We start from the raw sequence: 56,499 nt of genomic DNA on the forward strand, positions 1-56,499 counted from the left end.
TGGGCTGCTGATCGTGCGCCTGGAAAACCTCTTCAGTTGGACCGAGCACGTGGACCTGGACCGCTGGGCGGATGACAGCGAAGACCCGGACGCCGCTCGTGTCGCCGAGGACTTGGATCAGTTGACGCTTTCGCGCACCCGCTTGCGCAAGGGCGGTGGCTTGAAACTGCATCTGGACCTGCCGCCGGCCGATGTGGATGACATCCCGTTGGGTGCAGGCATCCTGTTGCCGGAATGGGACTACCGCAAGCAACGGTTGCAGGACGACTTCGTCAGCCTGCAAACCTTCACTCCTCGCGATTGCCAGCCCCAGCCGTTGCCCGCACGCCTGCGAAGCTCGGCCCAGCGCTTGCGTCGCCAGTTCGAACACTTGCGCAACGATCGCCAATGGTTGCGCCAGCAAACCCAAGGCTCGGAACTGGACCTGCAAGCCTGGCTGGACTTTCATGTCGAGCGCCAGCACGGGCAGTGCAGCGAACGCGGGCTGTTCATGGACCAGCGCCAGACCCGCCGCGACCTGGCCTGCCTGCTGCTGGCGGACCTGTCGATGTCCACCGATGCCCACCTCAATGACGAGCACCGTGTGATCGATGTGATTCGCGACAGCCTGTTGCTGTTCGGCGAAACCCTGTCGGTGTTGGGGGACGATTTCGCCTTGTACGGGTTCTCTTCGCTGCGCCGCCAGCAGGTGCGCATGCATGAACTCAAGGCGTTCAACCAGCGCTATGACGACCACACCCGGGGGCGGATCCAGGGACTCAAGCCCGGTTACTACACACGCATGGGCGCGGCAATCCGCCAGGCCACGCAACGGTTGGCGGGCTGCAAGCGGCGGCGCAAATTGTTGCTGCTGCTCAGTGACGGCAAGCCCAATGACCTGGACCTTTACGAAGGACGCTACGGTGTGGAAGACACCCGCCAGGCAGTGCTGGAAGCCCGGCGCCAAGGGCTGACGCCGTTCTGCATTACCATCGATCGCGAAGCGGGGGATTACCTGCCGTACATGTTCGGGGCCAACGGCTACACCTTGATTCGCCAGCCCGAGCAACTGCCGCTGCGTCTACCGCAGTTGTACCGGCAATTGACTCAGGATTGAGGGTTCAGACGATGTCGCGGGGCAGCCAGAAGAACATGACGATGCAGAAGATCGTCAAGCCGACACAAAACCAGGTGAAGCGCCGCAACCGGCGCTCACTGGCCTTTGCGGCCTCGACTGGCAGGGGCATGCCGCACTGGCGACATTCGGTTTCGTGTATCGGGTTGGCTTGTTGGCAATACAGGCAGGTGGGCTGTGTAGTCATTCGAACTGTTCCAGGCGCAGGCGATCGAGAATGGCGATCTGGCGACCATCCTGAGTGATGATTTTTTCATCGATCAGGCGCCGGATGATCCGCGAGAAGGTTTCCGGCTGGATCGACAAGTGCCCGGCGATCAATTGCTTGGCCATCGGCAATTCGAACTGGCTGTCCACGGTTTGCAGGCGCACCAGTTGCGTCAACAGGTAGCGCACCACGCGGTGAGTGGCGTTCTTGAGCGACAGGGTTTCAATCTCGTTGACCCGTTGGTGCAGGCGCACGCAGAGCTTGCCGAGCAGGGCGAAGGTCAGCCGGCTGTTGCTTTGCAGCAGGCGCATGTAGGTGGCGTTGGACAGCCGATACACCTGGGTCGGGCCGACGGCTTCGGCGGACGCGACGTAGTTGGGGGTGTCCATCAGCATCATGGCTTCGGCGAAGGTCTGGCGCTCGCCGATCACTTCGAAGACTTTTTCCTGGCCGTCCGGGGTCAGCCGGTAGATTTTCACCGCCCCGGAAATCACGAAGTAAAACGCCTGCGCCGGTTCTCCCTGGCGGAACAGTGGATCACCCTTGTCGATGTTCAGCAGCTGGCTGTTACTCATCAATTCGTTGAGCTCTTCTTCGTTCAAGGGCTCGAACAGGTGATGGCTGCGCAGAATCTGATGATGGACGCGGTGGAGCACCATGGCATGGAATCCTTGTGATTGCGAAAGAGGTGTTCGGGGTCAGACCAGGCTCAGGGACAGGCCGCTGGCCAGCGCCACGACGCAGGAGAGCAAGACGAACCAGGTAAGCGGTAGAACGACAGATTTCATGGATGACCCCGACAAGAAAGGTGATGCCGTGCCTGAGCAAGAGCCGGGCCAGGCCTGCGGGCGTTGATTCGTGGGGCGCTGGCGCTGATGTGGGTATAAATGACCCTGGCCTGTTAGGGTTAAAACAACCATTAAAGGGTAACTAATACCCCATTCAGCTACAGTCTCTATGGGCGCGAGCCGTTGTGGGAGCAAAGCTTGCTCGCGATGAACGATAACGCGGGCCAGCTGTAGACCGCGGCGTCTTCATCGCGAGCAAGCTTTGCTCCCACAACGGCAAGCCCCTTGCAAGTGCTTGTTCGAGACGGGAGGTTGCCGATGAGCTGGCTTGATCTGAGACAAGGCCGGCCAGCGTTGATAGCCGATCATTCGAACCCTGATTTGTCGCACCTCGCTGGCGGTTCAGCGAGGCAAAGGAGTGGTGTATGCAAGTGCTTGACCGTCGCAAGGCCATGGCCATTTTGCCGTTGTGGCGCCTGGCGTTCCGGCCGTTCTTTTTGGCCGGGTGTGTATTGGCGCTGTTGGCCGTTCCCCTTTGGCTCGCGGCGTTCACCGGACGGTTGTCGACCTGGCAGCCGGCCGGCGGCTGGTTGGCCTGGCACCGGCATGAACTGTTGTTCGGTTTCGGCCTGGCGATCATCGCCGGGTTCCTGCTGACGGCGGTGCAGACCTGGACGGGCACTCCGGGGATCAGCGGCAAGCGCTTGGCGGCGCTGGCGTCGTTGTGGCTCGGTGCACGGTTGGCCTGGCTGGTGGATGCGCCCTGGCCGTTACTGGCGCTGCTGGAGTTGGGGTTTGCCCTGGCGGTCGCGGCGCTGATGGGCGTGATGTTGTGGCGTGTGCGGCAGAAGCGCAATTACCCGATTGTCCTGGTATTGCTGCTGTTGGCCGCCGCCGATGCGTTATCCGTATACGGCCTGGTGCAGCACAACGAGGGCTTGCAGCGCCAGAGCGTGCTCACCGGCCTGTGGCTGGTGGCGGCGATGATGGGGTTGATCGGCGGTCGTGTGATTCCATTCTTTACCCAGCGCGGCCTCGGTCGGGTCGAGGGCGTTGCCCCTTGGCCGTGGCTCGATCGCCTGTTGCTGGCAGGGTCGGCGCTGGTGGCGTTGCTGTATGCCTTCGGTCCGGCGCTGGCGGCCAGCGTGTGGGTCGGCCTGTTGTTCGCCGCGTTGGCGGTGGGGCACGGGATTCGACTGGTGCGTTGGCATGATCGGGATTTGTGGCAAGTGCCGCTGCTGTGGTCGTTGCACCTGGCCTATGCCTGGCTGGCTGTGGCGTGCCTGGGCATGGCGCTGTGGCACTTCGGCGTGCCGGTGAACCCGAGCCTGGCGGTGCACAGCTTGACCATCGGCGCCATGGCCGGTTTGATCCTGGCGATGATCGCCCGTGTCAGCCTGGGCCATACCGGGCGCGCCCTTGAGCCGCCAGCGGGCATGACCCTGGCGTTCATCCTGCTGAACCTGGCGTGCCTGAGCCGCGTGCTGTTGGTGCTGCTGTTGCCGTTGGCCGCGCTGTGGCTGGCGACGCTGTGCTGGATGTTGGCGTTCGGTTTGTACGCCTGGCGCTATGGGCCGATGCTGCTCAAGGCCCGGGTGGATGGGCATCCGGGATGAGCCGGTTGCGCGGAGGGAATCGATAATGTACGGGGTCTTGCTGGTTACGCACCTGTTGGCGGCGATCGCCTTCATTGGCACGCTGTTTTTCGAGGTCTTTATCTGGCATAGCGCTCGCCGGCCGCTGGCGCAAGGCACCCGGGACGCTGCCGACCAGGCCATTGCCCAGCGCTCGCGGCACGTGCTGCACGGCGTCGTGCTGGTGCTGTACGGCGCCGGCATGGCCCTGGCCTGGCAGCATCGCGGCGCATTGAGCCAGCCGTTGAGCAACAGCTTCGGCCTGCTGCTGAGCCTGAAGATCCTGCTGGCGCTGAGCATCATCGGTCACTATTTGTGGCTGGCGTACTGGCTCAAGAGTGGTCGCCTGACGCCGCGCCGCGCCTGCTGGTTGCGCCGCAGCATCCTGGGGCACATGGTGCTGATCGTGGTGTTGGCCAAGGCGATGTTCTATTGGCAGTTTTGAGCTGCGGATGAGGGCGGCAAATTAGAGCTGCAAATGTGCAAATGAGAGCTGCAAATGCCTGTGGGAGCAAAGCTTGCTCGCGATGGCTGTGAATCAGTCAACATTGATATTGACTGACACTACGCCATCGCGAGCAAGCTTTTCTCCCACAGGAGTAACACAGAAGTAATGGGCAATGTTTGAGGGTCAGCGAACAGGCTTCATCGCATTGACGAACAACACATTGTTTTCCAGGTGGATGTGCTGCATCAGGTCATCACGAAACTCCACCAACCCGCGATACAGGGCGCGCCAGGTGTTGCAGGCGTCGGCGGGCGGGGTGATCTGGTCGGTCAGAGCGAGCATGGTTTCCAGGGCTTCACCGTGCTGGTCGTGTTCGTAGCGCAGCACCTGGATCGGCGCCGAGGCCCGTTCGCCCAGGCCTTGTTGCAGCATCGGGAACAGCACCTGTTCTTCCTTGAGCATGTGGCCTTCGAGTTCCTGGTACATGTCCTGCAGGTGATCGGCCAGGCCGTTGGGGCAACTGGGCCGCGCACCGTGGACCTGCTCGACGCGCCGGGCCAGGCGGATCAGTTCCGGCAGCTGTTCGCGATGGCGTGCGTGGTAGCGCTCCAGGATGTGGGCAATCAAGGTCGCCTGGGGCTCGTCGCGCCAGTCATGGCCCAGTTCGCCGGCAGCTTGCAGCGTGCGCAGGGCATCGGCGATCAGCAGCGGGTTCAGGCCTTTGCCCAGGGCCGCGTCACGCAAGGACTTTTGCCCACCACAGCAGAAGTCGAGGTTGTAATGATGGAAGGTGCGCGTGGCACCGGGAATATCGCAGGCCAGTTGGCCAAGGCTTTGTTCCAGCAGATCGAGGCTCATCACGTTTCCTTGGGTTGAATCCCGGGGAGGGACAGATAAGCGGACGTTGCAGCCAACGTGCCATATGTAACTGACTGAAAATGAAGCATTAAATTTTTGCCAGGGTGATTGTCACCCTGACTGTGACGGGTCAAACGAACCCTGGAGGGTCATCACTACCATGCTGCGTGAAAGCCTGGCCGCCGACCTGATCGTCGAGCTGCCCAATGCGGTGCGATTGCAGCGCCTGGTGCAGACCCTGCGCGAATACTTCAACAGTGGCGCCGTGGGGCTGCTGCGCCTGGACGATGACAGTCTCAGGCCCGTGGCCACCGTGGGCCTGGTCCACGAGGCGCTGGGACGGCGCTTCGTGATTGCCCAGCACCCGCGCCTGGCGGCGATCATGGCGTCGCGCGAACCCACCTGGTTCGAGCCGGACAGCCGTTTGCCGGACCCTTATGACGGCTTGCTCGATAACCACGTCGGTGAACCGCTGCCGGTGCATGACTGCATGGGCGTGAGCCTGTACGTAGAAGGCCGGCTCTGGGGCGCGATCACCCTGGATGCGTTGCACGCCGGCACCTTCGACAGCCGCGCCCGGGAGGAACTCAAGCGCTGCACGTTGCAGATCGAGGCCGCCGTGCGGGTCACTCGGCTCGAGCAGGAAAACCGTAGCTTGCGGGCATCGCGCAGCGATCCGGCGGACTTGCGCCTGCCCGCAGAGGAGGGTGAGATTCTCGGGCGCAGCGAGGGGTTGCAGCAGTTGCTCAACGAGCTGGATGTATTGGCCGATTCCGAACTGCCAGTGCTGTTGCTCGGCGAAACCGGTGTCGGCAAGGAGTTGTTCGCCCGGCGCTTGCATCGCCTGTCCCGGCGCGGTCACAAGCCGTTGGTGCAGGTCAACTGCGCGGCGTTGCCCGAGTCCCTGGCCGAAAGCGAGTTGTTCGGCCACGTCAAAGGCGCGTTCTCCGGGGCGACCAGCGACCGCGCCGGGCGCTTCGATGCGGCCAATGGCGGCACGCTGTTTCTCGATGAGGTCGGCGAGTTACCGTTGAGCGTGCAGGCCAAGCTGCTGCGCACCCTGCAGAACGGCGAGATCCAGCGCCTGGGGGCGGACAAGCCGCTGCACGTCGATGTGCGGATCATCGCCGCCACCAACCGGCACCTGCCCGACAGCATTCGCGACGGGCTGTTTCGCGCCGACCTGTACCACCGGCTCTCGGTCTACCCGGTGCCGATCCCGCCACTGCGCGAGCGCGGCCACGATGTGTTGATGCTGGCCGGGCACTTTCTCGAACTGAACCGCACACGCCTGGGCTTGCGTGGGTTGCGCCTGTCGCCGGCGGCCGAACAGGCGCTGCTGGCGTACTCCTGGCCTGGTAATGTGCGGGAGCTGGAACACGTGATCAGTCGCGCGGCGCTCAAGCAACTGAGCCGCGGCGCCAGTCGCAGCCTGATCATGACCCTGGAACCGCAGGTGCTGGATCTGGACGTCAATGCCAGCGCAGCCTCGGCCCAAGCGCTGCCGGAACAGGCCCTGCAAGCGTTGGATGCACCCGTGCAACCCTTGAGCGAGGCTGTCGACGGTTGCCAGCGACAGGCGATCCTCAAGGCCCTGGAACGCTGCGGGCAGAACTGGGCGGGGGCGGCGCGGCTGTTGGAGGTTGACCCGAGCAACCTGCACAAGCTGGCGCGGCGGTTGGGGCTCAAATGAGTCTTTGATCGCCTGTTCCTGAGTCAGGCACTGACCTGTAGGAGCTGTCGAGCGCAGCGAGGCTGCGATCTTTCCCGGGACACTTGAGTCTCAAGCGAAAGATTAAAGATCGCAGCCTCGCTGCGCTCGACAGCTCCTACAGGGGGAGGCCACATTGATGGTGGTCAAGTCGGACCCGGATGGCCAGGCGCACACTGGCGCAAACCCATCGTGGAGATCACCGACATGCCCCTTTCCCTGGCCAAAATGCGCCGTCAGTACACCCTCGATGGCCTGGACGAAATCCAGGCACCCGACCACCCCATGGCTTTGTTCAGGCTCTGGATGCAACAGGCCCGCGATACCGAAAGCCCACCGGTGGAAGCCAACAGCATGGCCCTGGCGACGGTGGACGAGCAGGGTCGGCCTCATTGCCGGATCTTGTTGCTCAAGGGATTCAGCGACGAAGGTTTCTCGTTTTTCGGCAATTATCAAAGTGGCAAGGGCCAGGATCTGGCGGTCAACTCCTGGGCGGCCATGACGTTTTTCTGGCCAGGGCTGGAGCGGCAAGTGCGGATTGAGGGGCCGGTCGACAAACTCGATCCGGCATTGTCGGATGCCTATTTTGAATCCCGTTCTGTCGCCAGTCGCCTGGGCGCCTGGGCGTCGCCACAAAGCCAACCACTGGAGGGCAGGGCAGCACTCGAAACCTTGCTGGCGCAAACCGAAAAACGCTTTGCCGATCAACCCGTGCGACGCCCCGACCATTGGGGAGGCTATTGCCTGCGGCCCGAACGGCTGGAATTCTGGCAGGGCCGCGCCGACCGTTTGCACGATCGCCTCGACTACCGCCTGCAAGACGGTGCCTGGCAACGTAGCCGCCTGGCCCCCTGAATGGATGCCTTTGTAGGAGCTGCCGAGCATAGCGAGGCTGCGATCTCTTGATCTTTTGATCTTTTGATCTTTCGCTTGAGACTCAAGTGCCTCGGGAAAGATCGCAGCCTCGCTTCGCTCGACAGCTCCTACAGCAGCTCCTACAGCAGCTCCTACGCAGGACAGGATCGTTCCTGCATGGGGCGCCGAGGGAGGTACCTCCAAGGAGGAATAGGCCCGGCCACGATTGCGGTTCAGGCTGGGCCATCTTTTCTGACAGGACGGCTGATCATGGCCCATCTGACGCAACGCCTCTTTCAACCGCTGAACATCGCGGTGCTCACCATCAGCGATACCCGAACTTTCGAAACCGACACCTCGGGCCAGACCCTGGCGGACCTGCTGAAAACGGCCGGACACGTGCTCATCGACCGTGGGCTGGTGAAGGACGATATCTACCAGATCCGCGCCCAGGTTTCCCAGTGGATTGCCGACGCCAAGGTGCAGGTGGTGTTGATGACCGGCGGCACCGGGTTCACCCGGCGCGACAACACCCCCCAAGCGGTGGCGCCGTTGCTGGACAAACACGTGGACGGTTTCGGCGAGCTGTTCCGTCAGGTGTCGCTGGCGCAGATCGGCATGTCTACCCTGCAATCGCGTGCCTTGGCGGGCATGAGCAACGGCGTGTTGGTGTGCTGCTTGCCGGGTTCGCCAGGGGCCTGCCGGACCGGTTGGGAGCAGATCCTGGCCGGGCAATTGGACAGCCGCACCGGCCCGTGCAATTTCACCCCCCACCTCAAGCCCCAGCCAGGTATTGCCCTGGCACCGTGTGAGGCGCGTTCATGAGCAGCGGCGGGTGTGGCAGCGCCTGTGACAGCGGCGCGCTGATGCCGGTGGATGAAGCCATCCGCTACCTGCTGGATCAGGCACCGCTGCCGCCTTCGGTGCAGCGGGTGGCGCTGGACCAGGCCTTGGGCCGAGTGCTGGCGGCAGACATTCGCAGCCCCATGAACCTGCCGCCGTGGGACAACAGCGCCATGGACGGTTATGCCCTGCGGGCCGCCGACCTGCCGGCCGGCGGGGGGCATCTGACCTTGGTTGGGCGCATTGCCGCCGGAGAGGCACCGGGTCAACCGTTGCAGGCCGGGCAGGCGGTGCGAATTTTCACCGGCGCGCCGCTGCCACCGGGGGCCGACACCGTGGTGCCCCAGGAAAGCTGCCGGGTGGAAGGGGAGCGGGTCTGGTTGCCACCGGTCAATGGCGGGGAGCATGTGCGCAAGGAAGGCGAGGAAATGCAGCGCGGGGACCGTTTGCTTGCCGTCGGAAAACGCTTGCGGGCCCAGGAGCTGGGGTTGCTGGCCGGTGCCGGGATTGCGCAGGTGGACGTTTATCGACCCTTGCAGGTTGGCCTGCTCAGCAGCGGCGATGAACTGCGCGAGCCGGGCGAAACGCTGGCACCGGGACAGATCTACAACAGCAATCGTCACAGCCTCGCGGCACTGCTGCGCGGCTGGGGCCTGGAGGTACATGACTACGGCGTCATGCCCGACAAACTGCTCGCCAGTCGCCAAGCCTTGAGCCTGGCGGCGGCCGAATGCGACTTGCTGCTGACCTCCGGCGGCGTGTCGGTGGGCGAGGAAGATCATCTCAAGCAAGCCATCGAAGCACTGGGTAGCGTTGACCTGTGGCGCCTGGCGATCCAGCCGGGCAAACCCCTGGCCTTTGGCGAGGTGGCCGGCAAACCCTGGATCGGGCTGCCGGGTAACCCTTCGGCGGCGCTGATCACCATGTTGATTATCGTGCGCCCGTTTCTGTTCCGGGCTCAGGGCATGGAGGACGTGTTGCCTGTGGCGTTGCAGTTGCCGGCCGGGTTCGACTGGCCAAAGCCCAACCGGCGACGGCAGTACCTGCGGGCGAAATTGGCCCCGAGCGCCGATGGCTCGCTGTGTGTCGAGCTGCATCCCCAGCAGAGTTCGGCCATGTTGGCGGCCGCGTGCTGGGCCGATGGCTTGGCCGTGGTGGAGTGCCAGGCGCAAGTGCACAAGCACGACAAGGTGATGTATCTGCCGTTCGCGAGCTTGATGCATTGACGGCAATTGATTGCCGTCAAGGTGGCCGGCCGAGGTCTGGCTAGACTGGCGGCGCCCTTAGTTTTCTCACGAGGATGCCCCATGCAACTGGTTTGCCCGGCAGGGAATCTGCCTGCCCTCAAAGCGGCGGTGCGCCAAGGCGCCGATGCCGTCTATGTCGGCTTTCGCGATGACACCAATGCCCGGCATTTTGCCGGGCTGAACATGGACGACAAACAGTTCGATGCGGCTGTCGCACACATCCGTCAGCACCAACGCAAGCTGTACGTGGCGGTCAATACTTATCCGCAGCCCAAGGGTTGGGAGCGCTGGCAACGGGCGGTGGACCGCGCCGCCGATTTCGGCGTGGATGCGCTGATTGCCGCCGACCCTGGCGTGCTCAGCTACGCCCGCCAGCGCCATCCAAAACTGGCGCTGCACCTGTCGGTACAAGGCTCGGCGACCCACGCCGCGGCCCTGGCTTTTTACGCCCAGCGCTATGACATCCGTCGCGCTGTGCTGCCGCGGGTGCTATCCCTGGCCCAGGTACGGCAGGTGGCGGCGGGCAGCCCGGTGCCGATCGAAGTCTTCGGTTTCGGCAGCCTGTGCATCATGGCTGAAGGCCGTTGCCACTTGTCCTCCTACATCACCGGCGAATCACCGAACCTGTGCGGCGTCTGCTCGCCCGCCAAGGCGGTGCGCTGGAGCGAGGATGCCCAAGGCCTCAGCGCACGCCTGAGCGAGGTGCTGATCGACCGCTACACCCCCGAAGAACCGGCCGGATATCCGACCCTGTGCAAAGGCCGTTTCCTGGTCGGTGGCAAGCGTTTCCATGCGCTGGAAGAACCCACCAGCCTCGACACCCTGGACCTGCTGCCGGAGCTGGCGGCTATCGGCGTCGAAGCGGTGAAGATCGAAGGTCGCCAACGCAGCCCAGCCTACGTTGAACAAGTGACCCGGGTCTGGCGCGCGGCACTGGATGCCCACCAGGTCGCGCCGCAACGGTTCCGGGTGCAGGAAGAATGGCGCCAGGTGCTGGCTGGCTTGTCCGAAGGCAGCCAGACCACCCTGGGTGCCTACCATCGATCATGGCAATGAGGGGAGGCCAGATGAAACTCAGCCTGGGACCGGTCCTGTTCTACTGGGACAAAGCGCAACTGGGGAATTTCTATGCCGAGATGTCGGCATTGCCGCTGGACGTGATTTACCTGGGGGAAACCGTGTGCTCCAAACGCCGGGCGTTCTCCCTGGATCAATGGTTGGGGTTGGCGCGTGAGCTGCAAGCGTGCAGCCAGGCACAGATTGTGTTGTCGAGCCTGACGCTGATCGAAGCAGCCTCGGAGCTGTCCTCGCTGCGACGCCTGTGTGACAACGGCCAGTTGTTGGTGGAAGCCAATGACATGGGCGCGGTGCAGTTCATGGCTGAACGCAAACTGCCCTTTGTGGGAGGCCCGGCGTTGAACCTGTACAACGGCCACGCCCTGGGGCAATTGCTCGACAACGGCCTGGTCCGCTGGGTGCCGCCGGTGGAGTGCTCGGCGGCGCTGATCGGCGATGTGCTGGAGCAGGTGCGCGAGATGGACCGCGAGGTGCCCGAGGTGGAGATATTCGCTTACGGCCATCTGCCTTTGGCGTACTCGGCGCGCTGCTTTACCGCCCGAGCCGAAAACCGCCCCAAGGACGACTGTCAGTTCTGCTGCATCAACTACCCCGACGGCCTGGCGCTGAGCAGTCAGGAAGGCCAGCAGTTGTTCACCCTCAACGGTATCCAGACGATGTCGGGCGAGGTGACGAATCTACTGGCCGATTACAACGCACTCATGGCCAGTGGCGCCGACCTGCTGCGCCTGAGCCCGCGTGCCCAGGGCATGGCCGAGGTGGTCACGGCCTTCGACAAAGTGCGTCAGGGCGAGGCACCACCGCTGTTCGTGGACGGTTGCAACGGTTACTGGCACGGCCATGCCGGCATGTTGAAAGTAGAGGAGGCGGGCCTGTGTTGAGTCCGAAGAAGTGGGCACTCAAAGGTGCCGACCGCTTGCTGCCGCTGGTGGGCAAGGTACCGTTTGTGGTGCAGCGCCTGGCGTTGCAGCAGGCGCTCAATCGCTGCTTGGCCGAGCCGCTGCGCGACGGCGGGTTCGAGGTGCTGCGTGGGCGCTGGTTGTGCCTGCGTGTGCCCGACCTGAAGTTGTGCTGGTACCTGACCTTGGCGCGGGAGGGATTACGCATTGCCGAACGGGCCGAGGCCCAGGTCACCATCAGCGGCAACTGGCGCGAATTCCTGTTGCTGGCCAGTCGTCAGGAAGACCCTGACACGCTGTTCTTCCGTCGCCGCTTGGTGATCGAGGGGGATACCGAGTTGGGGTTGGCGTTGAAGAATTTGATCGACAGTCTTGATCCGGACGTCCTGCCACCGTGGCTCTGGCGCAATCTGGAGCGGGCAGGGAAGGGGTTGGCGGCGGGGTGAGAAGTTGAGTTGCTGTGATCGACGCAGATCCAGTGTATGGCTTGCCTGCGATATAGGTGGCCTCACAGCCGGCCTGGCTCCTGCGGATGTAACCCATCCATGTGGGAGCCGAGCTTGCTCGCGATGGCGGCCTGACAGCCGACCTGTCCGCGTATCCCCGCAATAACCTGGTAGCGCGAAGCCCTTTACCTGAGAGTTCATGTGTTCACTCCAAGCACCGACTGACCACAGAAACATAACTTAGGTGAGAAAGTTATTTCAGAGAGAGCACTAGGTAACTGTCAGATCAAGTCTGAATCTCTACGCCCCACGGAAACGCTCGGTGACAATCGGGCTAGCGCTCGTCGAAAACCTTCCACTTTGGACACATCTCCCCGGGTTCTGTGGGTAATGACGCCATAGGCGTAAGGGAATAAACCCTCCAGCCAGTCTCGTGGGTGGATCTCGACGCTGTTCTCCAGTGTCGCGACGACCCAGTCGGGGAGCCATGACATATCGCGGTCCGAGAAATTGACTTCGCCTGCTATCAGTAACGCCAGGGTGGTGCGCAGCGACGACTTGTCCTTCAATAATCGCTCTTGCAGCGCTTGGCAAGCGTCCGGGTTATCCAGTAACACTCGAAGATCGTTGGGCTTGCTCAGCTTCAGTGAGGCCGGAAGCAGCGCAGACAAGGCCGGTAACGAGTCCATCCAGCGTTTTTGCACCTCCAGATCAATCCCGACGAAGTCCAGCGCAGGGGGCGCAATCGGAGCGTGACGGATAACCGTGGGTGTCAGGTAGCGCAGGCGAAGGCTCATGATGTCCATAAAGAGCCGGTCACTGGCGCATAAAACCTCCGCGGTAGGTGCGGTGCGCGGTGTGGTTGATGGCGGTGGGCCGATAATGAACGTCGCATTGCGTCGATGGGGCAGGTGATGAATATCGCCCCAGCTGTCGTTCAGGCAGTGGGCGAGCCAAGCCTGGGGCGTAGGGCCGTTGAACGGATCCAGGTTCATGGGAACGCCAAAACCGTTGAACACCACGTGACCAAGAGGGTTGAGGCGGCTCTTCAATAGTTGGTGGAATCCATGATCAAACACGATCGGGGCATAACCGCTCTGGGTGTAGAGGTCGACAATAATGACGTCGTACCGGTCGGGGGTGACGACCAGGAAGTGCGCGGCATCGGCGACCACGCTGTCAAAGTCGATATGCGCTGAAAGTCGGTTCCGGTTGTCGAGGCTGCGCACAAGTGAGGTCTCGTCCAGATCAACGGCCAACAGACTGGCCACTCTGGTGCTGGCTGCGATCGGCGCCAGCGCCACACCGTCCGAAAGCCCCAGCATCAGCACCGAGATTCGATCCTTGGACGGGTCGCCCAGAAAACCGGTACAGCCCATGTCGTCATAATATTGGCCACAGAAGATCTGTTCATGTCGAGCAGATTCAGGTCGATCCTTGAATTCCAGCATATTGAAAGGCAACTCCGTTTGTAAGAGGCTGGGGTACGGCGAGGCGCGTCAGTGCGCAAACGCTTTAGGGTATTTGTCCAGATAGGCATCATTGAGCTGGGTATCCTGGGAGCGCATGAAAGTTTTAAAGTCGGGTACCAGAAAGACCAGCAAAGACAACAGCAGTACCATGGCGCCCAGCAGCGTGATTGTCAGTGCAACCCCCAAAGAGGCGATCAGGGTGTTCATCGCGAAACTGCCCAAGGGGCTGGCCGCCGCAGACAGAAATGAAACCGTTGCAAAAATCCGGTTGCGATGGAGCTTTGGCGTTGCCAGCAACCTCACAGCGGAAGTGGGGATGTTAATCAACATCAGGCCGACGCCGCCGCAGAAAAAGGCCGCGGGCACGATGAACGACGATGAAACGGTCCCGACCACTACAAGGTTGCACCCCAGCAATGCGAAACCTGCGGACACACACATGTCACGGGGGACCCGGTCGGATAACCAGCCGATGATCTTGTAACTCCCCGCCAGAATGCCCAGTCCGAAGCACGAATCCAGAAGACCGATGTAAGTGACCGGGTATTGGATGACGTCCTTTACATACAATGGGATCAGGATGGTGAAGAACGGAAACAGGGCAAAGTTGATCAGCATTGCAATGATGGCCAGGTAAAATTCGACTTTCACTCCGTAAACTACTTTGAAGCCGGAATAGATCATGCTAAAGCCGCTGGCACCCGGGGCTTTTTCGCCTTGGTCAGTGGCGCCGATGGGGCTCGGGATGGTCGCGATCAACGCCCCGGCGATGAGAATTGCAAAAAAATCGGCGGCAAAGGCGAACGTGATACCGAATCCGTAAATCAACCCGCTGGCCAGTACCGGTCCCAGCAGAATGGAAAAGGACGACATCACGCTTTTGGTCCGAAAGGCCAGGGAGACTTTATCGTCGTCTGCAAACAAAGGAATGATCGAAGCCTGGAGAGGGTCGCGTACGCCGACGATCGCACTGCTGATCATCATCAGCGCGCCCACCGTCCAGGGGTTGAACGACCCCGTGGCGGACAGTACCACCATCAACAGCGCTGTCAGCAGGCTGATCCATGAGGCCAGCTTGATGATCAGGATTTTGTTGTACTTGTCCCCCAGCCATCCCAGCAGGGGTTTGGCTAACACCTCCGTCGCGATGGAACAGGCAATCATGTTGGCGAAATAGAGCGCTGAGCCTGTTTCCTGCAAGGCCCACCAGGCCACCGCCAGTTGATTGCAACGTCCCCCCAGAACCATCAACAAAAAGCTGAATTGCACTTTCAGAAGACGCCGGTCGATGCCGGGAAAGCCCCACGTAATGCCTGAAAAATTTGCATTCATTGACGTACCTTTGATCCGGATAAGGTGGCTGCGCAATCAGGGGTGTTCAAAAAAAGACGAGGTACGTTCATTAGGGTAAATCTCCAGATACCGCTCGATGCCACCCTCAAGGCTATAGAGTTCTGCTTCCTGACTGACGGTACGAATTGCCAGAAGGGCCGCCTTGCTCCTGATGCCGGATTTGCAATAGAAAACGATACGGCGGGCGGTATCGAGTTCTTCCTGGCGCTTGATGATGTCTTTGAGCGGAATCGGTCTGCCGCCTAGCGAACCTTGCTGATGCTCGCTGACATCGCGCACATCGACCAATTGAAATGGCGCTTGTGTCGCTATCCAGTCATGCAGGGTGTCGGGTGATAGCCAGTCGCTATCGCGCCACGCAGGCGTGGTCGTAGCGCCAAGCGTTCTCGCAGGGGGACGGTCCCGTGTTTTTTTGTTGATGTTCAACAGGTGGAAGGTGTTGTCCAGGCAGTCGATAGACAACAATTGCCCGCTCAATGGCTCCCCGGCACGAAGGATGAGCTTGAGTACTTCGTTGGCCTGAAAGCAACCGAGCAAGCCAGGTATGACGCCAAGAACGCCCGCTTCCGAACAGTTTTGTGTCAAGTGCGGTGGCGGCGGTGTTTTGAACAGATCCCGGAAGCACGGCCCCCGTTGTTGAGTGTGCCGGTTGTAATAATTAAATACCGACACCTGCCCCTCGAACTGACTGATTGAGGCGTAAACCATCGGTTTTTCACACTCGATACAGGCGTCACTGATGAGGTATTTGGCGTCGAAGTTATCAGTAGCGTCGACGATGATGTCGTATTCCGCCAGCAGCGAAAGGACGTTGTCCGGGTTCAGCGTGGTGGCAACGGTGTGGACTACGATGTCGGGGTTCAACTGATTGATGCGACGTTTGGCTGCCACTACTTTCAGGTCACCTACATCGGCAATCGCATAGAGAATTTGTCGGTGCAGATTGCTCACGTCGACAATGTCGTTATCAACGATGCCGATCGTCCCGACGCCAGCACCTGCCAGGTACAAGAGTACCGGGCAGCCCAGTCCCCCGGCGCCGACCACCAGCACCTTGCTGTCTTTGAGACGCTGTTGCCCCTGAGCGCCGACTTCGCTGAGGATGATTTGGCGGGCGTAACGGGAGGTGTCTGTCTTCAGGTTGCATTGCATGTCAGCCACCTGCCACTGCGTTGATCAGAATCAATTGCGCATTGCTGTCCAGGGGACAACGGCGATCATGCTCACTGGTCACGGGCATGCCGTCGACGAACAACCCCACGAACGGCAGCGGGTACAGGTCCTCAGAGAAGACCGGGCCAATCAGGTCGGGAAACCGTGCGGTCAGATTGTTCAGTACATCGCTGACACACAAGCCCTCAGTGACGTATGTTTTATGCTGTTCGGTGTAAAACATGAACTGCCGGGGAAAGTGTACGACGGCCATAGGTCATCCTTGAGCGGTGTTAGTTGTTAGGTCGCTGGAAAACGCATCCAGCCTGGAGGTGATCAGTTTTCCGATTTCGGACAATTCGGCCGAGGCCTGGAGAGTGGCCAGACTTTTGAGGAAGTACTGGTGTAAGTAGTCGAGTCGTTCGGGACGAGCTCGCCCGGAACCGCTGACCAGCAACCGCTGGTGGTAGTTCACGGCGCCGACCGCAAACAGGCAAGCCAGCAAGACACCCCTAGGGTTCTTGCCTCCGGTTCCTGATGGCAATATGTAGTCGTTCGAACTGTCCTTGAGCTGGAAGTCGTAAATCTCAGCGATCAAACTGGACCAGATATGGGACAGTTCATGCACCAGTAACTCTTCAAGGTCCGTCATGCTGGTAAATGCGGCTTCGCCCAGAAACATTTGTTGCGGCAGCACCGGATTGGTCAGACTGACTTGTTGAGTCAGCAACTTATGTATATTCACCGGCAGGTCCAATAATTTGGTCCATTCCGGCAGCAAGGCTTTGAGGTTGCTCTTCGCTTCGGCCAACATGATCTGCTCGGCGTTACCGAGGGCTTGATGGGGTGGGAACGAGGGCGAACCTTCGACGTGCCGAGTATACAGGGTGGTGGCAAAATCTGGTTGCAAATAGGTGGTTAAAGGCAACTCGCCTCCCTCGATATTTTTACGTACAACGGCGACGAGCGTTAAAAGTTTTGTGCTATTGAACATGGGGTGCACAAAGGGTAAACCATTTATTTCACACAGTATCTCTGATGGCGACATTCTGTTTCACCGTCCTTGTCCATGGTTGTAATTTGAGAAAATCGATCAAGTCCAGACTCTTTATTCTGTAGCCGGAAAAATTGGCCAAGGCGTTGTCTATTTGTTTCTCCGCGACAGGGAGTGCCAGCAAGGCTTCTTTCAAGCAATTTAATGTTCGATGTCCGTACCACATGTTTTTCAGGTAATGAAGTATGTGTTGCTCTTGTGCCGGCGTAATGATCCGTTCAGTCGTCCACTGTCTTAAAAACTGCCTGATATGAATAAGTGGTTCGCTGAGCGAAAGAAATGGCTCTTGTGCTTGATGTATTAGGGTCACTTCGTCGTCGGACATGTCCGGATCGCTGGCGAATTGTCGATACACTTCACCAAAGCCTGTCATTCCCAGCGTATCCATTTCACAGGCGCGAATGGCACCCATGGAGGATAATCCCCAAATGCGCCAACCCGCACTCAGGGCGTCGAGTATCTCGGCATGGCCGACGGCAGGGTGAGCATGGAACACGCCATCGACTATGGCGAGGTTCGAAGGGGGCGATTGCGCCACCAGGCGTTCGATATCGCCACGCTTGACGGGCGGGCGTAACACCAAGCCACCACCGCACAGTAACTGATTGTCTATTCCTTGCAGGGAGGGGCCCGCAAACAGCGTACATGTCTCAAGCGCATTGTTTGACATACGTAAGTAACCTCGGACCGACCCTTTTTAAACCGGGTTCAAAGGCTTCAAGCCCCGGAATTATGATTCTGATCACAGTAATGTCGTCCGTCGCTTTACTGAGCAAAACCCTTAGCACGGTACTGAGCCCGACACTTTGCAACCGCTCAATGAGCAACTCCCAGGCCGATTCGATCGTTGGGATCGCGGCTTCCTGGCAGTCGATGGAGGAGTAATCAATCATCTGGTCCCGGGAAGTGGCCACGGTACGCAACCGTGAGATGGCGTGAAGTTCGACCGAACGGCCCTTCTTCTCGAAGTATTTGACGCGCTCGATGATGTCGTCCCGGCCCCCGTGGATGTGGCTTAAACGGCTTTGGGCCGCCTCGCAGATAGCCCGGATCAAGGCGATTTCCTTGATGGGATGTAACCCTGAACCGGTGGCCACAGAGATGGGCGCCTGGGAGGATTCTTCCATGATAAAAGCCTGAAAGTAGGCCAGGCCAAAACAGTTCTCGGTGTAACGAACCGACAGGCTTAATCCCGCGTCATTGATTTTATTGATGAGGGAGTCGGTTTCTGCGCTGTAGCGGTCCAGATTGACGAGGCAGGAGCGGTCATGCAGGTGATTAAAGGCTTGGACATCGCGCTCCATGAGTTCGCAAACAGCGTGTACCGAGGCTTCCACCAAGTCATTGCCTGAAGCCAAGCCACTGGAGCTTTCCCCGAAGAGTTGTTGCCCGGGGTTTTCGGGGTAGGGAATGAACACCAGTTCGGCGGGTGCAAGCACCTTTTGCTTGCGCAATACATCCTCAACTTCGATGGCCATGATGAGCGAATCAGCATCGGCAGAGAAGCCATACAACATGCAGAACTGATTGAAAACTATTCGTCCTTCGTGGCTTTCAATGAGTTGCCTCGGCGTGGTCTTTAACAGCTTCAGTTGCGCCGTGTTGTATTGCGCAAGGCTGAACTCGATGGCTTCCATGTACGCGCCTATTTTGGCTTCTGCTGATCTGAGGCCTTTGCCAGCATTTACGCACAGCGAACCCTTCAATGCATCGGGTCGTATACTGGCAAATACCGGAATTCCAATACGGTCCAGCCAAGTTGTGTCGGTTACTCGGGTAATGCCCAAGCGCGGGGCCATATTGTTGACGATACTTTTTAATGTTTCTTCGGCACTGCGGCGACGAAGGCTTGAACTAAGCCTTTGCATAATTGGCCACCTTTAACTGATGAAGGTATAAGCAAGCATCATGTTTGACGCAATAAGAAACGGGAGGGAATGACCTCCCTCCCGTTTTTTTTAGGCTGCGACTTTAACTTTAACGTCTTCAGCCAGAGCCAGCGTCAAGACGTTGTTGTTCGACTGATGTGCCACAAAACCGGCGTGCATCAGGCTTTCATCGTTCAGAATGACGGAAAACTTCTCCGCGGTTTCTGCGTCCAGTTCAAGCTCGAAGTTTGCATCGTTAACTATAGAGTCCATTTCATTTATCCTGTCCGTAATATTGCGTTGAGAAAATTTGTTGCGCAACACCAATGAGATTTGCAGCTGATTGAGATTACGCCAACTGAAAATTAATTTCAGGATGTTGCGACTTTGCATTATCGCGGAGAGGTGGCGAGTTTTCTGAAATGTTAGTTCGTGCTGGTTGTAGGAATGAGCTTACTGACTCTTAGGATAGGTATATTGCTGTCGTAGGATGGGTCTTGGAAATTTCTGTAAGTAATTTCCGTAATCTTTAAGTTCTTGGCGCGTTGTCTCAAGATTAGATTTGCAGTATCGGTTGAGCTGACTTCAAAAAAACTGAATAAAAGCAAGTGCGTTCTAACTGACATACCGCGGAGACAGGTTTTAGGACCGCTTCGCGGTCCAGCGGGAGCAAGCTCCCTCGCCACAGGTTTTGGTGTTCGAGCCTTCTCAAGCCGTCTCGGTGGCTTCGATCATCTGGCTTTCAATCAGCCGCTTGATCTCCTCAAACAACTCGTCACTCTGCTCCTCGGTGCAATCCTCGCCGTTGCGTTTGCGCAAACCGTGGTGGCTCAAGATCAGATGCACATCGGCATGTAGGTCGTGCTGGTTCAGGCAGCCTTCGACGCATTGCAGCGGGCAGCCGTCCAGCGCCAGGATTCTCCGTCCCGAGCGCGCTTTATTGACCAGCGCAGCCACATGCCCGCCGACCCCGACGATGCAGGACATCTCGGCCAGACCGCTGCGATCCAGGCGCAGGGCCAGGGTATTGGCCAGCTGCGCGACATTCGAGCAGCCGGAGCAGGAGTAGACCAAGGGAAGGCTTGAATTGGACATGAGGGTTCTCCACTGATGGACTCTGCCAGTGTGCGAGGCCGGCAGTAGTACGCCTTGACCATGGTCAAATCCGAGACTGGCTCGGCTACTGTTGGTAAGCAGCAAGCTCTTCTTCAGCTAGGATCCGAATGTTACGCCGCTCCATAGCAATCAACCCCCCATCCACCAACCGATGAAGAATCCGCGAAAACGTCTCCGGCTGAATCCCCAGCTTGGAAGCCACCAGACGCTTGGACACCTGCAACACCAACTGACCATCCCGCGGATCCCGCTCCTGCAACAGGAAATTGATCACCCGCCGACTGGCACTGGCCAAGGTCAGGTTGTCGATGTCCTTGAGGCGCTGGTGCAGATGGATGCTCATGCTCGCCAGGATCGCCAGGCAGACCTTGGGCTGGTCCTCCAGGGCCTTGCGGTAATGGGTGCCCTCGATACTCACCAGCACGCTGTCCTTGATCGCCGACGCACTGACCGGGTAGCAACGGGCCTGGCTGAACAGCAGCGCCTCGGCGAAGGTCTGTCCGGGCTGGATGATTTCCACCAGGTTCTCCTGGCCCTCACCAGTCACCCGGAACAGCTTGATCTGGCCACTGACCAGCAAGAAAAACCGCTTGGCCGGATCGCCCTGGTGCATGAGCGTGCTGTTGCAGTCCAGGCGCCTGAGGACGGCCAGGCTGCAGACATCTTCAAAGACCCGCTCCGGCAGTTGGCTGAACAGGTGATGACGACGCAACAGTAAAACGATGGAAGGGTGGGTCAGCATGGCGTACCTCCGCGTGTCGTCATGGTAGAGCCCAAATCGCCGCCGGCCTATGCCTCGGCAGGCCTACCTCGGAAGAGGGATGGGCCTCTCGATCAAGGCACAAATCCGGTGGGGAGCGAAATCCAGGCTGCTGCCAATCCCCTGTGGGAGCAAAGCTTGCTCGCGATGGCGGCAGCACGCTCAACATTTCCGCAAGCTGAACCACTGCTATCGCGAGCAAGCTTTGCTCCCACAGGTTTTTTTCCTGCAGGCTCTGCTCACAGTTGGTGTGTTTTGCTGGGCTAACCCGCCCCGCGCAAATGCTCCATCGCCCACACGGCGGCTTCGACCCGTGAGCGCAAGCCGAGCTTGTGCAGCAGGTTCTTCACGTGGACCTTGACCGTGCCTTCGGTGATGCCCAGCTTGTGCCCGATGACCTTGTTGCTGTAGCCGCCGGCGATGGTCTTGAGTACCTGGCGCTCGCGCTCGGTCAGTTCCACATCGGCCTGGCGCGGTGGCGAGCGCAGCGCCTGGGCCATGACGCGGGTCAGGCCGGGGCTGATCACCAGGGCGCCGTTGAGGGCGTCGCGGATGTACTGGATCAGCAGCTCCGGCTCCATGTCCTTGAGCAGGTAACCGTTGGCGTCCAGGCGCAAGGCATCGCGGATGTCGTCCTCGGCATCGGACACGGTGAACAGCAGCACCTTGCCGGTGTAGTGCATGGCGCGCAGCCGGCGCAGGGTCTCGATGCCGTTCATCTGCGGCATGTTGTTGTCCAGCAGCACCAGGTCGGGCTTGAGCGGTTCGATCAGGGTCAAGGCTTCTTCGCCGTGGCTGGCTTCGCCAACGATCTGCAAATCGTCTTCGAGTTCAAGCATCTGACGAATGCCGCGACGCATCATCGGATGATCGTCGACCAGTAGCAGGGTGTGGCGCAGGGGGGCGTTCATGTTGCGAGGCCTTCGGTGTGTTGGCCCAGGAATTCCGGTTGGAAATGCACCTGGATGCGGGTGCCCTGGGGTGTTCGGGAGAGAATCTGCAGTTGGCCGCGCAGGCTGCGGGCTCGTTCGTTCATGATGTTCAGGCCATGGTGTTCGCGCTGGTCCACCTCGCCGCTGAAGCCGCGACCATCGTCTTCGATCGACAGCCGCACGGTCTCGCCTTCCTGGCGCAATTCGAGCCAGGCGTTCTCGGCATGGGCATGGCGCAGGCAGTTGGACAAGGCCTCGCGGGTGATCTGCAGGATGTGGATCTGCTCGCTGGCCGACAGCTCGAAGGCCAAGGTGTCGACGAACAGGTGCACCTGGAAATCCCCTCGGTTGGAGAACTCCTCGGCGGTGTCCTTGAGTTCTTCGACCAGGCCATCGTCGTGGATCTGTAGGCGGAAGGTGGTGAGCAATTCGCGCAACTGGCGATAAGCATTGTTCAGCCCTTCACGCAGCTCGCCGGTGACGGTCTCCAGGGTCTGCACCGGTTCGCCCCGACGCATCAGGGTCTGCATGCGGCTGACTTGCAGCTTCATGTACGACAAGGCCTGGGCCAGGGAGTCGTGAAGCTCGCGGGCAATGATCGTGCGTTCATCGAGCAGCAGCAGGCGATGGTCCTGTTCGCGCTGGCGCTTGAGGGACAGCGAGGTGCCGATCAAGTTGGCCAGGGCCTGGATCAATGCGGTTTCCCAGGGCTGCGCCGTGTGGCCATCGACAAAATGCGCCTTGAGCTCACCCAGTTCGGTGCCCTGGTTGCTGATGCTGAAGGCCTGCGGGCGTGCGGCGTTGTGTTTGTGGCAACTGGCGCAATCGCTGCTGGCGCAGACCTGGCGGCTGTCGGCGCCATGCAACGCCAGCAAGTGCCTGGCCGGTGCCTGCAATTGCCCTTGCAGGCACAACGTCAGGCGCAGGCCTGGCAGGCGCTGCTGGAAGCGTCGGATCAATTCATCCAGCCCTTCGGCATTGGCCTGGCGGGTCGCCAGGCTGCGACTGCTCTGGTACAGCAGCTCCAGGGCGGCGTTGGCCTGTTGCAGGTTCAGGGTCTTTTGCCGGACCTGGTTTTCCAGGGTGCGGTGCGATTGCTCGATGGTCTCGGCCATGGTGTTGAAACTGGTCGCCAACTGGCCCAGTTCATCTTCGGACTGGTGATTGACCCGCACCTGGAACTCGCCACGGCGAAAGCGCTGGGTGGCGTCCACCAACTCCTGCAAGGGCGTGACCACGCCGTACTGCAATTCATACAGGCCGATCAGCAGGATGATCATGGTGCTGAACAGCGCCGCGCCCTGGATCACCTGCTGCCAGCCTTGCTTATGCTCGCTCTGGCGTTGCAACAGGGTGACGAACTGGTCCAGTTGCTCGACGAAGGTGTTGGCGCTGGCCTGGAAAAATGCCGAGTCACCACGCTCGATGGCCGGGCGCAACGTCTGGTTCCAGCGTTGCACAAGATCGCGATAGCTCTTGTGCAGGGAGGTTTCCGGCCCATCTTCCAGCACGGCACGCAGGGCAGGGCTGTCGAGGCGTTGTTGCAGGCTGGCGATGATCGCCGGGATGTCGTCGTCAGCCCCCGCCGCCAGTTTCCAGCTCAGGTGGTAGGTCTCCATGCGCACGGAACCAGCGGTATTGATGGCGGCAGCGTCGCCTTGGCTGAACCAGGCGATCAACCCGGCACTCAAGGAGCTGGCCAGGGCCAGGATGGCGATCAGGATCACCGCCAGCCCGGCGCGGGCGGGCAGGGAACTGCGCAGCCAACGCATCATCGACGCGGGCCTGCGAGGCAAAACGGTGAACCGAGCATAGGGGGCGCCCTGGACCTGGGGGTGTAGCAGCCAATCCTGGGCGCACTACCTCTAAAGAGTTGTCGGCCGCTCCATTTCCATAAAAGCTTCGGCAGACTTGTTCAAGGTATTGATAAATAAAGGGTTGTATCAATATCCAGATATACCTCCTTGGAGGTAGACGGGCCAAGCATAGGCCTGGACCGTCCCGGGGCACGTTGACCCAAGTCAAGTTTTCACGGGGTTCGTATCACTAGGCTGCGCCCATCGAACTGACGGAGTGCATCGTGATGCGAGCGCAAGTGCAACAAGGGCTGGTACTAGGGATGAGTACCCTGGCCTTCACCGTGTGCTTCATGGTCTGGATGATGTTTGCCGTGCTGGGGGTTCCGATCAAGGAACTGCTGGCCCTCAATGAAACCCAGTTTGGCCTGCTGGCCGCCACGCCGGTACTGACCGGTTCGCTGGTGCGTCTGCCCCTGGGGCTTCTGACCGACCGCTTTGGCGGACGGATCGTGTTTTTCCTGCTGATGCTGGCCTGCGTATTGCCGCTGTATCTGATCACCCTCGCCACGGCCTTCTGGCAGTTTCTGGTGCTGGGCCTGTTCGTCGGCCTGGCCGGTGGCTCGTTCTCGGTGGGCATTGCCTACGTCGCCAAGTGGTTTGATAAGCAGAACCAGGGTTTTGCCATGGGCGTGTTCGGCGCCGGCAACGCCGGTGCAGCGCTGACCAAGTTCCTCGCTCCGGCGCTGATCGCGTTCGGCAGCTGGCACCTGGTGCCGAAAGTGTTCAGCGCCATCCTGTTCATCACCGCGTTGCTGTTCTGGTTTCTCACCACCGAGAAAAAGGAACACAGCGGCAAGGGCGGCGCGACGTTGCGCGAGCAATTGAAAACCCTGAAAGAGCCCGCCGTGTGGCGCTACTGCCAGTACTACTCGATCGTGTTCGGCGGCTACGTGGCCCTGGCATTGTGGATGACCAAGTACTACGTGCAGGAATACGGCTTCAGCCTGCAAAGCGCGGCGCTGCTGGCGGCGTGTTTCTCCTTGCCCGGTGGCGTGCTGCGGGCCGTCGGTGGCTGGATGTCCGACCGTTGGGGCGCCCAGAGCGTGACCTGGTGGGTGTTGTGGGTCAGCTGGATCTGCCTGTTCCTGCTCTCCTATCCCCAGACGCAGCTGCAAGTGCAGACCGTCAACGGCATCGTCGATTTCCACATCGGCCTCAGCCCCACGCTGTTCACCGTGCTGCTGTTCGTGATGGGCATCGCCTTCGCGTTCGGCAAGGCCTCGGTCTTCAAGTACATCGCCAACGACTACCCGAAGAACATGGGCGCGGTGTCCGGCATCGTCGGCCTCGCCGGCGGCCTGGGCGGGTTCGTGCTGCCGATCATGTTCGGCGCCCTGGTGGACCTCACCGGCGTGCGCTCGTCCTGCTTCATGTTGATGTACGGCGTGGTCTGGGTGTCCCTGGCCTGGATGTACTTCAGCGAAATGCGCAAGCGCCCGCTGCTGGGTAAACAGCCGCCGGCCACTCAATCCCCGTTTTCCAGCATTGCCCAAGGAGAAGAACATGTCCGTTCTGCAAACGCCTGAAAAGGGCCCGGTCATTCATGACTGGCGCCCGGAAGACCCTGCGTTCTGGGGCAAAAGTGGCAAACAGACTGCCCGGCGCAATTTGTGGATTTCGATTCCTGCGCTGCTGTTGGCCTTCGCGGTGTGGATGGTCTGGAGCACGGTGATCGTGCGCCTCAATGCCATCGGCTTCAGCTTCACCACCGACCAGTTGTTCTGGCTGGCGGCATTGCCGGGGCTGTCCGGCGCGACCTTGCGCATCTTCTACTCGTTCATGGTGCCGATCTTCGGCGGGCGTCGTTGGACTGCGCTGAGCACGGCGTCGTTGCTGATACCGGCGTTGTGGATGGGCTTCGCCGTGCAGGATCCGGCCACGCCCTACAGCGTGTTCGTGCTGATCGCACTGTTGTGCGGTTTTGGTGGCGGCAACTTCGCCTCGAGCATGTCCAACATCAGCTTCTTCTACCCCAAGTCCCAGCAGGGCACCGCCCTGGGCTTGAACGCCGGCCTGGGTAACCTGGGCGTGTCGGTGATGCAGTTCAGCGTGCCGCTGGTGATCTCCTTTGGTGTGTTCGGCTTCATGGGCGGCCAACCGCAAGTCTTGGCTGATGGCAGCTCGCTGTGGCTGCAGAACGCCGGCTTCATCTGGGTGCCGTTCATCCTCGCCGTGACCCTGATTGCCTGGTTCGGCATGAATGACCTGTCCAGCGCCCGCGCTTCGTTCAGCGAACAGGCGGTGATCTTCAAGCGCAAGCACAACTGGCTGATGTGCTGGCTGTACCTGGCCACCTTCGGTTCGTTCATCGGTTTCTCCGCCGCCTTCCCGCTGCTGATCAAGACTTCGTTCCCGGAAGTCATCGCCTTGAAATTCGCCTTCCTCGGCCCACTGGTGGGCGCGCTGGTACGGCCGCTGGGCGGCTGGTTGGCGGACAAGCTCGGTGGCGCGAAGGTCACCCTGTGGAACTTCGTGTTGATGATCGTGATGGTGTTCGGCGTCTTGCACTTTCTTCCACAGAACGGCGAGGGCGGCAGCTTCTACGGCTTCCTGGGCATGTTCATGTTGCTGTTCATCACCACTGGCGTGGGCAACGGTTCCACCTTCCGCATGATCCCGGTGATCTTCCGCACCCTGCATGAGAAAGCCGCCCTGGGCAAAAAACCCGAGCTGCGCGAACAAGCGATCAAGAGCGCCGGCAAGGAATCGGCAGCCGTGCTGGGGTTCAGCTCGGCCATGGGCGCCTTCGGCGCGTTCTTCATTCCCAAATCATTCGGCACTTCGATGGCCCTGACCGGCGGCCCGGAGATGGCCTTCTACATGTTCGTCGGCTTCTACCTGAGCTGCATCGTGGTGACCTGGTGGTGGTATGCCCGCAAGGGCGCCGCGACACCTTGCTAAGCCGAACCTAAACCTGCGTGGGCGGGGCGCAGACCCCGCGGAGCAAGCCTGAGAGGAACACACTGTGAGTCATTTATTGGATCAACTGCGGTTTTTCAACCGCAAGCAAGGCGAGTTTTCCGATGGTCACGGCGAGACCCGCAAGGAGTCCCGCGATTGGGAGAACGTCTACCGTTCGCGCTGGCAGTACGACAAGATCGTGCGGTCCACCCATGGGGTGAACTGCACCGGTTCGTGCTCGTGGAAAATCTACGTCAAGAACGGCCTGATCACCTGGGAAACCCAGCAGACCGACTATCCGCGCACCCGTAACGACCTGCCCAACCACGAACCACGCGGCTGCCCTCGCGGCGCGAGCTACAGCTGGTACATCTACAGCGCCAACCGGCTCAAGTACCCGAAAATTCGCAAGCCATTGCTCAAGCTGTGGCGCGAAGCCCGGCAGACCCTGCCGCCGGTGGAAGCCTGGGCCAGCATCGTCGAGGACAAGGCCAAGGCCGACTCCTATAAAAGCAAGCGCGGCATGGGCGGCTTCATCCGTTCCAACTGGGAAGAAGTCAACGAGATCATCGCCGCCGCCAACGTCTACACCGTCAAGGAACACGGCCCGGACCGGGTGGTGGGTTTCTCGCCGATCCCGGCCATGTCGATGGTCAGCTATGCCGCCGGCTCGCGTTACCTGTCGCTGATCGGTGGCGTGTGCCTGAGCTTCTACGACTGGTATTGCGACTTGCCGCCAGCGTCGCCGATGGTCTGGGGCGAGCAGACCGACGTGCCGGAATCGGCCGACTGGTACAACTCCAACTACATCATTGCCTGGGGCTCCAACGTCCCGCAGACCCGTACCCCTGACGCCCACTTCTTCACCGAGGTGCGCTACAAGGGCACCAAGACCGTGGCGATCACCCCGGACTATTCGGAAGTCGCCAAGCTTACCGACTTGTGGCTCAACCCTAAGCAGGGCACCGACGCCGCGTTGGCCCAGGCCTTCAACCATGTGATCTTCAAAGAATTTCACCTGGACAAGCCCAGCGCCTATTTCACCGAATACGCCAAGCGCTACACCGACCTGCCGGTACTGGTGATGCTCAAGCCGATGCTCGGCGCGGCGCCGGGTGCGGGTTACCAGCCGGACCGTTTCCTGCGGGCCAGCGACCTGACCGACAACCTTGGTCAGGAAAACAACCCGGAATGGAAAACCATCGCCCTGGATGCCAGCGGCGAACTGGTTTCGCCCCAAGGCTCCATCGGCTATCGCTGGGGTGAGAAGGGCAAGTGGAACATCCTGCCCCGTGAAGGCGGCGAGGGTCGTGAGATCGACCTCAAGCTGAGCCTGATCGGCGGCGACGTCGCTGAGGTGGCGTTCCCGTACTTCGCCGGCGAAGCCCAGGAGTACTTCCAGCACGTGGCCGGTGACGCGGTGCAGTTCCGGCGGGTGCCGGTGCACAGCGTGGTACTGGCCGATGGCAGCGTGGCGAAAGTCGCCACGGTGTTCGACCTGTCGGCGGCCAACCTGGCGATCGACCGTGGCCTGGGCGGCGCCAACGTTGCCAAGGACTATGACGACGCTTCGGTACCCGGCACCCCGGCCTGGCAGGAGCAGATCACCGGTGTGAGTCGCGAGAAGGCGATCCAGATCGCCCGCGAGTTCGCCGACAACGCCGACAAGACCCGTGGACGCTCGATGATCATCGTCGGTGCGGCGATGAACCACTGGTACCACATGGACATGAACTACCGCGGGCTGATCAACATGCTCATGCTCTGCGGTTGCGTCGGCCAGACCGGCGGCGGTTGGGCCCACTATGTCGGCCAGGAAAAACTCCGTCCGCAATGCGGCTGGCTGCCCCTGGCCTTTGGCCTGGACTGGAACCGTCCGCCACGGCAGATGAACGGCACCAGCTTCTTCTACGGGCACAGTTCGCAATGGCGCCACGAGAAGATGAGCATGCACGATGTGCTCTCGCCCCTGGCCGACAAATCGCAATTCCCCGAGCACGCCCTGGACTACAACATCCGCGCCGAACGGGCCGGCTGGTTGCCGAGCGCACCGCAGCTCAACACCAACCCGCTGCACATCTGCCGCGATGCCGCCGCCGCGGGCATGGAGCCCAAGGACTACGTGGTCAAGTCGCTGCAGGACGGTTCCCTGCGCTTTGCCTGCGAGCAACCGGACAGCCCGGTGAACTTCCCGCGCAACATGTTTATCTGGCGTTCCAACCTGCTGGGCTCCTCGGGCAAGGGCCACGAGTACATGCTCAAGTACCTGCTGGGCACCAAGAACGGCGTGATGAACGAAGACATCGGCCATAGCACCGAGTGCAAGCCCACCGAAGCCGAATGGGTCGACGAGGGCGCCATTGGCAAGCTCGATCTGGTGACCACCCTGGACTTCCGCATGTCCTCGACCTGCGTGTATTCGGACATCGTCTTGCCGACCGCTACCTGGTACGAAAAAGACGACATGAACACTTCGGACATGCACCCGTTCATTCACCCACTGTCGGCCGCCATCGATCCGGCCTGGGAATCGCGTTCGGACTGGGAAATCTACAAGGGCATCGCCAAGGCGTTTTCCGCCATGTCGGTCGGCCACCTGGGTGTCGAGAAAGACCTGGTCACCGTACCGCTGATGCACGACAGCGTCGGCGAACTGGCCCAGCCATTCGGCGGCACCGACTGGAAAAGCGCCGGTGTGGCGCCGATCCCGGGCAAGAACGCGCCGAACCTGCACGTGGTGGAACGCGACTACCCGAACATCTACAAACAGTTCACCTCCCTGGGCCCGATGCTGGAAAAACTCGGCAACGGCGGCAAGGGCATCAACTGGAACACCGACACTGAAGTTAAATTCCTTGGCGAGCTGAACCACAAGGAAGTCGAGGCAGGTATCAGCCAAGGGCGGCCGAAGATCGACAGCGCCATCGACGCTGCCGAAGTGATCCTGTCCCTGGCGCCGGAAACCAACGGCCATGTCGCGGTGAAAGCCTGGGCAGCGCTGTCGGAATTCACTGGCATCGACCACAGCCACCTGGCCGTCTCCAAGGAGCACGAGGCGATTCGCTTCCGTGACATCCAGGCCCAGCCGCGCAAGATCATTTCCAGCCCGACCTGGTCTGGCCTGGAAGACGATCACGTGAGCTACAACGCCGGCTACACCAACGTCCACGAGTCGATCCCATGGCGCACCATCACCGGTCGCCAGCAGTTCTACCAGGATCACCCATGGATGCAGGCGTTCGGCGAGCAACTGATGAGCTATCGGCCACCGGTCAACACCCGCACCATCGCCGGCGTGAAGGGCAAGCGCAGCAATGGCGAGACCGAGATCGTCCTGAACTGGATCACCCCGCACCAGAAGTGGGGCATCCACAGCACCTACAGCGACAACCTGCTGATGCTCACCTTGAGCCGTGGCGGACCGATTGTCTGGCTCTCGGAAATCGACGCCAAGCGCGCCGGTATCGAGGACAACGACTGGATCGAATGCTTCAACGTCAACGGCGCGCTGACAGCCCGTGCGGTGGTCAGCCAACGGGTCAAGGAAGGCATGGTGATGATGTATCACGCCCAGGAACGGATCGTGAACGTGCCGGGTTCGGAAACCACCAAGACCCGTGGCGGCCACCACAACTCGGTGACCCGCGTGGTGCTCAAGCCCACCCACATGATTGGCGGCTACGCCCAACAGGCCTACGGCTTCAACTATTACGGCACGGTCGGTTGCAACCGCGACGAATTCGTCGTGGTGCGCAAGATGGTCAAGGTCGATTGGCTCGATGGTTCCAGTGGCGATGATTTGCCGCGTCCACTGCCGACTGATATCGAGGAGAACTGAGATGAAAATTCGCTCACAAATCGGCATGGTCCTGAACCTGGACAAATGCATCGGCTGCCACACCTGCTCGATTACCTGCAAGAACGTCTGGACCAGCCGCGAAGGCATGGAATACGCCTGGTTCAACAACGTCGAATCCAAGCCCGGCATCGGCTATCCCAAGGAATGGGAGAACCAGGACAAGTGGAAAGGCGGCTGGATCCGCAACGCTGACGGTTCGATCAACCCGCGCATCGGCGGCAAGTTCCGCGTGCTGGCGAACATCTTCGCCAACCCGGACCTGCCAAGCCTGGACGATTACTACGAGCCGTTCGACTTCGACTACCAGCACCTGCACACCGCACCGCTGGGCGAGCACCAGCCCACCGCGCGACCACGCTCGGTGGTGTCCGGCAAGCGCATGGAGAAAATCGAATGGGGCCCGAACTGGGAGGAAATCCTCGGCACCGAATTCGCCAAGCGGCGCAAGGACAAGAACTTCGACAAGATCCAGGCGGACATCTATGGCGAGTACGAAAACACTTTCATGATGTACCTGCCGCGCCTGTGCGAGCACTGCCTGAACCCGACGTGCGCGGCGTCGTGCCCGAGCGGGGCGATCTACAAGCGCGAGGAGGACGGTATCGTCCTGATCGACCAGGAGAAATGCCGCGGCTGGCGCATGTGCATCAGCGGCTGCCCGTACAAGAAGATCTACTTCAACTGGAAGAGCGGCAAGTCGGAAAAATGCATCTTCTGCTACCCACGCATCGAGGCCGGGATGCCGACCGTCTGCGCTGAAACCTGCGTTGGCCGGATTCGTTACCTCGGCGTATTGCTGTATGACGCCGATCGCATCAGCGAAGTGGCGAGCACCGCCAATGAGCAGGACCTGTACGAGAAACAACTGGAGATCTTCCTCGACCCGAACGACCCGGCGGTGATTCGCCAGGCCCTGGCCGATGGTGTGCCGCAGTCGGTGATCGATTCGGCGCAACGCTCGCCGGTCTACAAAATGGCCGTGGACTGGAAACTCGCACTGCCGCTGCACCCGGAATACCGCACCTTGCCGATGGTCTGGTACGTGCCGCCACTGTCGCCGATCCAGAACGCTGCCACGGCCGGCACCGTGGGCATGAACGGGGTGATCCCGGATGTCGACAGCCTGCGCATCCCGCTGCGCTACCTGGCGAACATGCTCACCGCTGGCGATGAAAAACCGGTCAAACGTGCCCTCAAGCGCCTGTTGGCGATGCGTGCCTACAAGCGTTCCGAGCAGGTCGACGGCGTGCAGGACCTGCAAGTGCTGGCTGACGTCGGCTTGAGCGTCAACCAGGTGGAAGAGATGTACCGCTACCTGGCCATCGCCAACTACGAGGATCGTTTCGTCGTGCCAAGCGCCCACCGCGAAGACGCCATGAGCGATGCGTTCGCCGAGCGCTCCGGTTGTGGTTTCAGTTTCGGCAGCGGTTGCAGTGGCAGCTCCGACACCAACATGTTCGGTGGCAAGAAGGCCAACCGCCGCGACGTGATCAAAACCGTGCAGTTGTGGGAGGAATGAGCATGCGCATTCTCAAGGTGATTTCGTTGCTGCTCGATTACCCGACCGAGACCCTGGTGGCCGGTCGGGATGAGCTGGAACAAGCGATTCTCCAAACGCGGGAAATCAGCCCCAACCAGCGCGCCGGGCTGTTCGAACTGCTCGAGGTGATCTGTGGCAAGGACCTGATGGACGGCCAGGAACACTACGGTGCGCTGTTCGGCCGCGGCCGTTCGCTGTCGCTGCTGTTGTTTGAACATGTCCATGGCGAATCCCGCGACCGTGGCCAGGCCATGGTCGACATGATGGCCCAGTACGAAGAGGCCGGTTTCGCCATCGGCGTCAAGGAACTGCCCGACTACATCCCGCTGTACCTGGAGTTTCTTTCCACCCGCGAAGACATCGAGGCCCGCGAGGGACTGGCCGATGTAGAGCACCTGCTGGCCTTGCTCGCGGCGCGCCTGGACGAGCGTGAAAGCGCCTACGCCAGTTGCTTCCGGGCCTTGCTGCAAATCGCCGGGGCCGAGCCCCAAGTGGCCGTGGCCGAGTTGCGTGAGCAAGTGAAGGCCGAACCACGGGACGACTCCCTCGAAGCCCTGGACAAGATCTGGGAAGAAGAGGCGGTGGATTTCATGAAGGCCGAACAGCAGGACCGTTGCAGTTCACTGCCTAGCGCGCCGGGCAAGGCGCGGGACGAAAGTGCAGTGCCGCTGCACTGGGTGGATTTTCAGCATGAAGGGTTGGCCGCAGCGCCAGCCGGGGAGGTGGGCAATGTCTAAATGGGATCTGTTGTTGTTCGGGGTCTACCCCTATGTCGCCTTGGCGATTTGCCTGCTCGGCAGTTGGGCACGCTTTGATCTGTCCCAGTACACCTGGAAGGCCGGTTCCAGCCAGATGCTGAACAAGCGCGGCATGCGCGTGGCCAGCAACCTGTTTCACGTTGGCGTGCTGTTTGTGCTGGCCGGGCACTTCGTCGGCCTGCTGACACCCTCGGCGATCTACCACCATGTGCTGAGCACCGAGAACAAGCAGTTGCTGGCGATGGTCTCCGGCGGTTTCTTCGGCGTACTGGGCCTGATCGGCCTGGTGATGCTGCTCAACCGTCGCCTGACCGACCCACGGGTTCGCGCCACTTCCAGTACATCGGACATCCTGGTGTTGGTGGTGTTGCTGGTGCAACTGGTGCTGGGGCTGATGACCATCGTGGCGTCCACCGCTCACATGGACGGTTCGGTGATGGTGATGCTGGCCGACTGGGCCCAGAACACCGTGCTGTTGCGTCCGGTTGAAGCCGCTACCGCGATAGCGCCGGTGGGCCTGGTCTACAAGCTCCACGTGGTGTTGGGCCTGACCCTGTTCGTGTTGTTCCCCTTCACTCGTCTGGTCCATATCGTCAGTGCGCCGGTGTGGTACCTGGGACGTCGTTATCAAATCGTTCGGCAGAAGTTCTGAGGAGAAGATCATGGCGAGTGGATGCGGATGTGGCGGTAGTGGTGGCGGCAGCGGCGGCTGCGGTTCTTCGGCAAAAGCGGCACCGGTGATCGCGCCGGTGGCCGATGCCGAACCGGTGGGGGCGGTGCAGTTCCAGCCGGCCCAGGCCGGGCCGGTGGCGGAAGATGAAGCGCCACAGTTGATTGCCAGCAGTGAGCAGGAGTGGCCGATCATCAGCGTCAACGGGGTGTCGATCACCCCGCAGGCGATGGCCCTGGAGTTGCAATATCACCCGGCGGACAGCCGCGAGGAGGCGGTTTACCAAGCGGCACGGGCCTTGGTGATTCGTGAGTTGCTGCAGCAACGTATCGCCGAACTGGGCCTGGCGTTGCAGGTCGGTGCCGGTGAAAACGAAGAGGAAGCGGCCACGCGGCTGTTGCTCGAACGCGAGGTGCAGGTGCCGCAGTGCGACGAGGCCACCTGCCTGCGTTATTACGAAAGCAACCGGGCGCGCTTTCACAGCGCGCCGTTGCTGGCGGTGCGGCACATCCTGCTCGAATGTGCGCCGGACGATGCCGAGGCGCGCAGCCTGGCCCATGTACAGGCCGAGCTGCTGCTGGAGCGGCTGGATCAGTTCCCGGGCAGTTTTGCCGAGTTGGCGCTGAAGCATTCGGCGTGTCCATCCAAGGCACAGGGCGGCTCGCTGGGGCAGATCAGCAAGGGCCAGACCGTGCCTGAACTGGAGCGCCAGTTGTTCACCCTGCCGGCGGGCCTGGCTGGCAAACCGCTGGAAAGTCGCTATGGCTGGCACGTGATCAGCATCGACCAGCGAATCGATGGTCAACCATTGCCGTACGAGGCGGTGGCGACGGCGATTCGTACCCAGTTGCAGCAGGGTGTTTGGCAAAAAGCGCTGGTGCAGTACCTGCAAACCCTGATCGGTGCGGCGGACATTCGCGGCATTCACCTTCAGGGTGCCGACTCGCCGCTGGTGCAGTGAGCACGGGCTCAATCGGGAGATCTTCATGAACGCGGTGTTGCAGGACGGATTTGGGCGCCAGATCGATTATTTGCGGATGTCGGTGACCGATCGTTGTGATTTTCGTTGTGTGTATTGCATGGCGAAAAACATGACTTTCCTGCCGCGTCAGCAAGTGTTGACCCTGGAGGAGTTGCAGCGCCTGGCGCGGCTGTTCGTCGGCCTGGGGGTGAAGAAAATCCGCCTGACCGGTGGCGAGCCGCTGATCCGTCCAGGCATCGTCGGGCTGTGTCGCGAGATCGCGGCATTGCCCGGCCTGCGGGAACTGGTGATGACCAGCAACGGCTCGCAGCTGGGGCGACTGGCCCAGCCGCTGGTCGAGGCCGGGGTCAAGCGCATGAACATCAGCCTCGACAGCCTGGACGACGACCGTTTTCGGGCGATCACCCGCAACGGCAACCTGGACCAGGTGCTGGCCGGCATCGAAGCGGCGAAGGTCGCCGGGTTCGAGCGGATCAAGCTCAACTGCGTGGTCATGAAGGGACGCAACTTCGATGAAGTCCCGGCGCTGGTGCAGTACGCCATCGATCAACGCATCGACATCAGCTTCATCGAGGAAATGCCGTTGGGGGAGGTCGGGCGTTCCCGGGGCGAGTCGTTCTGTTCCAGCGATGAGGTACGGGCCGAGATCGCCCGCCATCATCGCCTGCTCGACAGCGCCGAGAGCAGCGGCGGGCCGGCGCGCTATGTGCGCCTGGAGCGTCATCCGGATACCCGGATCGGTTTCATTTCGCCCAACACCCATAACTTCTGCGCCAGTTGCAACCGCGTGCGCATGACCGTCGAAGGGCGCTTGCTGTTGTGCCTGGGACAAGAGGACTCCCTCGACCTGCGCGGCTTGCTGCGGCGTTATCCGCTGGATGACCAGCCGGTGATCCAGGCGGTGCAACAGGCATTGCGCGGCAAGCCACTGCGCCATGACTTCAACCCGGGAGGGGAAGTGCAGATCGTGCGGTTCATGAACATGAGTGGGGGGTAGGCACCTGTGGCGAGGGAGCTTGCCCCCGCAGGACTGTAGGAGCTGCCGAAGGCTGCGATCTTTTGATCTTGATCTTGAGACTCAATGGGTGCCGAAAAGATCGCAGCCTCGCTTCGCTCGACAGCTCCTACAGCCCTCCAGCTGCATCGATCTCGACTGATCCACCGCTATCGCGAGCAAGCTCCCACAAGGGATCTGCGGCGCTTGCAAGAATGACTTTTCCCGCCTGAATGTGGGTTGCTCCCGATTCTTGACGTCGATCAATTGCAACCGTGCCTTTTGCCCGTACTCTCCACTGCATATTGTGTTTGAAGATCTCGAAAAGCCTATATGTAGTGTCTGGAGCCGAAATGCAGAGCACATTGATCTCAGTAGGGTGTAACCGCTTGCACAAGCGCGATGGCAGTGTGGTCGCCTTTGATGCGGACAAGATCCGCCAGGCGCTGATCGCCGCCGGCAAGGCCACCGGCGAATATGCCGAAGCCGAGGCCGAGGCGTTGCTGGAGGCGGTGTTGGCGCGGTTGGAAGGGCAGACACGGTTGAACGTCGAGCAGATCCAGGACCGCGTCGAACGGGTGCTGATGGACGCCGGTTTCTTTCTCTCCATGCGTGCCTACATCGTCTATCGCGAGCAACACGGACGCCTGCGTCGGGATCGCCGTACGCTGGTGGAAGTCGCCACGTCGATGAACGAATACCTGGACCGCGAAGACTGGCGCGTGCAGGCCAATGCCAACCAGGGGTATTCCCTCGGCGGGCTGATCCTCAACGTTTCGGGCAAGGTCACCGCCAACTACTGGCTCGACGAGGTCTACAGCCAGGCCATCGGCGAGGCGCACCGCGAGGCTGACCTGCATATCCACGATCTGGACATGCTCGCTGGCTACTGTGCCGGTTGGTCGTTGCGCACGCTGTTGCACGAAGGCCTCAACGGCGTGCCGGGGCGGGTCGAGGCCGGGCCGCCCAAACATTTGAGCAGTGCCCTGGGACAGATGGTGAATTTCCTCGGCACCTTGCAAAACGAATGGGCCGGTGCCCAGGCGTTCAGCTCGTTCGACACCTACCTGGCGCCCTATGTGCGCAAGGACCAGCTCAGCTACGACGAAGTCCGCCAGTCGTTGCAGGAGTTCATCTACAACCTCAACGTGCCGTCGCGCTGGGGCACGCAAACGCCATTCACCAACCTGACGTTCGACTGGGTCTGCCCGGAGGATCTGCGTGAACAGATCCCGATCATCGGCGGCGAAGAGATGCCGTTCGCCTACGGTGACCTGCAAACGGAAATGGAGCTGATCAACCGCGCCTACATCGAGGTGATGCAGGCCGGCGATGCGAAAGGGCGGGTGTTCACCTTCCCGATTCCGACCTACAACATCACCCACGACTTCCCGTGGGACAGCGAGAACGCCGACCGGCTGTTCGAAATGACCGCCCGCTACGGCTTGCCGTATTTCCAGAACTTCCTCAACTCGGACATGCAACCCAACCAGGTGCGGTCGATGTGCTGCCGCCTGCAACTGGACGTGCGCGAGCTGCTCAAGCGCGGCGGCGGCTTGTTCGGCTCGGCGGAACAGACCGGTTCCCTGGGGGTGGTGACGATCAACTGCGCCCGCCTGGGCTACCTGTACAAGGGCGACAGCTGCGCGTTGCTGGAACGCATCGATACCCTGATGGAACTGGCGAAAGAGAGCCTGGAGGTCAAGCGCAAGGTCATCCAGCATCACATGGATGCCGGCTTGTATCCCTACACCAAGCGCTACCTCGGCACCTTGCGCAATCACTTCTCCACCATCGGCGTGAATGGCCTGCACGAAATGCTGCGCAACTTCACCGATGACCAGCAAGGCCTGCATACCGAGCAAGGTCGTGAATTTGCCCTGAAACTGCTGGATCACGTGCGGGCCACGCTGCTGCGATTCCAGGAGGAAACCGGCCACCTCTACAACCTCGAAGCCACGCCCGCCGAGGGCACCACGTACCGCTTCGCCAAGGAAGACCTCAAGCGCTACCCGGATATCCTGCAGGCCGGCAGCCCGGTTGCGCCGTACTACACCAACTCGTCGCAACTGCCGGTGGGTTTCACCGAGGATCCGTTCGAAGCCCTGGAGCTGCAAGACGAACTGCAATGCAAATACACCGGCGGCACCGTGTTGCACCTGTACATGGCCGAGCAGATTTCCTCCACGCAGGCCTGCAAGCAACTGGTGCGCAAGGCCTTGGGACGTTTCCGCCTGCCGTACCTGACCATCACGCCGACCTTTTCCATCTGCCCGGTGCACGGCTACCTGGCCGGCGAACACGAGTTTTGCCCCAAATGCGACGAGGCCTTGCTGCTGCAACAGCAGTTGGCGGGCAGCGTCCACTGATCCGATCCATCGACCGCAAGGAGCTTCATCCATGAACGCATCACAAACCCTGCCACAGGCACAGCGTCAACGTTGCGAAGTCTGGACCCGAGTGATGGGTTATCACCGCCCGGTGGCGGCCTTCAACCCAGGCAAGCAGTCCGAGCATCGCGAGCGGGTGCACTTCACCGAACGCGCGGCCGGGCGTCCATGAGTCGAGTGCTACGGATCGGGGGCATGGTGCCCCTGACCACCCTCGATTATCCGGGCCAACTGGCGTGCGTATTGTTTTGCCAGGGGTGCGCCTGGCGTTGTCGTTATTGCCATAACCCGCAACTGATCCCGCCGCGCGGCAGCGAGGAGGTGGATTGGTGCCGGGTATTGGCGTTCCTGCAACGTCGCCAGGATCTGCTCGACGCCGTGGTGTTCAGCGGCGGCGAGCCGACCTTGCAGGACGGCCTGGCGCCGGCCATGGAGGAAGTGCGGCAGATGGGCTTTCGCATCGGCCTGCACAGCGCCGGCATCAAGCCGGCGGCTTTTGCCAAAGTGGTCGGGCTTGCCGATTGGGTGGGCTTCGACGTCAAGGCCTTGCCCGAAGATGCCCTCGAGGTGACTCGGGTGGAGGGCAGCGGCACCGCCAACTGGCGCAGCCTCGACCACCTGCTGGCCAGCGGCGTGGAGTATGAATGTCGCACGACGGTGCACTGGCATCTGTTCGATCCCGAGCGGTTGCTGACCCTGGCCCAGCGCCTGCGCGAACGCGGCGTCACGCGTTTCGCCGTGCAACTGGTGCGCACCGCGCGGATGCTCGATCCCCATCTTTCCAGCGTCTCGGCACAAGCCTTGCAGCCTGAGTTGTGGGCCGCGATGCGCGAGTTGTTCCCCTCGTTCGTCTTACGCAGTTGAGCGAGCGCAGGGGTGAACGACCGACAGCGGCCCGGGATGACCGGGCCACACTTTTTTTAAGGTTTTCAAATGCGCTGCCAACCGGCAGGTAGTTGAACAGGGAGCATTTGATATGACCAGACTCACCACCGCCCAACGCATCGTTATCGGCTTTGCCATCGCGCCGCTGGCCTTGATCGCCTTGGCGCTGTACGCCTTGAGCGACCTGGCGATGCTGCGCGACCAGGCCGAGCAGATCGTCAGGCAGGATTGGCCGAAGATCGACCCGATCATGGTGATCGCCACGGGTGTGCGCGACAACGCCAGGAACACCCGGGACTTGCTGATCGACAAGGACAATGCGCAGGTCCAGCAATCCATCGACGCCACCCGGCAACGGATTACCCAGGCCTTCGCCACGCTGGAACCGCTGTTCGATCAGCCTGAAGGCAAGGCCGCCTATGCCGAGTTGAAGAAGCGTCGCGAGGCCTATGTGGCGGCTTTCGTCCAGGTGCAGGCGTTGATCCGCCAGGGCGCGACGCAGGAGGCGATGACGCAGCTCAAGCAAGGGGTGATTCCGGCGGAGCGCGAGGTGTACAGGAGTCTCGAAGCGATCATGGCGATGCAGGGCAAGGTCTTCGTCGAGCGTGAGCATCTGGCCCAGACACGTTACAACGATGCGCGGCGCAACATGTTGGCGTTGGTGCTGGCTTGCCTGGCCCTGGTAACGACCGTGGCGATCCTGGTGACCCGCAGCGTGACCCGTCCCCTGGGCGGTGAACCCAATGACGCGGCGCGGGTGCTTAACCTCATCGCCCAGGGCGACCTGACGATCCGCGTGCCGGTGGGCGTCGGCGCCAATGACAGTGTGATGAGCAACATGCACGACATGCAGCAGAGCCTCAACAGCATGGTCCGGCAGATTGCGGCCTCGGTGGATCGGGTGGCCAGTTCCTCCGAAGAACTGAGCGCGGTGAGCAGCCAGACCAGCAGTACCTTGCAGTTGCAAGGGCATGAAATCGAACAGGCGGCCGCAGCGGTGAACCAGATGACCGCTGCGGTGGATGAAGTGGCGCGCAATGCGGTGAGTACCAGCGAAGCCTCGCGAGTGTCCGAGCAAACGGCCCAGCGCGGTCGTGAACAGGTCCAGGAAACGGTGGCTTCCATTACCGCGTTGGCCGAAGGGGTGACGGACAGTTCCGGGCGAATCCAGCAGTTGGCCGGGCGGGTGCAGGACATCAGTTCGGTGCTGGATGTGATCCGCAGCATTGCCGAACAGACCAATCTTCTGGCACTGAACGCCGCCATCGAAGCCGCCCGCGCCGGCGATGCCGGACGTGGCTTTGCGGTGGTGGCCGATGAAGTCCGGGCGCTGGCCCATCGGACCCAGGATTCGACTCGGGAAATCGAGGGCATGATCGGTAACATCCGGCTGGACAGCGGGCACGCGGTGAGCTCCATGCAAAACAACAGCGAACTGGTGCAGGCCACGCTGCTAGTGGCCCAGCGTTCCGGCGATGCTTTGGATGAAATCGCCCATTCGATCTCGCAGATCAACGAGCGCAACCTGATGATCGCCAGCGCCACGGAACAGCAGGCCTTGGTGGCCCGTGAGGTAGACCGCAACCTGGTGGGCATTCGCAACCTGTCCGAACAGGTCATGCTGGGCGCCCGCCATACCGATACCGCCGGCCAGGACCTGGCGCAGATGGCAGGGTCGCTGCATGAGACGGTGGCGCGGTTCAAGGTGTAGATCGCTTATTGCGGGGCGAGATGCCCGCAGAAGTCGTGCTCACCTAAAACTCCCTGTGGGAGCTTGCTCGCGAAGGCGGAGGGTCAGTTTGTGGTGATGTTGGATGTGCCGGTGCCTTCGCGAGCCAAGCTCGCTCCCACAGGGTTTTGTGTCGAATTCGGATGTTGTGAACCCCCGCAATCCCTTGATCACCACCCCCAGAATTGCAACCACCAGCCATAACCCACCAGACTGCTGGCCAAGACCAGGCATGTCATGGCTGACAGGCGTTGAGTCGGTGAGCCATCCGTCTGTTGCAGGCGTTGGTAGCCCAGCCACAAACTCCAGGCTATCGCCGCTACCAGCAACCCGGCCCGTGCCGGTTGTACCCATTCCAGCAGCAGTCCTTCATAGCGCAGCAGTTTGACCGTGGTGGCCGACAAGCCGAGGAACAACCCTGCACCGCCAAGGGGCGTCAGGGTGATGGCCAAGGGCCAATATTGTGCGCTATCCCCCGAGAATCGTGCCGCCAGGCGCATCAGCAGCATCAGCGAAGTGCCTATCAGCAGCGCACTCAGGCCCAGGTACGCGACGATGCAAAAACCGTCGAGCCAACTGAAACTGTCATTGAGTTGCGGATAGTGCGTCAACAGCCACCAGGGCGCGTTGTCCTGGAGGGCCCAGAGCCAATCATGACTGACCAGCCATTGGGCCAGGCTTTGCTTGAGGGCAATGAACCATGGGCTGACAGTCCACTGGAAGGCGCCCATGGCCAGGCCGATGACACCGAACAACAGCAAGCGAACATCCCAGGGCGAGAGGGTGTCAGCCGTCGAGTGAAGGATTTCCTCGCTGCTGGAGCGGGCAATCAGCCGCACCGCATCGCGCTGGCCGCTGCAGCGCCCACAGGCGTGGCAATCGGCGGCGCCGCGCATACGGCGAATGTCCAGCAAGGGCGCGCAGTTGGGAGGAGGGCGACGCGGTGCGGGGTTTTCCAGCCAGCGTCGTTCGTCCACCTGAAAGTGCACCGGTGCCAAGCGAGCGAGCAAGGAAAAGACGCCGCTGACCGGGCACAGGTAACGGCACCACACCCGCTTGCCCCGGGCGAACAGCAGGCCGACGATCACCGCGGCGACGGTCGAGCCCCCCAGGATCAGCAACGCCGCCTGGGCGTAGTCGTAGACGCTGATCAGTTGACCGTAGAGGGTGGTCAGGCAGAACGCCAAGGTCGGCCAGCCAGCCCAGCGCAACCCGCGCGGCATTCCCAGGCCCTTGCCATACTGGCTGGCCCATTCGCTCAAGGCGCCTTCCGGGCACAGCACGCCACACCAGAGCCGCCCGAACAACACGATCGACAGCAACACGAACGGCCACCACAGGCCCCAGAACAGAAACTGCGCCAGCAGCGTGAGATTGTCGAACAGACGCGCCTGGCCGCTGGGCAATGGCAGCAGGGCCGGCACCACTAGCAGCACCGCGTAGAACAGCACCACCGCCCATTGCACGGCACGAATGGTTGCACCGTGGCGCCGCATGCCGTCGCCCAGGCGTTGGAGCCAGGGGTTCAAGTCGGGCATGGCAGGTTTTGCGCCTTGCGCGGCCGCAGCCAGCCCGCGACGACGCCCCAATAGCCCAGCCACACCAGCAATGTCATCGCACTCGGGCTGGCCCGATAGCCGGTGAAATCCGCCACGAACCCGCCGAAACCATGGCCGTCGTCGAGTATCGCGCTGCTGTCCCACAGCGCGTCGCCAATGCCGCGATACACCGCCTCGGGCCAATCCATCGCGAGCAATTGTCCGCCGACCCGCTCGATACCGCTCACCAGCAACGCCGCCCCCAACAACAGCAGGATTGCTTCGCTGATGGCAAAGAACCGCGGCCAGGAGATGAACCGGCGACTGCCGTGCAGCAAGGACACGGTCAGCAGCGACAGCACCAGCCCGGCCAGCGCGCCGATGGCGAACAGGCCCAGTTGCGGCCCTTGCAGGCGCGCACCGGCGCCATACAGGAACACCACGGTTTCACTGCCCTCGCGACTGACTGCCAGCAACGCCAGCACCAACAGCCCCAGGCCGCCCTGACGGCTCAGGCGCTGGTCGGCGTGGCGTGCCAGGTCGTGCTTGAGCGTCCTCGCGTTTCGATGCATCCAGCCGACCATCTGCACGATCAGCAGGCTGGCGACCAGTGCCAGCGACGCCTGGAACCATTCATTGGCCGTCCCGCTCATGGCCTCGCCAGCGAGCAGGATCAGGCCGGCCAGTATGCCGGAAAGAAGCAAGCCCAGCGCCGCGCCCGTCCATACATAGCGCAACAATTGACTGGCCTGTTGCTGCCGACTGACCCAGGCCTGGAGAATCCCGATCACCAACAACGCCTCGACGCTTTCGCGCCAGACAATAAACATCGATTGAGTCATGCAAATGCCTCCTGCTGACTGATCACTGGGCGAGAATCCCGCCCTCGGGCAGTTGCGGATTGAATTCGTCGAAAAACGGATAGTGCCCGGGACGCAGCGGGTGGATAACCACGAAGGTCGTGACGCCGGGCGAGAGCACTTTCTCGACGCGCAAAGGCGTGCTTTCGAACTCCGCCGGGCCCTGGCCGACGTTCTTCAGCACGATCTTGAAGCGTTGCCCGGCCGGCACTTGCAGTTGCGACGGCGTGAAATGCCCGTCGCGCATGCGCAGCTCGTAGGTCGGCAGTTCGGCCAGGGCGATCGAGGGCAGCAGCAAGCCGGCCAGCGCCAGCCAGGCCAGGCATGACGGCCAGGATCGGCGGCGCATGCTCAGTACCCGCCTTTTTTACCGATCCCGGCGTAGACGAATTCGTAATGCAGTTCGCAGCGTTCGAACCATGGCGCCACGCCGGTTTCCTTGTCGGTATGACGACCGAGGGAGCCATGGCCGCCAGGCGGCAGGAGGGTGAACGTCAGTTGATATTTGCCAGGGCCAAGCAGCTTGACGTTGTCGCCATAATGCGGACCGTCGTTGGCGACCATGGCGTGGAAGTCACCCTTGAGCTCGGCGTCGTTGCCTTGTTTCTTCAGTTGGAACGACACATTGAGGTAGGGCACGAAACTGCCTTCCTGGAAGCCTTGCTGGTTGTCCGCCGTGGCGCGGATGTCGGCTTCCAGGTGCACGTCGGAATCTGCCGTGGGTCGCATCATCCCGGCCGGGGCCATTTCAATCGGCTGCAGGTACACCGCACCGACCTCCAACCCTGGACACAGTTGCGGTTCACCGATGGGGTATTCCTTGGCCTGGGCCAGTGGCGCGAGAATCAGCAGGGCGAGAGGCAGAGTGGCAAGCGTGCGCATGATGACTTCCTGGTTGGCTAAATGATGGCGCCGAGTCTAGGAAGCTTTGCTGCGAATAATAATGATTCTTGTCAATTTTTAGCGCGATTTTTTGCCAGTGAACGTCGCGTCGCTCCTGCGCGGCTGTTGTTGATCAGAATCAAGGGCGGCAGTGCCCTGAAGCGGTAAGGTGCGGGTACACCCATCGGTCATACGGGGTCGTCATGGCAAAGCCTTTTCCTATCAGTCCCAAACATCCCGAGCGCATTTGCTGGGGGTGTGATCGTTACTGTCCGACCAGTGCGCTGGCTTGCGGCAACGGTGCCGATCGTACGATGCACCCGGCCGAGATGATCGGGGACGACTGGTACCTGCATGGGGATTGGGGGCTGGAGCTGGTCGACATCACCGCCAAGGTCATCGATCCAAGCGCCACTTACCTGAAGGAATGAAATAAACCTGTGGCCAGAAATTACTCCCGCTGGGCTCTGTAGGAGCTGGCGAAGCCTGCGATCTTTTGATCTTTTGATCTTTCGCTTGAGATTCAAGTGTCTGGGGAAAGATCGCAGCCTCGTTGCACTCGACAGCTCCTACACAGCTCCTACACAGCTCCTACACAGCTCCTACACAGCTCCTACACAGCTCCTACACAGCTCCTACACTGCTCCTGCACAGCTCTTATGCCGCTGCGGGGCAAACGCTGGCCACGGTGTTTTACAACTTCGGCAACTGCCCGATCCGCCCCATCATCTCGGTCACGATCTGCAAGTCCAGCAGGAACTGCTCGACCGTCTTGAACTCGTTGTCGTTGTGGCCGGTGTACTTGACGTCGGGCATGGCCAGGCCGAACTGCACGCCATTGGGCAAGTCATGAACCGAAGTGGCGCCGGCGGAAGTGCCGTACTTGTGTTCCATGCCCAGGTTTTCACTCGCCACGGCCAGCAGTGCCTTGACCCATTCACCCTCAGGGTTGCGGTACATCGGCTCATCAATGGAGTAATCGAAGGCTACGTCGACCTGGGAGTTCTTGCTCCAGGTCGCCAGTTTGTCGGCGATTTCAGTCTTGAGGGCTGCTGTGGTCTTGCCCACTGGCACCCGCAGGTTGACCGCCAGCTTGAAGGTCTTCTCATCCATTCCGACGTAGGTCAGGGACGCGGTCAGCGGGCCCATGAAAGCATCGGAAAAGCCAATGCCCAGTTTGCTCCCCAGGTAGTCCAGGCCCCAATTGTCGGCGGCGTAGCGGGCTGCATCGGTGATGTGGTTGCGTTTAAGCGCGACCTTGCCGTCCAGGCCATTGATGAAGTCCAGCATCCTTGCCACCGGGTTGACGCCTGACTCGGGCTCGGAGGAGTGGGCCGACACGCCAGTGAAGGTCAGATTGACGTCCTTGCCGACGACCTGGGTGCTCACTTCGAAGTTGCCACCGTTGTGCTTGGCATAGTCGCTAGCGGCCTTGAGCAGACTGGCGGCCAGTTCGGCGGGCTTGTCGCTGGCGAAGGTGGCAACGGACGTCGACGGAATCTGATTGGTCGCCAGGCCGCCCGTCAGCGCGGTGATTTCTGCGCCCTTGCCCTGTGCGGCGCGCCGGGTGAAGTTCGCCATGACGGTGCCGTAGCCTTTCTCGGCAATCACCACGGGATAGCCGCCATCCAGGGCCAGGTTGTAGTTGGGCGTCGGGTTGCGTTCGAAATAATAGGGAATGGCGTCGCCGGTGGTTTCCTCGGTGGTGTCGACCAGCAGCTTGAAGTTGCGCGCCAGCGGCAGTTTTTCTTCCTTGATGATTTTCATGGCATAGAGCGCCACGACGATACCGTTCTTGTCGTCCTCGGTACCGCGGCCATACATGCGGTCGCCCACCAGGGTGACCTTGAACGGGTCGAGGCGGGTGCCATCTTTCAATACCCAGTTTTCAGGGGTTACTGGCACCACGTCGGCATGGGCGTGAATGCCCACGACTTCGTCGCCGCTGCCTTCGAGGGAAATCTCATAGACGCGGTTGTCGATGTTGCGGAAGTTGAGGTTGAACGACTCGGCCAGGCTTTTGATCTTGTCGGCGATCTTGAGGAATTCCGGGTTCTCGTGCTGGGCAACGCCGTCCTTGCGAAAGGTCGGGATGGCGACCAGTTCCTTCAGCGTCTCAGTGGCCGCTTGGCCGTATTTCACTCGGGCATAGAGGCCCAGCAGGCGATGGATTTCATTGCGCTGTTCTGCCGAAAGGGCTTTGTCGCCCTGGAACGCGCTGATGGCTGGGCCGAGGTTGGCGGTTTTGCCCAGGTCGCTCTTGGCCACCTCTGCCAGGAACTGCCTGAAATCGGTGACGGAGGTGTTGGAGAAGGTTTTGACGATGGCTGCGCCCTGCTGGGCGGTGATGTTGGCGAATGCTGGTGTGGTGATCGAAGCGAGGCTGGACAGTAGCAGGGTGGTCACGGCCAGGTGTTTGAGCGAGAAATCCATTGCTGGGCATTCCTTTGCAGGCTGTAGGAGGGAAGTGTCTGATTTGATGACACAAACATTTACAACCTAACAGGCGAGCGCGGGGCAGGGGAGTCTTGCGGGGAAATCTGTCGCACAGCGAAGCAAAAACGGCGCAGAAATGAAAAATGGCGCAGGGCCATCAAACACCCGAGAACCCATGTGGGAGCAAGTTTGCTCCCACAGGGGCAGGGCTGGGTATGGGCTCAATGCGGCGCGCGTGGGATCGTCTTGAGCAGGTCCTCAGGGCTGATGTGGCCGACCACCGGCTGCGCCGTGCTGCCGGGCAATGGCAAGTCCAGGATGTGCCCCTTGATCTTGCCCACCACATGCATCTCGCAGGGCTTGCAGTCGAACTTCAGCGTCAGCACTTCATCGCCGTGTATCAGCTGCATCGGTGCCACCTTGGTGCGCACGCCGGTGACGCCCTTGGCCTGCTTGGGGCACAGGTTGAACGAGAAGCGCAGGCAGTGCTTGGTGATCATCACCGGCACTTCACCGGTTTCCTCGTGGGCCTCGAACGCCGCGTCGATCAGCTTGACGCCGTGACGGTGATAAAAATCCCGGGCCTTCTGGTTGTAGACGTTGGCCAGGAACGACAGGTGCGACTCCGGGTATACCGGTGGCGGACTGGTCTCGGCCTTGCGGCCACCGCGTGGGTGGGCTTTGATGCGGGCGGCGGTCAGGGCTTCGATGGCTTCGCGGCGCAAGGCCTTGAGCTGCGAGTTGGGGACGAAGAACGCCTGGGGCGCATCCAGCTCGATGGCGGTGGCGTGGTATTCGGTGGTGCCCAGCTGGCCGAGCAGGTCGTGCAGTTGCTCCAGGGCCTGCTCCGGCTTGTTGGCCTGGCCGAACGGTCCGTCCAGGGCGACGATGGCGCTGATGCCTTCCTCGCTGGTGGCGGTCAGTTCCAGGCGCTCTTCGCGCAGGCGTGCCACCCAGGCCAGGCCGACACGGCGTTCGGAGGAAGTCTTGAGCAGCGCCTGCTGCCAGTTGTGGTCCAGGTTGCGGCTCAACGGATGGTTGGGGCGCAACTGGTACATGCCGGCCGGCATCTCGTTGGGTTCGACGCGGTAGCGGTATCGCTTCTGGCCGTCCTCTTCGAACTCACCCTTGGGCTCGGCGATGTTGGCGCGGAAACCGACGACTTCACGCTTGACCAGCACATTGAGGCCGTCGCCGTTGGACAGTGGATCGAAGGTCACCACTTGCAGGTCGCGCTTGCCGACTTTTTCCACCACGCCCACCGGCACGCCGGTAAAGGTCGGCGAATCGAAGGCGCCAATGTCGATCTTGCGTTCGCTGACGAAATAGTCGGTGCTGCCTCGATGGAAGGTCTTGTCCGGGTCGGGGACGAAGAAGTGCGCGGTGCGGCCGCTGGACGCGCGGGCCAGGTCCGGACGGTCTTCGAGGACATCGTCCAGGCGCTGGCGATAATAGGCGGTGATGTTCTTCACATAGCCCATGTCCTTGTAGCGCCCTTCGATCTTGAACGAACGCACGCCGGCTTCGACCAGGGCGCGGATGTTGGCGCTCTGGTTGTTGTCTTTCATCGACAGCAGGTGTTTTTCGTAGGCGACCACCCGGCCCTGGTCGTCCTTGAGGGTGTAGGGCAGGCGACAGGCCTGGGAGCAGTCGCCACGGTTGGCGCTGCGGCCGTTCTGGGCGTGGGAGATGTTGCACTGGCCGGAAAACGCCACGCACAGCGCGCCATGGATAAAGAACTCGATGGCCGCGTCGGTCTCGTCGGCGATGGCGCGGATTTCCTGCAGGTTCAGCTCACGGGCCAAGACCAGTTGCGAGAAACCGGCCTGGTCGAGGAATTTTGCCCGGGCCAGGGTGCGAATGTCGGTCTGGGTGCTGGCGTGCAGCTCGATGGGCGGAATATCCAGCTCCATCACCCCCAGGTCCTGGACGATCAGCGCATCGACGCCGGCATCGTACAACTGGTGGATCAGTTGGCGGGCCGGCTCCAGCTCGTTGTCGTGCAGGATGGTGTTGATGGTCGTGAACACACGGGCGTGGTAGCGATGGGCGAACTCCACCAGCCGGGCAATATCGCCCACTTCGTTGCAAGCGTTGTGACGCGCGCCGAAACTCGGGCCACCGATGTACACGGCGTCGGCGCCATGCAGGATGGCCTCGCGGGCGATGGTCACGTCGCGGGCGGGGCTGAGCAATTCCAGATGATGTTTGGGCAAGGACATTTGTTTTTAGTCAGGCTGGTCACGGTCGAAGCGACCATTGTAGCCGTCAGGCGCCTTGCAGGCACCTGTGGACTTGGGTTTGCACGACCCTGACCGATACGCGGCGGTCCCGCAGGGTTCACCCAGACGTCGAGCCGACGCTGCACCAACGGTTGCGCCCGGTGTTCTTGGCCAGGTACAAAAAGGCGTCCGCAGCCTTGATCAGCATGGCCGGGGTGACGTCCTCGCCGCTCGGCTGGCTGGTGGTGATGCCCGCGCTGATGGTCACTATTCCCAAGGGATGATCGCCATGTTCGATGGTCAGGGCCCTGACGGCTTCGAGGATTTGCTGCGCGACCTTGGTGGCACCGGCGCTGTCAGTGTTGGGTAGCAACACGGTGAACTCTTCACCGCCATAGCGGACCGCCAGGTCGCCCGGCCTTTTGATGGTCTGCCTGACCGCGGCGGCAATCGCGCGCAGGCATTCGTCGCCGGCAGCGTGACCGTATCTGTCGTTGAAACGTTTGAAGTAATCGACGTCAAGCATGATCAACGCCAGGGAAGAACCATGACGCTTGGCCAGGCGAATCTCGTCGGCCAACGCGATGTCCAGCCGCCTGCGGTTGCCCAGCCCGGTCAGGCTGTCGGTCAGCGCCATGTCGCGCATGGTCTGGTGGGCACTGCGAATCTGCTTTTCCATGGTCATCCGGTGGCGCAACTGGCTCAGCACGATGAGCCCGAAGCCGACGAGGATCACGATCAGGAAAATCAGCACCATGCTGGTCTTGAACAGGTCACGCCGCCACGGGGCGATGATGGACTCGCGCGACAACCCGGCTTCTACGACCAGCGGGTAGGTGGTCAGGGCCCGATAGCCATACAGGCGTTCGGTGTCGTCGATCACGGCCCTGGCCTCGGCGATGCCCTGGTTCGACGTGGGCAGGTAGTTCCTGAAGATCACGCTGTTGACCAGGCTCTTGCCGATCACGGATTCGACGAAGGGGCGGCGTACCAGGATGGTCCCGCTGCGTGTGGCCAGTACCAGCGCACCCTTGTCGTCGATTTTGAAGTCGCCGTAGTAGTCGACGAAATAGCTGACCTTGACCGTTCCGAGCAGTACACCGGCGAACGAGCCGTCGGGATTGTTCAAGCGACGGGACACAGGGATGATCAGGTCGTTGGTGGATCGACTCCTGATCACTGCGCCGATGTGCACGCCGCGGTCCTCATGGGTACGGTGATATTGGAAGTAGTCGCGGTCGGCGTTGTTCGCCGTTTCCGGAAAGATTTTCTTGTCCGTTACCAGCCATTCGCCGTCCGGGCCATAGATAAACAACCCGTGCAATTGCGGCATGATGGCCGCCTGTTGCACCAATAGCTTATGGATGCGCGCAACGTCCATGTTCTGCAGGCCATCGCCCTCCACCCGTTCACTGAGGGCAGCGGTGACCACATCCACTTGTCGAATGGTATCTTCGGCGTGCTGGGCCGTCGCCCGTGCCAGGTTCGTCACCGAATCCTGGGCGGCCGAAAAGGCCGCGCGGTAATCGCGCCAGGTGCGCCAGCCTTCGACAGCCAGAAACGCGATGATGACCACCAGCATGAAACTCACGGTCAGTCGCAATGCCGCTCCAGCCCGTGTGCTCTGGGGAGAAAAGGCCTCATCAGGGTTTTCAATCTCTGGCTCTGGCCGTTTGCGTCCGAGCATCAACATTTCCTTTTACGACGGGTCTGCGCACTATTGATGCGCAGCCTATCCTATTCGATTTCAGCACGTTAGCTCGCTGCGACGAGGTGGGTATAACCGGCGACACACGATTGGGGAGAAAGGTTTCATGAAAGTTGGCGTCATTTCCGACACCCACGGTCTGCGCCGCCCGGAGGCGCTGGCAGCATTGCAGGGGTGTGAGCGGATCATCCATGCTGGCGATATCGGCAGCCCGGAGATCCTCTGCGCGCTGGCCGCCATTGGCGAGCTGCACATGGTGCGCGGAAACAACGATCTGGAAGCCGATTGGGCGAAACACCTTGTCGATTGCCTGCAATTCGACCTGGGCGGATGGCAGGTATTGCTGGTCCATGACATCACGGACGTGCCCGCGTCGCTTGACTGCAGCGTAAGGCTAGTGATCACCGGCCACTCCCATAAACCATCGATCCAATGGCGGGGCGAGCGCCTCTATCTAAACCCCGGCAGCGCCGGCCGCCGACGGTTCAAGCTGCCGGTGACGCTGGCGCTGCTCGAGGTGAGTGACCAGGCGATCGAGCCGCGGATCGTGCCGCTGCTCCCATGATGAACACGGTTTACTTGCGATACGTGTCGACGGCCCTCCAAACGATGTTTTCTCAAAAAGCTGTACAAATCTAAGTTCTTGTACAATTATCAGGACTCCCTTGATAAACGGATACCGTTCTCATGGCCCGGTCGTTCGCGCTCAGCAAAAGCCTGGTCGCCATGGCGCTTTGCATGGTTACGCTTTATTGCCCCCAAGCCTTGTCGGACTGGCGCGGCGCATTGCCAGGCACGCGCCTGGTCGGGCAAGCCGATTTCCACTGGTATGGGTTCGATATCTATCAGGCCAGGCTCTGGAGTGCGGCCGCTGCGCCAAGCCTGGAAACGGCGTTTGCCCTGGAACTCAACTACCGACGCGCCATCGACAAAGAGTCTTTGGTCGAAACGAGCCTGAAGGAAATGCAGCGTCTCAACGCTGCGCCCCTGGACGCCAAGCGCCGGGACGAGTGGGGCGCTCAAATGCGCCGTGCCTTTATTGATGTGAAGCCCGGAAGTCGTATCACTGGCCTGTACCTGCCGGGGCAGGGCTGTCGTTTCTATGTGGGTGAAAAACTGTCTCTGGCGGTCATGGACCCGCTATTCGCCCGGGCTTTTTTTGCCATCTGGCTCGATCCTCGTACTCGAGAGCCTGAGCTTAGAAATCAATTGCTTGGAATCCAAATCTCAAGTGAAAGGAGAGAAAAACAGTGAGGCATTTTTTGATGGCATTGCTGCTGGTACTGGGCCTGACCAGTTGCGGGAATGTAAATGTCGAACGTTATGCCGACCAGCAACCCCGACTGGATCTGGAGCGTTTTTTCAGCCATCCCGTCAAGGCCTGGGGGATCTATCAAAAGCGCTCGGGGGAGGTAATCAAGCGCTTTGAGGTGGACATTTCCAGCCGTCACGAGGGAGAGAACCTGATCCTCGATGAGCGCTTTCTCTATAGCGACGGCAGCCGTCAGCGACGGGTCTGGACGTTGACCCCCGAGGGCCCGGGCCTGTGGCGCGGTCGCGCTGACGATGTGATCGGCCAGGCGCGAGGAGAAGTGGCCGGCAATGCGCTGCGCTGGCGTTATCGGTTGAACCTGCCGGTCGATGGCTCGACCTATGAGGTGGACTTTGATGACTGGATGTACTTGATGGACGAGGACACGCTGATCAACCGCTCCAGCATGAGCAAGCTGGGTGTCGAGTTGGGGCAGGTGACCCTGTTTTTCCGTCGTCAGGCCGTGAGCTTGCCATGAACTTGCAGGCGCTTACGGAGTTGGCCATCGACGGGCGGATCCATGAATTGGAGTTGTTGTCGCTGGAGGGCGGCATCTACGTACTGCGTGTCCGGCTGGATGGTGGCCTGCGTACATTGCTCGATGAGTCGGGAAAGACTTTGCACATTCGTTCCACCACCCATTTGCGTGAGCTGCTGCGTTTCGTCCCGCGGCTGCCCTGCACGCTGGTGCAATACGTTGTCCATGATGAGATGTGCGGCCAGCGCGAGGGGCCGATCGAGCCGTTGCGCATGCCACTTTTCCTCGACGAGCCCTGGTAGCGACGGCGTTCTGGGGCGAGTTCAGCTCAGCTCAGCTCAGCTCAGTTCAGTTCGGATCGGCCAGGCGCAGCGCCAGGGGGAGCCATAGCGCCCAGAGCGGTGCCAGGAACAGGGCGGTGCCAACGACCCCCAGCGGCAAGGCGACACCCGCCAGCGGCGCCCCCACGCAATAGGCCAGCGGGCCGCCGACCAAGCCCAGCAATACACCACGCCATACCGGCCGCATGGCCCAGGCCAGGCTATGACGCAGGCCGGTGGCAAACACCAGCCAGAGCAGTGCCAGCCAGAGCGGCAGTGGGGTTTGCTTGAATATGAACAAGCCTTGCGCGCCCAGGCTCCAGTCCAGCAGCATGCCACTGAGCCCGACACGCATCACCGCAAACAGCTCTGCCCGGGGAGCCGGGCACAGCCACAGGTGGGCGAGCAACCCGATGACTACCAGCAACAGCCACCACGGATCCTGTGCCCCGAGCACACAGCCCCACCAACCCAGTTGCAACCAGAGGGCATTGACGATCAGGCCGGTGCGGCTCATCACGTATCCTGGTACTCCAGCAGGGCGGGTCGACGAGCGCCGGGCCCGGCGAAGAGCAGTTGGGCCACGCCGATCGCACGCTCGATGAACCCACCTTCGCAGTAACACAGGTAGAACTCCCACAGGCGCTGGAAGGTTTCGTCGTAGCCCAACTGCGCCAATGCCTGGTGCGATTGGCGAAAGTTGTCGTGCCAGTGCCGCAGTGTGCGGGCGTAGTGCGCGCCGAAATCCTCGAGATGCAGGAGGTTGAGCGGCGTCTGGGTGCTGGCAGTCTTGAGCAGGATCGACAGTGACGGTAACGCGCCACCGGGAAAAACATGCCGCTGGATAAAGTCCACCGAGCGTCGGGCTTGCTCATATCGCTGGTCGCGGATGGTGATCGATTGCAGCAGCATCAGCCCGTCGTCCTTGAGCAGCGCGGCGCAGCGCCGGAAGTACTCGGGCAGATAGCGATGCCCGACGGCTTCGATCATTTCAATGGACACCAGCTTGTCGTAGCGTCCTTGCAAGTCACGGTAGTCCTTGCGCAACACCTGAACCTGCTGTTGCAAGCCCAATTCTTCGACACGCCGACGGGTGTGGGTGTATTGCTCCAGGGACAGCGTGGTGGTGGTCACCTTGCAGCCATAATGGCTGGCTGCGTAAATGGCGAGGCTGCCCCAGCCCGTGCCGATCTCCAGCAAATGGTCGCTGGGACGCAGGTCGAGTTTGCGGCAGATACGGGCGAGCTTGTTGAGTTGGGCCTCTTCCAGGCTCTGTTCCGGGCTTTCGAAGAGGGCGGCTGAATACATCATGGTGGGGTCGAGCAGGCGCTCGAACAGCGCATTGCCCAAGTCGTAATGGGCAATGATATTGCGCCGCGAACCCCGTCGGCTGTTGCGGTTGAGCCAGTGCAGCCAGCGCAACAGCGGGCGGCCGATGCGTGCCAGGCCGCTGTCCATGGCATCGAGCACATCCAGGTTGGCAACGAACAGGCGCGTCACGGCCGTCAGGTCGCCGCTGCGCCAATAGCCGTGGACATACGCCTCGCCAGCGCCGATGGAACCGTTGCAGGCAACCATGCCCCATACCGCGTCGTCGAGGATCTCGACCTCGGCCATCAAGGGGCTGGCCAGGTCGCCGAAGCTCAATGGCTCGCCATTGAGTAGCAGCCGCAGGTGGCCGTGACGCAGGCGGCGCAACTGACCCAGCACGGCTTGCTTGAAAAAGCCTCCGTTAGAGAGGTCGCAACTACCAGCCTTGGTAGCGCTCAGGGTCGGTTCGGGCATGATCGGGATCCTTGTGGGCGGTTTGACCCAGGCTCAGGCCGTCTTCGCTGGCCTGGTGGGCGTAGAGGGGCGTGCGTTTGAAAAGCAGGCGCAGGGCCTGCCAGTAAATGGCGCTTACGGTGCGCAGGCTCATCCAGGGGAAGGCCAGGACATGTCGGCGCAGCGAGGAGGCGTCGAGGGGTTGGCGCTTGAGCGCCAGGTCGGCCTCGAACACCTTGTGGCCGTCGCGCCAGTTCTCCATGCGTATGCGGATGTGCGTGTCCTGGACCAGGAACCCCATGTGATAGTCCATATCCCGGGGCAGGAACGGCGATACGTGAAACGCCTTGGCCACCCTGAAGGCACAGGACTCGCCAGGAGGCACCGGCAATACGTAGTGATAGCGCTCGCGCCATGGGGTGTTGCGCACTTCACAGAGGATCGCCCCCAGGCGCCCGTTGGCTTCATGGCAGAAATAGAAGCTCACCGGGTTGAACGACAGGCCCCAACTGCGCGGTTGAGTCAGCAGGTGAATTGCCCCTTGGGGAGCGGCACCCAGGGCTTCGTCGAGGACTTGGCGCACGGCATCGACCAAGGGAACCCCACGGCGGGTGTGCGATGGCAGGTAGTCGCGCTCGCGCCAGCACAGGGGGGCCCAGGACCAGGGCCGCAGCAGGCGTGACAACCCCAGCATGTGTTCCTGTTCGGCGAGGTCCACGTAAAGCATGCCGATCCGATAGCGGAAGGCGTGGATTCGCGGCGTATGGCGCCGATGATCGATCCAGCCTCGACACACACTGCTGTTCAAAGCTGTTCTCCGAAATGCTTGGCCACGTCGAGCGCACTGACCACGCCATCCTCATGGAAGCCGTTGGCCCAGTAGGCGCCGCAGAAGTAGCTGTGCTGATGCCCTTGCAGATCACCTTGGCGGGCCTGGGCGGCAATGGCGGCGAGGCTGTACTGGGGATGCGCATAATCGAAGCGCGCAAGCACCTTGGCCGGATCGACCGCGTCGCTCTGGTTGAGGCTTACGCAGAAGGTCACCGGGGCGTCCAGGCCCTGGAGCAGGTTCATGTTGTAGGTCACCGCGGCAGGTGCTTGCGCAGGGCCGCCGAGGCGATAGTTCCAGCTCGCCCAGGCCTGGGGTCGCTGGGGAAGCAGGCGGGTGTCGGTGTGCAGCAGCACTTCATTGCTGGCGTAGGCCAGGGCGCCGAGTACCTCACGCTCTGCCATGCTCGGCGCCTCGAGCAGGGCAAGGGCCTGGTCGCTGTGGCAGGCGAACACCACCTTGTCGAAATGCTCGGTGCCAGCGCTGCTGGTCACGCTTACCCCGGCAATGTTGCGACTCACACACTGCACTGCGCAGTTGAGCCGGATGTGTTCGCGAAAGGAAGCGCACAAAGGCTCGATGTAACCACGTGAGCCGCCTGCGATCACTCGCCATTGGGGGCGCTGATTGACCGACATGAGGCCGTGGTTGTGGCAAAAGCGCACAAAGAACTCGAGCGGGAATTCCAGCATCCCGGCGGGGGACATCGACCAGATTGCTGCGCCCATGGGGACGATGTAGTGATCGATGAAACGCTGGCTATACCCTTGGCTGTGCAGGTAGTCGCCGAGCCGGGCGCTGCGGTCGATGCGCTGCGCCTCCAGGTCGGCGGTGGCCTGCCGATTGAACCTGAGTATGTCCCATAGCATGCCCCAGAACCCGGGCGAAAACAGATTGCGGCGGCGGGCGAACAGGCTGCGCAGGGTGTGGCCCTTATACTCCTGGCCGGTGGCCGGATCATGCACCGAGAAGCTCATTTCAGTGGGGCGAGACACGACGCCCAACTGGTCCAGCAGACGGATGAAATTCGGGTAGGTCCAGTCGTTGTACACAATGAAGCCTGTGTCTACGCCATAGCGCTGCCCCTGCCAATCGACATCCACGGTGTGGGTATGGCCACCGATCCTGTCGTCGGCTTCGAACAGGGTAATCTGGTGCCTGCGGGCCAACAGGTAAGCACATGTCAGCCCGGAAATGCCGCTGCCGATGATCGCGATGCGCATGCTTCAAGACTCCTTGGAAGGGCGTGCCAGGCGTTGGCCAAGAGCCAGCCGCCAGCGGGCGGGCAAATGCCCCAGCAGGCGCAGGACCAGCGTGAAGGACCATGGAAACGTAATGCCCAGCGGGCGCGCCGGCAGGCGTTGCGCGATATGGCGGGCGGCTCGTTGCGCCGACCAGCGCATGGGCATGGGGAAGTCGTTGCGTTGGGTCAGTGGCGTGTCGACGAAGCCGGGACTGACCAGGGTGACATCGATACCCTCGGCGGCCAGGTCGATGCGCAAGGATTCGATCAGATAACGCAACGCGGCCTTGGACGCTCCGTAGGCGCCGGCACGAGGCAAGGCCAGCCAGGTGACCGCGCTGCTCACCGCCACCAGATGTGGACGCTGGCCCCGGCGCAGCAAGGGCAAGGCGGCCTCCAGGCAACGGCAAGTACCCAGCAGGTTGGTGTTGATGAGCCGTTCGACCAGGTGGGTGTCGAAGTGGCCCGGCTCCAGGTATTCGCAGGTGCCGGCATTGAGGATCAC

General features: G+C 61.2%; 54 protein-coding genes (2 of these 54 cut by a window edge). 27 read left to right on the top strand and 27 right to left on the bottom strand.

What is annotated here, in order from left to right:
• A protein-coding gene (locus GFU70_RS12260; protein WP_058546352.1) for a nitric oxide reductase activation protein NorD crosses the window boundary here: on the top strand, window positions 1-1,096 show its 3' portion. 743 nt of this gene lie to the left of the window's left edge; only the last 1,096 of its 1,839 coding nucleotides appear in the window; the start codon falls outside the window, past its left edge; its stop codon occupies window positions 1,094-1,096.
• 4 nt (window positions 1,097-1,100) lie between these two features.
• On the opposite strand, the gene GFU70_RS12265 is transcribed toward GFU70_RS12260, so the two are convergent.
• Both GFU70_RS12265 and GFU70_RS12270 read right to left on the bottom strand, forming a co-directional pair.
• Window positions 1,101-1,301, bottom strand: coding sequence for a hypothetical protein (locus tag GFU70_RS12265; protein ID WP_003202489.1), 201 nt, complete (start codon window positions 1,299-1,301; stop codon window positions 1,101-1,103).
• The gene (locus tag GFU70_RS12270; protein WP_046065833.1) at window positions 1,298-1,981 is read right to left on the bottom strand and encodes a Crp/Fnr family transcriptional regulator; all 684 of its coding nucleotides are present in this window, start codon (window positions 1,979-1,981) and stop codon (window positions 1,298-1,300) included. Before GFU70_RS12270 ends, GFU70_RS12265 begins: the two co-directional genes overlap by 4 nt.
• Before the next feature lie 554 nt (window positions 1,982-2,535).
• On the opposite strand from GFU70_RS12270, the gene GFU70_RS12275 reads away from it, so the two are divergent.
• A complete protein-coding gene (locus tag GFU70_RS12275; RefSeq protein ID WP_116642384.1) occupies window positions 2,536-3,726 on the top strand; it encodes an NnrS family protein in 1,191 nt (396 codons plus the stop codon).
• 25 nt (window positions 3,727-3,751) lie between these two features.
• The gene (locus GFU70_RS12280; RefSeq protein ID WP_058546355.1) at window positions 3,752-4,189 is read left to right on the top strand and encodes a hypothetical protein; all 438 of its coding nucleotides are present in this window, start codon (window positions 3,752-3,754) and stop codon (window positions 4,187-4,189) included.
• A 186-nt stretch (window positions 4,190-4,375) separates the two neighbouring features.
• Here GFU70_RS12280 and ytfE read toward each other — a convergent pair whose 3' ends face one another.
• A complete protein-coding gene (ytfE, locus tag GFU70_RS12285; protein WP_058546356.1) occupies window positions 4,376-5,050 on the bottom strand; it encodes an iron-sulfur cluster repair protein YtfE in 675 nt (224 codons plus the stop codon).
• Between the two features lie 160 nt (window positions 5,051-5,210).
• Between ytfE and norR the strand changes: the two genes are divergently transcribed.
• The 7 genes from norR (at window position 5,211) to ubiT (ending at window position 12,128) form a co-directional block, all read left to right on the top strand.
• A complete protein-coding gene (gene norR, locus GFU70_RS12290; RefSeq protein ID WP_058546357.1) occupies window positions 5,211-6,743 on the top strand; it encodes a nitric oxide reductase transcriptional regulator NorR in 1,533 nt (510 codons plus the stop codon).
• 225 nt (window positions 6,744-6,968) lie between these two features.
• The gene (gene pdxH / locus GFU70_RS12295) at window positions 6,969-7,616 is read left to right on the top strand and encodes a pyridoxamine 5'-phosphate oxidase (RefSeq protein WP_058542398.1); all 648 of its coding nucleotides are present in this window, start codon (window positions 6,969-6,971) and stop codon (window positions 7,614-7,616) included.
• Window positions 7,617-7,886: 270 nt separating this feature from the next.
• On the top strand, window positions 7,887-8,441 hold the full coding sequence (moaB, locus tag GFU70_RS12300) for a molybdenum cofactor biosynthesis protein B (protein WP_153388114.1): 555 nt from the start codon (window positions 7,887-7,889) through the stop codon (window positions 8,439-8,441).
• Window positions 8,438-9,685 (top strand): gephyrin-like molybdotransferase Glp, encoded by a 1,248-nt coding sequence (gene glp / locus GFU70_RS12305; protein WP_153388115.1) that lies wholly within the window; start codon window positions 8,438-8,440, stop codon window positions 9,683-9,685. The genes moaB and glp overlap by 4 nt, the downstream gene beginning before the upstream one ends.
• Before the next feature lie 81 nt (window positions 9,686-9,766).
• The gene (gene ubiU / locus GFU70_RS12310) at window positions 9,767-10,762 is read left to right on the top strand and encodes a ubiquinone anaerobic biosynthesis protein UbiU (RefSeq protein WP_153388116.1); all 996 of its coding nucleotides are present in this window, start codon (window positions 9,767-9,769) and stop codon (window positions 10,760-10,762) included.
• An 11-nt stretch (window positions 10,763-10,773) separates the two neighbouring features.
• A complete protein-coding gene (locus GFU70_RS12315; RefSeq protein WP_116642380.1) occupies window positions 10,774-11,664 on the top strand; it encodes a U32 family peptidase in 891 nt (296 codons plus the stop codon).
• On the top strand, window positions 11,658-12,128 hold the full coding sequence (ubiT, locus tag GFU70_RS12320; protein ID WP_058542403.1) for a ubiquinone anaerobic biosynthesis accessory factor UbiT: 471 nt from the start codon (window positions 11,658-11,660) through the stop codon (window positions 12,126-12,128). The genes GFU70_RS12315 and ubiT overlap by 7 nt, the downstream gene beginning before the upstream one ends.
• A gap of 281 nt (window positions 12,129-12,409) precedes the next feature.
• Here ubiT and GFU70_RS12325 read toward each other — a convergent pair whose 3' ends face one another.
• The 12 genes from GFU70_RS12325 to GFU70_RS12380 form a co-directional block, all read right to left on the bottom strand.
• Complete coding sequence (locus GFU70_RS12325; RefSeq protein ID WP_058542404.1) at window positions 12,410-13,579, bottom strand: spermidine synthase; 1,170 nt, start codon at window positions 13,577-13,579, stop codon at window positions 12,410-12,412.
• Window positions 13,580-13,627: 48 nt separating this feature from the next.
• Window positions 13,628-14,932, bottom strand: coding sequence for an MFS transporter (locus GFU70_RS12330; protein WP_077505729.1), 1,305 nt, complete (start codon window positions 14,930-14,932; stop codon window positions 13,628-13,630).
• A gap of 36 nt (window positions 14,933-14,968) precedes the next feature.
• Window positions 14,969-16,105 (bottom strand): HesA/MoeB/ThiF family protein, encoded by a 1,137-nt coding sequence (moeB, locus tag GFU70_RS12335; protein WP_058542406.1) that lies wholly within the window; start codon window positions 16,103-16,105, stop codon window positions 14,969-14,971.
• 1 nt (window position 16,106) lies between these two features.
• Entirely contained in the window at window positions 16,107-16,379 is a 273-nt protein-coding gene (locus GFU70_RS12340) for a MoaD/ThiS family protein (protein ID WP_058542407.1), read from the bottom strand.
• 3 nt (window positions 16,380-16,382) lie between these two features.
• Window positions 16,383-17,099 carry a hypothetical protein gene (locus GFU70_RS12345; RefSeq protein WP_153388117.1) on the bottom strand — a complete coding sequence of 239 codons (717 nt, stop codon included), beginning with the start codon at window positions 17,097-17,099 and terminating at the stop codon, window positions 16,383-16,385.
• Between the two features lie 28 nt (window positions 17,100-17,127).
• Window positions 17,128-17,829, bottom strand: a complete 702-nt coding sequence (locus tag GFU70_RS12350) for a TfuA-like protein (RefSeq protein ID WP_077505737.1) — start codon at window positions 17,827-17,829, stop codon at window positions 17,128-17,130.
• A complete protein-coding gene (locus GFU70_RS12355) occupies window positions 17,810-19,027 on the bottom strand; it encodes a YcaO-like family protein (protein ID WP_153388118.1) in 1,218 nt (405 codons plus the stop codon). Before GFU70_RS12355 ends, GFU70_RS12350 begins: the two co-directional genes overlap by 20 nt.
• Before the next feature lie 90 nt (window positions 19,028-19,117).
• Window positions 19,118-19,300, bottom strand: coding sequence for a hypothetical protein (locus GFU70_RS12360; protein ID WP_058542411.1), 183 nt, complete (start codon window positions 19,298-19,300; stop codon window positions 19,118-19,120).
• A 435-nt stretch (window positions 19,301-19,735) separates the two neighbouring features.
• Complete coding sequence (locus tag GFU70_RS12365) at window positions 19,736-20,122, bottom strand: putative zinc-binding protein (protein WP_058542412.1); 387 nt, start codon at window positions 20,120-20,122, stop codon at window positions 19,736-19,738.
• A gap of 85 nt (window positions 20,123-20,207) precedes the next feature.
• Entirely contained in the window at window positions 20,208-20,885 is a 678-nt protein-coding gene (locus GFU70_RS12370) for a Crp/Fnr family transcriptional regulator (protein WP_058542413.1), read from the bottom strand.
• 281 nt (window positions 20,886-21,166) lie between these two features.
• A complete protein-coding gene (gene narL, locus GFU70_RS12375; RefSeq protein WP_003202460.1) occupies window positions 21,167-21,814 on the bottom strand; it encodes a two-component system response regulator NarL in 648 nt (215 codons plus the stop codon).
• Complete coding sequence (locus tag GFU70_RS12380; RefSeq protein ID WP_116642374.1) at window positions 21,811-23,610, bottom strand: HAMP domain-containing protein; 1,800 nt, start codon at window positions 23,608-23,610, stop codon at window positions 21,811-21,813. Before GFU70_RS12380 ends, narL begins: the two co-directional genes overlap by 4 nt.
• A gap of 308 nt (window positions 23,611-23,918) precedes the next feature.
• On the opposite strand from GFU70_RS12380, the gene GFU70_RS12385 reads away from it, so the two are divergent.
• From GFU70_RS12385 to GFU70_RS12440, 12 genes are all read left to right on the top strand, one after another.
• Complete coding sequence (locus GFU70_RS12385) at window positions 23,919-25,220, top strand: MFS transporter (RefSeq protein WP_217501339.1); 1,302 nt, start codon at window positions 23,919-23,921, stop codon at window positions 25,218-25,220.
• A complete protein-coding gene (locus GFU70_RS12390; protein ID WP_153388119.1) occupies window positions 25,198-26,595 on the top strand; it encodes a NarK family nitrate/nitrite MFS transporter in 1,398 nt (465 codons plus the stop codon). Before GFU70_RS12385 ends, GFU70_RS12390 begins: the two co-directional genes overlap by 23 nt.
• Before the next feature lie 64 nt (window positions 26,596-26,659).
• On the top strand, window positions 26,660-30,433 hold the full coding sequence (locus GFU70_RS12395) for a nitrate reductase subunit alpha (RefSeq protein WP_153388120.1): 3,774 nt from the start codon (window positions 26,660-26,662) through the stop codon (window positions 30,431-30,433).
• 1 nt (window position 30,434) lies between these two features.
• Window positions 30,435-31,973, top strand: a complete 1,539-nt coding sequence (gene narH, locus GFU70_RS12400; protein WP_064106811.1) for a nitrate reductase subunit beta — start codon at window positions 30,435-30,437, stop codon at window positions 31,971-31,973.
• Between the two features lie 2 nt (window positions 31,974-31,975).
• Window positions 31,976-32,731, top strand: a complete 756-nt coding sequence (gene narJ / locus GFU70_RS12405; protein ID WP_058546162.1) for a nitrate reductase molybdenum cofactor assembly chaperone — start codon at window positions 31,976-31,978, stop codon at window positions 32,729-32,731.
• Complete coding sequence (narI, locus tag GFU70_RS12410; protein ID WP_064106812.1) at window positions 32,724-33,404, top strand: respiratory nitrate reductase subunit gamma; 681 nt, start codon at window positions 32,724-32,726, stop codon at window positions 33,402-33,404. The genes narJ and narI overlap by 8 nt, the downstream gene beginning before the upstream one ends.
• A gap of 10 nt (window positions 33,405-33,414) precedes the next feature.
• Entirely contained in the window at window positions 33,415-34,383 is a 969-nt protein-coding gene (locus GFU70_RS12415; RefSeq protein WP_153388121.1) for a peptidylprolyl isomerase, read from the top strand.
• A 25-nt stretch (window positions 34,384-34,408) separates the two neighbouring features.
• Window positions 34,409-35,401, top strand: a complete 993-nt coding sequence (moaA, locus tag GFU70_RS12420; RefSeq protein ID WP_058544452.1) for a GTP 3',8-cyclase MoaA — start codon at window positions 34,409-34,411, stop codon at window positions 35,399-35,401.
• Window positions 35,402-35,751: 350 nt separating this feature from the next.
• Window positions 35,752-37,767 carry a ribonucleoside triphosphate reductase gene (locus GFU70_RS12425; RefSeq protein WP_153388122.1) on the top strand — a complete coding sequence of 672 codons (2,016 nt, stop codon included), beginning with the start codon at window positions 35,752-35,754 and terminating at the stop codon, window positions 37,765-37,767.
• 31 nt (window positions 37,768-37,798) lie between these two features.
• Window positions 37,799-37,960: an anaerobic ribonucleoside-triphosphate reductase gene (gene nrdD / locus GFU70_RS12430; protein WP_058544450.1), complete on the top strand. Its 162-nt coding sequence runs from the start codon at window positions 37,799-37,801 to the stop codon at window positions 37,958-37,960.
• Complete coding sequence (locus GFU70_RS12435; protein ID WP_153388123.1) at window positions 37,957-38,652, top strand: anaerobic ribonucleoside-triphosphate reductase activating protein; 696 nt, start codon at window positions 37,957-37,959, stop codon at window positions 38,650-38,652. The genes nrdD and GFU70_RS12435 overlap by 4 nt, the downstream gene beginning before the upstream one ends.
• A 112-nt stretch (window positions 38,653-38,764) precedes the next feature.
• The gene (locus tag GFU70_RS12440; RefSeq protein ID WP_153388124.1) at window positions 38,765-40,384 is read left to right on the top strand and encodes a methyl-accepting chemotaxis protein; all 1,620 of its coding nucleotides are present in this window, start codon (window positions 38,765-38,767) and stop codon (window positions 40,382-40,384) included.
• 188 nt (window positions 40,385-40,572) lie between these two features.
• Here the strand turns inward: GFU70_RS12440 and GFU70_RS12445 are convergent, their stop codons facing one another.
• The 4 genes from GFU70_RS12445 to GFU70_RS12460 are packed head-to-tail and all read right to left on the bottom strand — an operon-like array spanning window position 40,573 to window position 43,682.
• Window positions 40,573-41,940 carry a 4Fe-4S binding protein gene (locus tag GFU70_RS12445; protein ID WP_153388125.1) on the bottom strand — a complete coding sequence of 456 codons (1,368 nt, stop codon included), beginning with the start codon at window positions 41,938-41,940 and terminating at the stop codon, window positions 40,573-40,575.
• Window positions 41,928-42,782 (bottom strand): FTR1 family iron permease, encoded by an 855-nt coding sequence (locus GFU70_RS12450; RefSeq protein ID WP_116642365.1) that lies wholly within the window; start codon window positions 42,780-42,782, stop codon window positions 41,928-41,930. Before GFU70_RS12450 ends, GFU70_RS12445 begins: the two co-directional genes overlap by 13 nt.
• 22 nt (window positions 42,783-42,804) lie before the next feature.
• Complete coding sequence (locus tag GFU70_RS12455; RefSeq protein WP_153388126.1) at window positions 42,805-43,149, bottom strand: cupredoxin domain-containing protein; 345 nt, start codon at window positions 43,147-43,149, stop codon at window positions 42,805-42,807.
• 2 nt (window positions 43,150-43,151) lie between these two features.
• Window positions 43,152-43,682 (bottom strand): iron transporter, encoded by a 531-nt coding sequence (locus tag GFU70_RS12460; RefSeq protein ID WP_153388127.1) that lies wholly within the window; start codon window positions 43,680-43,682, stop codon window positions 43,152-43,154.
• Between the two features lie 203 nt (window positions 43,683-43,885).
• On the opposite strand from GFU70_RS12460, the gene GFU70_RS12465 reads away from it, so the two are divergent.
• Window positions 43,886-44,113, top strand: a complete 228-nt coding sequence (locus tag GFU70_RS12465) for a DUF3079 domain-containing protein (RefSeq protein ID WP_116642362.1) — start codon at window positions 43,886-43,888, stop codon at window positions 44,111-44,113.
• A gap of 262 nt (window positions 44,114-44,375) precedes the next feature.
• On the opposite strand, the gene GFU70_RS12470 is transcribed toward GFU70_RS12465, so the two are convergent.
• The 3 genes from GFU70_RS12470 to GFU70_RS12480 form a co-directional block, all read right to left on the bottom strand.
• Window positions 44,376-46,115 carry a dipeptidase gene (locus tag GFU70_RS12470; RefSeq protein WP_153388128.1) on the bottom strand — a complete coding sequence of 580 codons (1,740 nt, stop codon included), beginning with the start codon at window positions 46,113-46,115 and terminating at the stop codon, window positions 44,376-44,378.
• 224 nt (window positions 46,116-46,339) lie between these two features.
• Window positions 46,340-48,340 carry a peptidase U32 family protein gene (locus GFU70_RS12475; RefSeq protein ID WP_153388129.1) on the bottom strand — a complete coding sequence of 667 codons (2,001 nt, stop codon included), beginning with the start codon at window positions 48,338-48,340 and terminating at the stop codon, window positions 46,340-46,342.
• A gap of 118 nt (window positions 48,341-48,458) precedes the next feature.
• Window positions 48,459-50,027, bottom strand: a complete 1,569-nt coding sequence (locus GFU70_RS12480) for a sensor domain-containing diguanylate cyclase (RefSeq protein WP_153388130.1) — start codon at window positions 50,025-50,027, stop codon at window positions 48,459-48,461.
• 127 nt (window positions 50,028-50,154) lie between these two features.
• Here GFU70_RS12480 and GFU70_RS12485 point away from each other — a divergent pair, with 127 nt between their 5' ends.
• From GFU70_RS12485 to GFU70_RS12500, 4 genes are all read left to right on the top strand, one after another.
• Complete coding sequence (locus tag GFU70_RS12485; RefSeq protein ID WP_153388131.1) at window positions 50,155-50,613, top strand: metallophosphoesterase family protein; 459 nt, start codon at window positions 50,155-50,157, stop codon at window positions 50,611-50,613.
• A gap of 122 nt (window positions 50,614-50,735) precedes the next feature.
• Window positions 50,736-51,302 (top strand): chalcone isomerase family protein, encoded by a 567-nt coding sequence (locus GFU70_RS12490; protein WP_116642359.1) that lies wholly within the window; start codon window positions 50,736-50,738, stop codon window positions 51,300-51,302.
• Window positions 51,303-51,313: 11 nt separating this feature from the next.
• On the top strand, window positions 51,314-51,838 hold the full coding sequence (locus GFU70_RS12495) for a DUF3833 domain-containing protein (RefSeq protein WP_217501395.1): 525 nt from the start codon (window positions 51,314-51,316) through the stop codon (window positions 51,836-51,838).
• Entirely contained in the window at window positions 51,835-52,140 is a 306-nt protein-coding gene (locus GFU70_RS12500) for a DUF6482 family protein (protein WP_116642357.1), read from the top strand. The genes GFU70_RS12495 and GFU70_RS12500 overlap by 4 nt, the downstream gene beginning before the upstream one ends.
• A gap of 46 nt (window positions 52,141-52,186) precedes the next feature.
• Here GFU70_RS12500 and GFU70_RS12505 read toward each other — a convergent pair whose 3' ends face one another.
• The 5 genes in view from GFU70_RS12505 to GFU70_RS12525 are tightly spaced (at most 3 nt apart) and all read right to left on the bottom strand, a layout consistent with a single transcriptional unit that may run on beyond the window.
• Complete coding sequence (locus GFU70_RS12505) at window positions 52,187-52,675, bottom strand: DUF2878 domain-containing protein (RefSeq protein ID WP_058544436.1); 489 nt, start codon at window positions 52,673-52,675, stop codon at window positions 52,187-52,189.
• A complete protein-coding gene (locus GFU70_RS12510) occupies window positions 52,675-53,943 on the bottom strand; it encodes an SAM-dependent methyltransferase (RefSeq protein ID WP_058544435.1) in 1,269 nt (422 codons plus the stop codon). Before GFU70_RS12510 ends, GFU70_RS12505 begins: the two co-directional genes overlap by 1 nt.
• On the bottom strand, window positions 53,906-54,730 hold the full coding sequence (locus GFU70_RS12515) for a DUF1365 domain-containing protein (RefSeq protein WP_058544458.1): 825 nt from the start codon (window positions 54,728-54,730) through the stop codon (window positions 53,906-53,908). Before GFU70_RS12515 ends, GFU70_RS12510 begins: the two co-directional genes overlap by 38 nt.
• Window positions 54,727-55,974: an NAD(P)/FAD-dependent oxidoreductase gene (locus GFU70_RS12520; protein ID WP_058544434.1), complete on the bottom strand. Its 1,248-nt coding sequence runs from the start codon at window positions 55,972-55,974 to the stop codon at window positions 54,727-54,729. The genes GFU70_RS12515 and GFU70_RS12520 overlap by 4 nt, the downstream gene beginning before the upstream one ends.
• A 3-nt stretch (window positions 55,975-55,977) precedes the next feature.
• Window positions 55,978-56,499: the 3' portion of an SDR family NAD(P)-dependent oxidoreductase gene (locus GFU70_RS12525; protein WP_058544433.1), read on the bottom strand. It continues 234 nt past the right edge of the window; 522 of the gene's 756 nt are visible here — the last part of the coding sequence; its start codon lies off the right edge, out of view — the gene reads right to left on this strand; its stop codon occupies window positions 55,978-55,980.

Origin of the sequence: Pseudomonas brassicacearum (assembly GCF_009601685.2) — a bacterium.
In the GTDB taxonomy this organism is placed as follows: domain Bacteria; phylum Pseudomonadota; class Gammaproteobacteria; order Pseudomonadales; family Pseudomonadaceae; genus Aquipseudomonas; species Aquipseudomonas kilonensis_B.

Bases quoted from the DNA above. Each gene is read 5' to 3' on its own strand.
- GFU70_RS12265 (WP_003202489.1), bottom strand. From the start codon at position 1,301: ATGACTACACAGCCCACCTGCCTGTATTGCCAACAAGCCAACCCGATA.
- GFU70_RS12270 (WP_046065833.1), bottom strand. From the start codon at position 1,981: ATGGTGCTCCACCGCGTCCATCATCAGATTCTGCGCAGCCATCACCTG.
- GFU70_RS12275 (WP_116642384.1), top strand. From the start codon at position 2,536: ATGCAAGTGCTTGACCGTCGCAAGGCCATGGCCATTTTGCCGTTGTGG.
- GFU70_RS12280 (WP_058546355.1), top strand. From the start codon at position 3,752: ATGTACGGGGTCTTGCTGGTTACGCACCTGTTGGCGGCGATCGCCTTC.
- ytfE (WP_058546356.1), bottom strand. From the start codon at position 5,050: ATGAGCCTCGATCTGCTGGAACAAAGCCTTGGCCAACTGGCCTGCGAT.
- norR (WP_058546357.1), top strand. From the start codon at position 5,211: ATGCTGCGTGAAAGCCTGGCCGCCGACCTGATCGTCGAGCTGCCCAAT.
- pdxH (WP_058542398.1), top strand. From the start codon at position 6,969: ATGCCCCTTTCCCTGGCCAAAATGCGCCGTCAGTACACCCTCGATGGC.
- moaB (WP_153388114.1), top strand. From the start codon at position 7,887: ATGGCCCATCTGACGCAACGCCTCTTTCAACCGCTGAACATCGCGGTG.
- glp (WP_153388115.1), top strand. From the start codon at position 8,438: ATGAGCAGCGGCGGGTGTGGCAGCGCCTGTGACAGCGGCGCGCTGATG.
- ubiU (WP_153388116.1), top strand. From the start codon at position 9,767: ATGCAACTGGTTTGCCCGGCAGGGAATCTGCCTGCCCTCAAAGCGGCG.
- GFU70_RS12315 (WP_116642380.1), top strand. From the start codon at position 10,774: ATGAAACTCAGCCTGGGACCGGTCCTGTTCTACTGGGACAAAGCGCAA.
- GFU70_RS12325 (WP_058542404.1), bottom strand. From the start codon at position 13,579: ATGCTGGAATTCAAGGATCGACCTGAATCTGCTCGACATGAACAGATC.
- GFU70_RS12330 (WP_077505729.1), bottom strand. From the start codon at position 14,932: ATGAATGCAAATTTTTCAGGCATTACGTGGGGCTTTCCCGGCATCGAC.
- moeB (WP_058542406.1), bottom strand. From the start codon at position 16,105: ATGCAATGCAACCTGAAGACAGACACCTCCCGTTACGCCCGCCAAATC.
- GFU70_RS12340 (WP_058542407.1), bottom strand. From the start codon at position 16,379: ATGGCCGTCGTACACTTTCCCCGGCAGTTCATGTTTTACACCGAACAG.
- GFU70_RS12345 (WP_153388117.1), bottom strand. From the start codon at position 17,099: ATGTTCAATAGCACAAAACTTTTAACGCTCGTCGCCGTTGTACGTAAA.
- GFU70_RS12350 (WP_077505737.1), bottom strand. From the start codon at position 17,829: ATGTCAAACAATGCGCTTGAGACATGTACGCTGTTTGCGGGCCCCTCC.
- GFU70_RS12355 (WP_153388118.1), bottom strand. From the start codon at position 19,027: ATGCAAAGGCTTAGTTCAAGCCTTCGTCGCCGCAGTGCCGAAGAAACA.
- GFU70_RS12360 (WP_058542411.1), bottom strand. From the start codon at position 19,300: ATGGACTCTATAGTTAACGATGCAAACTTCGAGCTTGAACTGGACGCA.
- GFU70_RS12365 (WP_058542412.1), bottom strand. From the start codon at position 20,122: ATGTCCAATTCAAGCCTTCCCTTGGTCTACTCCTGCTCCGGCTGCTCG.
- GFU70_RS12370 (WP_058542413.1), bottom strand. From the start codon at position 20,885: ATGCTGACCCACCCTTCCATCGTTTTACTGTTGCGTCGTCATCACCTG.
- narL (WP_003202460.1), bottom strand. From the start codon at position 21,814: ATGAACGCCCCCCTGCGCCACACCCTGCTACTGGTCGACGATCATCCG.
- GFU70_RS12380 (WP_116642374.1), bottom strand. From the start codon at position 23,610: ATGATGCGTTGGCTGCGCAGTTCCCTGCCCGCCCGCGCCGGGCTGGCG.
- GFU70_RS12385 (WP_217501339.1), top strand. From the start codon at position 23,919: ATGCGAGCGCAAGTGCAACAAGGGCTGGTACTAGGGATGAGTACCCTG.
- GFU70_RS12390 (WP_153388119.1), top strand. From the start codon at position 25,198: ATGTCCGTTCTGCAAACGCCTGAAAAGGGCCCGGTCATTCATGACTGG.
- narH (WP_064106811.1), top strand. From the start codon at position 30,435: ATGAAAATTCGCTCACAAATCGGCATGGTCCTGAACCTGGACAAATGC.
- narJ (WP_058546162.1), top strand. From the start codon at position 31,976: ATGCGCATTCTCAAGGTGATTTCGTTGCTGCTCGATTACCCGACCGAG.
- narI (WP_064106812.1), top strand. From the start codon at position 32,724: ATGTCTAAATGGGATCTGTTGTTGTTCGGGGTCTACCCCTATGTCGCC.
- GFU70_RS12415 (WP_153388121.1), top strand. From the start codon at position 33,415: ATGGCGAGTGGATGCGGATGTGGCGGTAGTGGTGGCGGCAGCGGCGGC.
- moaA (WP_058544452.1), top strand. From the start codon at position 34,409: ATGAACGCGGTGTTGCAGGACGGATTTGGGCGCCAGATCGATTATTTG.
- GFU70_RS12425 (WP_153388122.1), top strand. From the start codon at position 35,752: ATGCAGAGCACATTGATCTCAGTAGGGTGTAACCGCTTGCACAAGCGC.
- nrdD (WP_058544450.1), top strand. From the start codon at position 37,799: ATGAACGCATCACAAACCCTGCCACAGGCACAGCGTCAACGTTGCGAA.
- GFU70_RS12435 (WP_153388123.1), top strand. From the start codon at position 37,957: ATGAGTCGAGTGCTACGGATCGGGGGCATGGTGCCCCTGACCACCCTC.
- GFU70_RS12440 (WP_153388124.1), top strand. From the start codon at position 38,765: ATGACCAGACTCACCACCGCCCAACGCATCGTTATCGGCTTTGCCATC.
- GFU70_RS12445 (WP_153388125.1), bottom strand. From the start codon at position 41,940: ATGCCCGACTTGAACCCCTGGCTCCAACGCCTGGGCGACGGCATGCGG.
- GFU70_RS12450 (WP_116642365.1), bottom strand. From the start codon at position 42,782: ATGACTCAATCGATGTTTATTGTCTGGCGCGAAAGCGTCGAGGCGTTG.
- GFU70_RS12455 (WP_153388126.1), bottom strand. From the start codon at position 43,149: ATGCGCCGCCGATCCTGGCCGTCATGCCTGGCCTGGCTGGCGCTGGCC.
- GFU70_RS12460 (WP_153388127.1), bottom strand. From the start codon at position 43,682: ATGCGCACGCTTGCCACTCTGCCTCTCGCCCTGCTGATTCTCGCGCCA.
- GFU70_RS12465 (WP_116642362.1), top strand. From the start codon at position 43,886: ATGGCAAAGCCTTTTCCTATCAGTCCCAAACATCCCGAGCGCATTTGC.
- GFU70_RS12470 (WP_153388128.1), bottom strand. From the start codon at position 46,115: ATGGATTTCTCGCTCAAACACCTGGCCGTGACCACCCTGCTACTGTCC.
- GFU70_RS12475 (WP_153388129.1), bottom strand. From the start codon at position 48,340: ATGTCCTTGCCCAAACATCATCTGGAATTGCTCAGCCCCGCCCGCGAC.
- GFU70_RS12480 (WP_153388130.1), bottom strand. From the start codon at position 50,027: ATGCTCGGACGCAAACGGCCAGAGCCAGAGATTGAAAACCCTGATGAG.
- GFU70_RS12485 (WP_153388131.1), top strand. From the start codon at position 50,155: ATGAAAGTTGGCGTCATTTCCGACACCCACGGTCTGCGCCGCCCGGAG.
- GFU70_RS12490 (WP_116642359.1), top strand. From the start codon at position 50,736: ATGGCCCGGTCGTTCGCGCTCAGCAAAAGCCTGGTCGCCATGGCGCTT.
- GFU70_RS12495 (WP_217501395.1), top strand. From the start codon at position 51,314: ATGGCATTGCTGCTGGTACTGGGCCTGACCAGTTGCGGGAATGTAAAT.
- GFU70_RS12500 (WP_116642357.1), top strand. From the start codon at position 51,835: ATGAACTTGCAGGCGCTTACGGAGTTGGCCATCGACGGGCGGATCCAT.
- GFU70_RS12505 (WP_058544436.1), bottom strand. From the start codon at position 52,675: ATGAGCCGCACCGGCCTGATCGTCAATGCCCTCTGGTTGCAACTGGGT.
- GFU70_RS12510 (WP_058544435.1), bottom strand. From the start codon at position 53,943: ATGCCCGAACCGACCCTGAGCGCTACCAAGGCTGGTAGTTGCGACCTC.
- GFU70_RS12520 (WP_058544434.1), bottom strand. From the start codon at position 55,974: ATGCGCATCGCGATCATCGGCAGCGGCATTTCCGGGCTGACATGTGCT.